Below are 54,954 nucleotides of genomic sequence, written 5' to 3' on the forward strand. Positions count from 1 at the left end.
TGACGGGGTGAAGTAATGGCCGCGCGTCGCAAGACCACCCCGCCGATCGACAACGAAGCGCGCGATTACGTGTCGTGCACCCCGGCCGCGCTGCAGCAGCTGAAGCAACAGGGCTTCTTCTTCCAGCACCGCTTCGAGGGACCGCACGGCTGGCACAATAGCGATTTGGCCGGCAATCTGGCCGGCCGGCTTGCGGACCTTGGGCACGAAGTCAAAAGGTTCGAAACGAAATCGGGCGGCGTTGCCCTGTGGTCGCGCTGGTCGAAGGAAGTCGCCGATCGAGCAAACTGCATGGCGCCCTCGCCCTGGCCGTTCTTCGTTGGCGATGTTGTCCAGCTCAAGAGCGGCGGCGGGAAGATGGTGGTGTCCGAGCTGCTTTGCCTCGGGAAGGTCAGGGTCATTTACTGGAATGATGCCGTGACGGACCGCGACCTTGGCGGCTTTCTTCATGATGCGGATCTCGATCCGAAGCTCTTGCACCGCGTTGAACCGGTCCGATCGGACGCGGACACGATCCCCTTCTGATCGCCCATCCGGCGCGGCCGCGTGCCGCGCCAGCCTTCCCGCATGCCGAGGCCTGAATGTCCGCAGCCACCGGAACCGACGCGATCGCCGCGAGCTATGGCGATGCTCAGAACAAGCTCCGTCGCCGGCGACGGGCGCAGGATCCGCTGCTCGGCGAGGCGATGGCGTTCCGGAGCGAAAGCGTGCCGCCGGGAAAGTGGCAGCATCTTGCCGGGCCGGACGGCATGCCACCGGAGTGCCCCGTCCAGGTGCTCGGCATGGATGGCGACGTGCTCTACGTCATCGACGCGCTGGGCCAGCTCGCCAGCATCACCGACCATGCCTTCGGCCAGAGCAAGGTGCAGCGCCTGTTCCTGAACCGGATGGGCTATCTGTACTGGGCCTTTCCTCGCATCGGCAAGAAAGGCAACGTCGACGGCTTCGACACCGTGGCGGTGCGCGACGCGCTCTACCGCGCCGCCGGCGAGAAGGGCATGTGGTCGGCCGGCAACCGCGTGCGCGGCCTCGGCGGCTGGACCGATCGGGCCGGCAACTTCGTGTATCACTCCGGCGAAGTGCTGTTCGTGAAGGGCCGCGAGCAGCCGACCGGCGACTATGACGGCCAGTTCTATCCACGCCGGCCGGGCATACCGGAGCCGTGGACGAAGGAAGTGACCGACGACATGCTGAAGTCGACCGGCCTGCTGCAGGCGCTGGCCAACTTCACCTTCGAACGCCAGAAAATCGACCCCATCATCGTGCTGGGCTGGCTGTCGGCCGCGTTCCTCGGCGCCGCCCTGCCCTGGCGCCCCATGGTCTTCGTGGTCGGCGATCGCGGCGTCGGCAAGTCGACGCTGCAGACCCTCGTCAAGGGCACGCTCGGCGACGCGCTGCACGCGACGGCCGACACGACGCCGGCGGGCATCTATCAACGCGTCGGCCAGGACAGCCTGCCGGTGGCCGTCGACGAGCTCGAGGCCGGCGCCAACAATGAGCGGGTGAAGGGCGTGGTGGCCCTCGCCCGCCTCGCAGCCTCCGGCGCCGTGCAGTTCCGCGGCGGATCGAACCATGTCGGCACGTCCTTCACCGCCAAGAACTGCTTCTTCATGTCGGCGATCAACATGCCGCCGGTGCCGTCGCAGGATCTCTCGCGCATGGCGATCGTCCACCTTCGGCCGCGCGGCGCCGGGTATGCCGGCAAGCCGGCGATCGTCGACCAGGACACGGTTGGCCGCATGGTGCTGCGGCGGCTGATCGACCGCTGGCACGCTTTCGACGAGACGTACCAGGCGTATCGCGAGGCGCTGGGGCGCGGCGGCCACGACGCGCGCGGGCAGGACACATTCGGCACACTGCTCGCCTGTGCGGATATTCTGCTCGGCGATGCTCTCCTGGAGGAGCTGGGCCTCCCGACGATCGAGCGCGGCCTCGACGACTGGGGACGCATGCTCGCCCCGTCTTCCCTGCCCGAGCACGAGGACGCCGGCGACAACTGGCGGCGCTGCCTCAACCACTTGCTCACCGCCCGCATCGATGCGTGGCGCGGCGGGATGCGGCAGACGGTGGGCCAGCTGCTCGATGACCTCAACGATGGGGCCGTCAATATGAAGGAAGCCAATGATTTGCTGGCGCAGATCGACCTGAAGGTGCGGGAGGCGCAGGACGTGCTGCCGAACCAGATCGGCGGCAAGGTGCTGTTCGTGCCGAACACCTCGCAGATGATCGCCCAGGTCTTCAAGGGAGAGGTGTGGGCCGGTGACGGCTCGACCGGCGTGTGGGCGCACGCTCTCCGCCAGGGCGAGCACACGGGCGTGATCTTCAAGGACAAGCGCTTCAACCGCGAGCGCATCAGCGGCATCGAGCGGCGCTGCACGCTGGTGAACCTGCGCGAGCTCAATGTCCTGATGACGCGGGAGCGTGGGGATGCCGATCAAGCCGGAGAATGAGGCGCTTTATCCCGGGGGGTCGATCCGCTCGGCCGAGTGGCGCGAGATCCGCGCCCGGATCCAGCAGCGCGCGGGCAATTGCTGCGAGGGGTGCGGCGTTGGCAACGGCGCGATCGGCGGGCGTGCCCGCGACGGCACCTTCCTGCCCCGGCTGCCGCTCGGCGACAATGGCCTCCGGCTGGTGTGGCCCCAGCCGGGCGAAACAGCCTGGTGCAGCGACGGCCGGCGATGGGAGAAGCTGCGCATCATCCGCATCGTCTGCACGACGGCTCACCTGGATCACGATCCGGCCCATAACGACGACGACAATCTGAGCTTCCTGTGCCAGCGATGCCATAACCGGCACGACCAGACGCACCGGCGGGCGAACGCGGTGGCGACCAGGCGCGCAAGATCGGCGATCGGGGATCTGTTCGAACCTTAGCCGTCCACCAGCACTTCAGCCTCGCGGGCAGCCGCCACGAAGGCCGTGCGGAAATCCTCGGCCGGCAGATGGCCGCCCAGCGCCTCGAGCGCGGCGACTTGCGCTGCGCGGTGTAGATCCGTGTCCATACAGGCCTTCGGCCATTTGGTGAGCAGCATGCTGGCCGCGCGCTCGACGTCGGTCAGCGTGCGCCTGGCCGAGCTCGTCTCCCATACCGTCACCGGCGCCATTTGCAGGTACGACATGGCGATTAAACGCACCATGCGCCGGGCGGTTTCCTCCAGCGTCTCGCGCCGGCTCCAGTTCACGACCCGCGCCCATTGCCGCAGCATCATCGCCTTCTTCGGTCGGCTGATCCGCGCGCCGAGATAGGCGCCCTGCGCGGCGTGGAAATCACTGGCGCTTGCCAGCAGCACCACCGGGCGGTCGCCGACCTCGTCCCATTCCTCGACGGTGAAGTTGCGCTTCTCCTCATGCGGCCGAGCGACCTCGACGAGCTCGATGGGCCGCGATAGCTTCGCGGTTCCCTTACGTCTGCATCCATCACAGCGCAGTAGCGCCTGCAGCTCCCGGAGCGGCCGGAAGCCGCACTCGGTGTCGCGGCGCCAGGAGCGCCGGCCGCAGCTGCATTCGATGCAGATCACGCCGAGCTGCACATCGGGCGCGCTGTCTTCTTCCATGCTCGCTCCTCTCGCCGCACTGATCGCATGAGAACGAAGAGAGAACAAGCCGGGAGAGCGCAGCGGCTCATGCTGCCCGCACCCTCGCCCTGAGCACCCGGAATGGCCCGCCCGTACCCGGGCCCAAGGCTTCTAATCGGAGCCGCGCTAGTCGCGCGGCCGGTCCATTCCATGGCGCGCCTGACGGCGCGCATGCGGCCGTCCGCCCCGCCGTCTCTAACGGAAAGGTCGATCCAGCGGCGCTGCGGCAGGGCGGACAGTTGACGCGGGTGGCGCGGCCCTACGGTCGATCATCGCCGGCATGCTGACCGGGCGACGGGCTGGGGGTGCGACACCACGACACCAGCCTGCGACACCGCCGAGCGGAAATTCCCCTGAGAAATCAAGGCTACGACACGTGCGACACGTGCGACACCAGACGCGCGCGTTACATATACGCGCGCGCGTGCGTCATGAGAGAGATAGGTGTCTCAAGTGTCGTAGGTGTCTCAATACTTAAAAACATCAATGATCTTGATCAGTTGACGCGCGACACCTGCTGCGACACTCGCGACACCACATTAAAAATGGGGTGGATAGGTGAGCGAGCCGAAGCACGGCGTTGGTGCCGTGGTCTCAGGGGTGTTGAGTGGCACGCCGTCGCCGGAAATTCCGGCGAGCGGCGCGGCGGCCCAGCTCGACCTGCTGGGCAACCCGGACGCTGAGACGCCGGTCGGAAACGTGATCGCGAAACGGCAGGGTGCGGGAAGGCCGGCCGGGGCCCAGAACAAGGTCACGCGCGACATCCGTCGGCTAATCCTCGCCAAGCACAAGCATCCGCTGCTCGCCCTGGCGGAAATCTACTCGATGTCGGTTCACGACCTCGCGCGCGAGCTCGGCTGCAAGCCGGAGGCGGCGCTCGATCGCCAGATCCGCGCGGCCGAGGCGGTGGCGCCGTACGTGGCGGCGAAGCAGGCGGCGGTGGACGAGCACGGCGAGACCGCGATGCCGACGCTGGTCATGAACTTCGGGGGGCAGGCTGGCACGCCGTCCGCCGGTGACGGGGCGCGCGTCCTGTCGATCGGCACCATTGCCAGCCAAGCCCTGCAATATCAAGGGGTTAGCGAAAGCGAGCGCGACGGGTCGCACGGCGAAGGGTCGCACGAAAGCAACCAAGGCATTGATGATGCTGACGAAACGGACGTGTGAACCCATGATGGAAAATCATGGTGTCAACCCCTCGCGCGCGCGTGGCGAGCCCGTCCGGCACGATCAGGCGGAGGCCTCGCGCACCCATGGCGCCGCACCCCCTCCCCCCCCATGCGCGCGGCGCCGCGGCGCCCGAGGCCTCCCCCCGAAGGCCCCCGGGCCCCTGCCCGCCCGCCTCTGCGCTCGCACACCGATCAGCGTTTGGGGCCGAAATGACCACGCGGACCTCGTCGGGCGGGGGATGAGGGGTGCGGGGCCCTTCAGCCAGGCCGGGAAAGGGTCGGGGGAATGACCGATCTCGGCATTCTGAATGCCTGGGAGCCGCCCGGCCCGATCGCGGAAGCCTTCGCTCTCGACTTCCACTCGCTGTTCAAGGGCATCGGTGGCCCGGTGGGTGGCGGCAAGACCACGACGTGCATCTTCTCGTCACAGGCCTTCAGCGCTTCCATGCCGACCTGCCTTGACGGCGTCGTGCGGTCGAAGGGCGTCGTGGTGCGCGACAGCTTCCGCACGCTGGAAAAGACCACGCTCGCGAGCTGGTTCACCTGGTTCCCGAAGGATCATCCTTCTTGGACCTACACCGGCGGCAATGACCGACCGGCCGTGCATACCCTGCGCTTCCGTCTGCCGGGCGACCGGATGCTGGAAAGCGTGACGGAGTTCGTGGGCATCGGCGACAAGCGGGTAGAGGACATCCTGCGCGGCTGGGAAGGAAGCTGGGCGTGGATGAACGAGGCGGATCTGATGGTGCGCGACGTGCTGGACTACCTGACCCAGCGTATCCGCCGCTACCCGTCCAAGCGCCTGCTGCCGCCGGGCATAGATCCGCCCGGCCAGGTCATGGCCGATTTCAACATGCCCGACATCGACAACTGGCTGCACGGCTCGGAACAGCACGGCCGGGCCGGCCTCGTGGAGCTGAAGCCGCCGGGCTGGGCCTTCTACCGGCAGCCGGGCGGCCTCGATCGCGGCGCCGAAAACCTGAAGAACCTTCCCCGCGATTATTACCAGCGGATGATGGAGGGTAAGCCCGACTGGTGGAAGCGGCGCTTCATCGACAATCTGTGGGGCTATTCCCGTTTCGGCACGCCCGTCTATCCCGAGTTCAACGATGCGCTCCATGTCGCGCCGAGGAAGCTCGATCCCTTGCCCGGGATCCCCATCGGCATCGGCACCGACGCGGGGATGACGCCAGCGGCCGTTATCGCCCAGCAGATGCCCAACGGGCAGATCCGCGTGCTGGACGAGCTCGTGCCCGGCCACAATTGCGGACCGGCGCGCTTCTCGGAGATGCTGGTGGCGCTGCTGATGGAACGCTACCGCGGCTTCGACATCCGTCTTGCCGTCGGCGATCCCTCAGCCCAGTTCGGCGCCGATACGGAAGCGGGCGAGCTCGCCTGGCTCGACATCGTGTCGAAGGCTCTCGGACGGCCGGTGCTGCCCTGCTTCACCAATGAGCCGTCGCTGCGCTTCGAGGGCGTGCGCCTGCGCCTCACCACGCTGATCGACGGCCAGACACCCGGGCTGATCGTGTCGCCGCACTGCAAGAAGCTCGTCCAGGGCTTCGCCTACGGCTACCGGTTCGAAAACCAGCGCAAGGATCCGAACGCACCGTTCAAGGAAAAGGCGGAGAAGAACGACTTCTCGCATCCGCACGATGCCCTTCAGTACCTGGTGCTGGAGCTGGTCGGCCGCATGCCGCTCTATGCCCAGGCCGCCCGTGCCGGCCGCCCGGGCAGCTTCGGCCCCGCAGCGGCGCCGGCGGGCTCGCGCCCGGGCGACTTCGACGTGTTCGCCATATGAAGCTCACCCTGCACGGACCCTGCACCCGTGTGGATCTCGCCGAGGTGTGCGGCGAGCTCGATCCCCGCCTGTGGGTGGCGTTCTGCCGTCAGCTCGAGCTCGGCCCGTCCTATGCCGCGTGCGGCGATGACGCACGCGCCCTGTTCTGTGGCGGCTTCATCCCGACCGGCGATGCCTGGGAATGCTGGTTTCATGCGGCCCCCGACGCCGGCCGTCACATGCTCGAGCTGCACCGCGTGGCTCGGTTGACCCTTGCCGACCTGCCGCAATCTGACCCTCGCCCGGTGGAGACCATCGTGCGCACGCCGGCGGGAGCGCGCATCGCGCGCCTGTTCGGCCTGCGCCGCGTCATCGCCATTGACGGGCTGGAGCTTTGGAGAGGTTCCCGATGAGCTCGGTCACGAAGTCCCTTTTCGGCGACACCAACAAGAACGCCCAGCAGAGCGCCCAGGGCGCGGCGCTCGCCTCGATGCTGGCGCGCGAAGGCGAGGCCAATCGCGAGGTCGGCGCTTCCGGCAGCCCCCGCCGCCGGCGCGGCCGCCAGCTCCTCACCTATCTCAACGATGACGCGGGTCAGGCCTCGCTGAACTGAGGGGCACGCGCGTGACGCTCACCGTCAAGCAGCTGAAGGAGCGCCGCACCCAGGCCGGTCAGGAATGGGCGGTGCTGAAGCCGCTCTATGACGAAGGCTACGACTTCGCCATCCCCTTCCGGCGCGGCATCCGCGAGACCGGCAAGGGCGACAAGCGGGTCAACCGCATCTTCGACATGACGGCCACCGTTTCCGCTTTCCGCGGCGCCGGCCGGCTGCAGCAGGACTTCTGTCCGCCCGGTGAGCAGTGGGTGCGGTTCGCACCAGGCCCGCTCGTCCCGAAGCGGGAGCGCGGCCCCCTGACCAAGCATCTCGCGAATATCAGCGAGGTGACGAGCTCGCTGTTCCAGACCGGCGAATGGGACATGGCCTGTCACGAGATGTGCCTCGATCTCCAGCTCGGCACCGGCGCCATGATCATGGATGACGGTTCCGAGCTGGACAAGAAGCGGGGCGTTCTGGCGCGCTTCGCCTCGGTCCCGGCCGAAGAAGTGCTGCTCGAGCTCGGGCTGTTCGGCGACATCATCGGCCGCTTCTGGTGCCGCAAGGTCAAGGCGCGCCTGATCAAGGCGGCGTGGCCCAAGGCGCAACTGTCCGACAAGCTCGCGAGGAAGATCGCGGAGAAGCCGGACGCGGAGCTCGAGATCCACCAGGACACCACGTTCGACTATGAAACCGGCAGGTGGACCCTGCATTGCTCGCATGCGGGTGACGAGCTTCCCTTCTGGACCCGGGATTACCGCACGTCGCCCTGGCTCACTCCGCGCTATTTCCGCGTGCCGGGCGAGACCTGGGGACGCGGGCCGATCCTGCAGGCCATGCCGGCGATCAAGACCCTGAACAAGGCGCAGGAGCTGACGCTGAAGGCCGCCGCCATCGCCATGCTCGGCATCTACACGGCCGTGGAGGATGGCGTTTTCAACCCCGCCACCTCTGTGGTGGCGCCCGGCCAGTTCTGGAAGGTGGCGCGCAACGGCGGCGGCGTGATGGGCCCGACGATCGCGCGCCTGCCGGAGCCGCGGCTCGACCTGTCGAACATCGTGCTCAACGAGCTGCGCATGGGCGTGCAGTCCGCGCTCATGGATCAATCGTTGCCGCCCGATGGCGCCGCCGTCCGCTCGGCGACGGAAATCCTCGAGCGCGTGAAACGCCTCGCCTCGGACCATCAGGGCGCGGCCGGCCGGCTCGTGCACGAGATCGTCGTGCCGGCCGGCCAGCGGGCGCTCGAGATCTGCTACGACGCCAAGGTCATCCCGAACATGATCGAGATCGACCAGCTGCTGATCAAGACGCAGGTCACCTCCCCCTTCGCCACGGCGCGCTTCGCCGCCCGGGCGCAGGCCGGCGTTCAGTGGATCGAGATGGCGATGGCGATCGCCGGCCCCTATTCCGACCTGGTCGTGAACAAGGTCGAGGCGCTCATCGATGTCGGGCGCGGCCTCGGCGTCCCCGAGAACTGGATCCCCAGCGACCAGGAGCGCGAGGCCATCACCTCGCAGGTGCGCGAGCTGGTGGCGAAGGTGCTGGCGGCGGGCGAGACGGCACAACAGCCACCGGCCGCGCCGCCGGCCAACGCAGCTGTAGGAGCGCTGGCATGATGGACCACGTCTTTCGCTGGGACCGCTGCGGGCGAAAAGGGGAGCTCTGTCATGTTTTTGCACGCGGCGCCATGAACTCGGTTGGAGTGCGTTTTGCAGATGGCTGGACCATGGTGACCAGCCGATACGCAGTTCGCAGGCTCGTCTCCGAGGCGCTGGCATGAGCGACTTCCTGCACCCCGAACGCGCCGCCGGCGGCCTGCTCGACATGGGCCGCCTCATCGCCCAGGCGGACAGCATTGGCTGGGAGTGGTTCGAACACCTGGCGCCGGGCGTCTCCAAGGGCGACCCGAAGGCGATCGCGCTCGCGGCCGCGCGGAGCAACCGTCTCGCCGAGGCCTGCATGCGCCTCGCCGGCAATGACGACTTCAAGCTCCTGCTCGAGCATTTCGTGGACACCACCATCCTGCAGCCGCTGCAGTATGTCGCGCTGGGGCTGCCCATCGACCAGACGGCGCTGAACGCCGCCCGCCGCGAGGGCGAGAACGCCCTCGTGTGGAAGATCCTCAAGCTGATCGCCGAGGGCCGCAAGATGCCCGTCGGCCCCGCACCCCAGGAGAAGAACGATGTGGAAGTATCAGGGCCTGTGGCAGATGGTGCTACGCAACGCCGACACCGGCAGCGGCGGCGGAAACCCTCCGCCGGCTGACGGGAGCGGCAGCACGCCGCCGCCGGCGACCACTGATCCGTGGAAGCGCGACTTCCTGCCCGAAAGCATGTACGGAGCCACGCCGGAAGAGACCTTCGGCAAGGTGGCCGATGCCTGGAAGGGCCTGCGCGAGGAAGCCGGTAAGCGGCCGCAGCCGGGCAAGACGCCGGAGGAATACGCCTTCGACGCCTCGAAGAACGAGAAGCTGGCGCCGTACTTCAAGGACGCCGCCGCCGATCCGATGCTGAAGATCGCCCAGAAGGTGGCGCACGCGGTCGGCATGCCGAAGGACCAGTTCAGCGGCTTCGTCACCCAGCTCTACGAGCAGGCGATCGACGCCAAGCTGCTGGGCCCGGTCTATTCGCCGGAGGCCGAGGTCCGCGCGCTCGCCGACCGGCTGGCGCCGGGCAAGAGCTGGGCCGAGGCGAAGCCGATCGTGCAGAAGGCGCACGCCGATGCCACCGGCTTCGTCGACGTGCTCGGCAAACAGCTGCAGCTCTCGGACGGTGCCAAGGGTCTGCTCGGCGCGCTGGTGGACGAGGCGGACGGCGTCGAGCTCGTCACCGCCCTGTCCGGCGCCATGGGCAAGCTGCCCGGCTTCACCCTGCCGGGCGTGAACGGTGGCGACACGGGCGGCTGGACGCAGGAGAAACTGGACGCCGCCACGGCGGACGAGCGTTATTCGCCCTACTCGCCCAAGTACGACAAGGCCTTCCGCGCCCAGGTGGATGCGGCCTTTCAGCAGTTCTACGGCAACTGACGCTCGGTTGACGGGCCCGCGGCCGCGCGAGGATCGGTGCATTCCAGGGAATGCCCCGCGCGCGGCCCGGCCTTGAAACCCCGGTTCCTCAAGCGGCCCTCGTCCCCGGAAGACAGCCATCTTCCAACAAGGGACCCCCGCCATGCTTCTGGCACCCAACTGGTTCGTCGAAGAATACCGCTCCAATGTGCGGCATATCTTCCAGTCCAAGGGCTTCAAGCTGAAGTCCACCGTCACGCCCGAGGGCAGCATCACCGGCAAGACGGTGAAGTGGCCCTATTTCGGGACCTTCGAGATGCAGGAGAAGACGCGCGGCGGCGAGACCCCGCCGGCGAACCCCAATCAGGGCATGCTCTCGACCGACCTGAAGGACTACGACGCGCTCTATGAGATCCATGAGCAGGATCTCACCAAGATGACCGCCAATGAGCGCGCCGCCGCTCACCAGGCGGGCGGCGCGGCCGTGGGCCGCAAGTCCGACAGCATCATCATGAACGTCATGAACGACGCCGTGGTCGCGGCGGGTTCGCGCACCTTCGGCGACGGCACCGGCGACTTCGGCCTGCCGGAGGCCATGGTGGCGTGCGAAGCGCTCGCCGACGACGACCAGGTCGAATGGGACGGCAACGTGACCGCCGTGATCTCCTGGCGCTGGTTCAACCTTCTGATGCTCTGGAAGGAGTTCAACAGCGCGGAGTGGGTCGGCGCCGCCGGACTGGGCTTTCCCGTCGGCACGCAGGGCAAGCGCTGGAATAACGTGAACTGGATCCCCTTCCAGAAGAAGGAGCTCCTGATCCCGGCCGCCAATCAGGCCTATGGCTTCATCTACCATCGCAATTCGGTCGGCTATGCCACGAATTACGAGGGCAAGGTGACCATGGACTGGGACAACCGCAAGGGCTGCTGGACCACGCGCTTCGATCTTCAGGCCGCCTCCATGGCGCTCTATCCCGGCGCCGCCGGCATCTATCGCCTGCACTACGCCACCAACTCGATCATCCAGCGCCCGGTCGAGCGCACCGAAGCCGTCGTCTGACGCGCCGCGCCGGGGAGACTTCCCGGCGCCTTCCCCCTGCACACACGAGGACACCTCCATGGCTCTCGAACTGGCAAGCCTCATCGCCTACCGCGCCGGCGCCGCGCTCAAGGTCGCCGGCGCCCGCACCTGCCGTATGTGGCACTACGCCACCACCGACGACTGGGCGACGGTCAACACCGCCGGCTACTGGAATACGGCCCGGGCACATATCGGCGTCGGCGACATCGTCCACATCTCCGGCGATCTGGACGGCGCGCCCTTCTACCGCTCGATCATGTTCGCGACGGTGCCGGCGGCCGGCAACGTCACCACCACCCAGATCGCCAACGCCTGATCCCTGGGCCAACTGCCCCGGCAACGGATGCCCTCCATCCGGCGCCGGGGCTCCATCCTGACGCGAGGCCGCCATGCTCGAGCCGATCGACATCGTCAACGAGGCCGCCCGGCTCGTCGGAGCCACGCCGCTGCAGAGCGTCGATGCGCAGACCTCGACGGCCGCCGGCGTCAAGCTCTCCTATGACCGCGTTCTCACCTTCATGCTGGGGCTGCACTGGTTCTCCTGGTCGCTGTCGACCCGGCAGCTCTCGCGGCTGGCGAATGCTGTGCCGCTCACCGGCTATCGCTACGTCTTCGCACTGCCGGGCGACCGGATCGGCAATCCCCGCGCCATCATCGCGGACGTCAAGAACCCCGACGCGCTCTACCATTCCTGGCTGCTCGAGGGCGACCAGGTCCACGCCGATGACGATCCGCTCTTCGCGCGGATCCGCGTCAAGGCGCCGCCGCGCCTGTGGAGCGGCCCATTCCGCGAGGCCTTCACCGTCGCCCTCGCCTCCAACCTCGCCGCCAGCCTGAAGCGCAACCGCCAGCTCGCGGCGGAGTTCCGGGTCGACGCCTTCGGCCCGCCCTCCATGAACGGGCGGGGCGGAAAGATGCTGGCCGCCATCCTCGACGACGCACAGTCCACGCCCTCGATCGAGCATCCGGTGCGCGCCTTCGATCCCCTGACCTCCGCCTGGATGTCGTGACATGGCCGGTCAGCCCGGGCGCAAGCAGTCCTCCTTCGCCAGCGGCGAGCTCGGCGACCTGCTCGCCGACCGCGAGAACCTGAAGTACTACCGCACCGGCCTCAGCCGCGCCGAAAACATGGTCGTCACGCCGCAGGGGCCGGCGCGGCAGCGTCCGTACACGCGGCAGATCTCGCGCCGACGCGGCATCATGGTCGGCATCCCCACCAATGGCACGGTCGACGCTCCCAGCGGTGGAAGCGCGGCGGCGGCGATCGACGGCGACACCGGCTCTTCGCTCACCACCTCCGCTCTGTCCGGCGGGCCACATGTGATCTTCGTCACGGTATTTCCGGCGCCGGTATCCGTGTCGGCCGTGGACGCCATGCTCTATCGCTGCTCGGCGGGCGGCGGCAGCCTTCGCGTCGAGTATCAGACCATTGCCGGCTGGGTGACGCTCGGCACCGCCTGCAAGCTGGTCACGGGCTACCGAACGCGCCGCTTCTGTGCCCCGCCGGCGTACCCGGTCCTCGCCCAGGCATGGCGGGTCGTCGTCGACGGTCTCACGACAACGATGGAAGTCGAGATCCGCGAGATCCGCTTCCTGCAGGAAACGGGCAGCTACGGCGCCTCGCGCCTGCGATCCTTCGGCTTCTCGCGCGCTGAAGCCTACGACATCGTGCTCATGGAAGGCCATGGCGACGTCTATGCCGCCGAAGGCGGCTGGATCGCCGGCTTTTCCTTGCCGCACACGGCGGCCGAGCTGCGCGGCCGCTGGCGTCAGAGGCTCAACACCGCGCTGATGTTCACGCCGACGCGCGAGCCGTGGCGGATTTTCCGCGAGAACAGCGCCTATGAATGGGAGTGCGGCCCGGCGCCCTTCGTCAACGTTCCGCTCCATGACTATGGCGACGTCGAGTATGGCAACGGCGTCCGCGCCGTCTGGCGGCTCAACTTCGTGAACGTGAACGAGTTCACGCTGTTTACCACGACGGTGGACGGCGAGGAGAGCGGATCGGTGCTGATGGCCGGCTTCGTCGGCCTCGACGGGCGTCTGAAAACCGCCATCGAGGACCTGGACGGCATCGAGCCGGGCGTCACGGTGACGGTGCTCGGCGCCGGCACGTCGGGCACGGCGACGATCACCTTCAACGGCGAGGGCAATGAAGGCCCGATCACCATCACCAATGCCCGCGTGCTGAACAAGGGCGACGCGGCGGTGAGCTGGAGCCGGATGACGCGCGGGCGCTTCGGCGGTGAGCCGATCTTCTCGAGCGCGCGCGGCTGGCCGGCCGCCGGCATTTTCTACCAGCAGCGGCTGCTGCTTGGCGGTGCTCCGCAGGTGGCGAATGCCATCGTCGCTTCGATGACCGGCGATCCCTACGAGCTCAACACCGACCTGTCGAACGCGGCGGCACCCTTCATCGCCCCCATGGACACAGACGAAGAGGAGGCAATCGAGGATTTCCTGTCGACGCGCGCGCTGCTGGTTTTCACCAGCCGGGCCGAATACTGGGTCTCGAACTCCGTCATCAGCAAGGAGCAGCCGCTCAACCCAGTGAAGGCCTCATCGAACGGATGCGCGCCCGGCGTTCCGATCGTCGAGAACGAAGGCGCCGCCATCTTCGCCGACCGCAGCGGCTCGGTCATCTGCGAGTTCCGCTACAACGAGGTCGATCAGACCTATGTCACGGCGCGCCTGTCTCTGCTGGCGTCGCACCTCGTCAAGGACGTGACCGACCTCGCGCTGAAGCGCTCGGACGGCAACAACGATGCCAACGTGCTCGCCCTGGTGCAGGGAGACGGGGCGATGCGCCTCATCACCCTGCTGCGCGAACAGGACATCACCGCCTTTGCCCGGGTGACGACCGATGGCCTGGTGCGAGCCGTCAACGTTAATGCCGCCAACCGCATGACGATCGTCGTGGAGCGCCTGGTAGCCGGCCAGCTCGTGCCCTTCGTCGAGCGCTTCGAGGAAGGCCTGCTCGTCGACCAGGCGGTGACGCGAAACTTCGGCGTGGCCACCAACGTCGTCTCCGGCCTCACCGATCATGAAGGCGCTTCCGTCTGGGCGATCACCGACGCCGGCAAGGTGATGGGGCCTTTCACTGTCGCCGGCGGAACCGTCATCCTGCCCGAAGCCGTCACGGGCGTGACCATCGGACGGTGGGCGCCGTTCTATGCAGAGACCCTGCCGCCGACCCGCGAGATCGGCCCGGAGATCGTCACGCAATCCGACATCGGCTTTCACACGGTGCGGGCCTCCATCTCCGACACCACCTCGCTCGCGCTCGGAGCGAACGGCCAGCCCGCCGAAGACATGTCGCTGCGCCGCTACGGCAGCTCCATGGACGTGCCGGAGCTCGCCGCCGGCTTCACCGGCCTCTGCGAGAGGGACGGCATCGACGGCGACCAGGAGCGCCCGTCCATGGTCGTGACGCAGACGCGCCCGGGCCGCATCACGCTTCGCGCCATCACTGGCGAACTGGGAGACACCTGATGGAGCTAGCTTTCTCGGCCCTCGCCGCCCTGTCGGGTGCCGGCGCCGCCGGCGCCGCCGCGGTTCCGATCGTCGGTGGCGCCGGCGCGCTGGCGGTCCCGACCTTCCTTGCCGGCTCCGGGTCGGCGGGCCTTGCCGCGGCCGCCGGCGTGCCGGCCGGTCTCGCGTCGGTGCTGGGCGGCGTCGGCACCGCCGCGTCGATCCTGTCCGGGACAACGTCGGTGCTGTCCGCCATGCGCACCATGGCGGCCGGCGACGAGCGGGCCTCCGAGATCGAGACGGCGGCACTCGACGATCGCGCGGCAGGGGCCCAGCGCCGCACGCGGTTCGCCCGGGAGGCGCTGGACGTGCTCGGCGCCAACGACGTGGCGGCGGCCGCCGCCGGGCTGGATCTTTCCTACGGCCAGGCGGCCGACGCCCGGTCGCAGACGCTCGAGGATCTGACGCGCGAGAGCGAAATCGACCGCCTGCAGGAAGACGCCCGCCAGTTCGGCTACCGCCGCACCGCGCGACGGGCGCGACGCGCCGGCCAGCTCGGGGGCTTCCTGCAGCTCGGAGAAGGCCTGATCGGTCTTGCCGGGAGCTATGCCTGATGGCACGCGGGACGCTTCGCATCGAACGTTTCACCGGGCAGGCCCAGCTCGGAACCGCCGTTCCCGGCGCATCTTCCGCCATCGCCGGCGAGGCGCAGCAGCTCGACGGCCTCGCCCGGCGCCTCGGCGCCCAGGCCGATCGCGCGGCGGCCCGCGAGGGCGAACTCGCCGGCACCCGCGACGCGCTCGCCGGAAAGCCAAACCTGCGGCGATCCGGTTCGACCTATGGCGACGCCTACGATCAGGCGGCACTGCGCACCTATGCGGACCAGCTCGACGCGAGCATGTACCGTCAGGCCGACGAACTCGCGCTGCAGCACCAGAACGACCCGGCCGCGCTCAAGGCCGGTCTCGGCGATCTGCGCCAGCAGATGCTGTCTGGCGACGTCCTTCCGGATCCTGTCGCCCGAGCGGCCTTCGAACGATCCTTCTCCCGCGTCGAGCTCGGGCTCGTGCGGGCGGCGGAGCGCGACGCGCAGACACGGCAGCGACAGGTCAGCGCGGCCGCGGCAACCGACGCCCTGACCGCAGGGCGCGCGAACCTCGAGCGTCAGGGCTACGCCCTCGGTCTCGACAAGGACGGCCTCGAGGCGACCGAGCAGGAAGTGAAGAAGGTCGGCGAGATCGCCGAGCGCGCGGAGGCCTCCGGCGCGATCACGCCCGGCGCCACCCAGCGCGTCAAGGCGGAGCTCGAGCGCGACCGGGCGACCGCTCATCTGAAGGGCGCCTTCGACCGCGCGCCGCCTGCCGAGCGCAAGACGTTCATCGATCAGCTCACCACCGACTACAAGACCGGTACGGGCCTCGCCGGAAAGCTGGACCTCGACGGCTACGAACGTCTGCTCGGCTCCTTCGAGCGCCAGCTCAGCGCCGACAATGTTGCGACGACGCGCGTCGAGAACACGCTGAAGACACAGGCCACGGCCATCCAGAAACTGGCCTCGGAAGGCTACGGCATCGCGCCGGACCAGTGGAAGGCGATCGATACGGCTGCGGCGGCCGTGCCCGGCGGAAACGAGACCGTCGCAGCCCTGCGCAGCGAGGCCGAATGGTTCCACACGCTCGCGGCGCGCCCGGCGGTGGAGGCCGAGACCTCCATCACCGCGATGAAGGCAAAGACGTCCGAGACCGGCGCCACCACGCTTTCCGCCGCGCGCAACCAGCGGGCCGACACCTTCCTGCGCACCATGTCCACCCAGCTCAAGGAGGATCCGCTCGGGTGGGCGGATCGCGCCGGCGTTGCCAGCGTGCCCGCGATCGACTTCGCCGATCCCTCCTCGCTCGCCGCCCGCGCCGACGCGGCCGAGGCGGTCGCCTCCCATTACGGCACGCCGGCGGTTTATCTCCGCCCGCAGGAGAAAGCGTCGCTCGCCCGCAACATCGAGCAGGGCGGCGAAGCCATGCTCGCCGCCGTCAACGGCATCACCAACGGCTTCGGCTCCCGGGCGCCGGCCGTGCTGCGCGAGGTCTCGACATCCGCCCCCGTGCTTGCCCATGTCGGCGGCGTGATGCTCGCCGGCGGATCCCCCGAGCTCGCCAGCGACGTAGCCGAAGCGGTCGCGATGCGCCGCGATACCGCGTTCAAGCCGCCGACATGGAAACCGCAGCCTTTTCGAGACATGGCAAACAACGTGCTCGGCGAAGCCTTCACGGCGTCACCGGAGGCGTTGCGCAGCGCCGAGACCACAGCAAAGACCGCCTTCGAGGCCCGTGCCTTCCGGCGCGGCCTTGCGCCGGATCTCGGCGACGCCGACAGCAAGGCGGTCTTCGAACGCACGCTGCAAGAGGCCGCCGGCGCGACCTTCGACCGCAACGGCATCCAGTACGGCGGCGTCGGCACGCATGGCGGCGGCTGGCTCCGCGACGGCACGAAGGTCGTGGTGCCGACCGACGTCCGCGCGGATCGGTTTTCTGACGTGATCGGCGCCGTGCGGGATGAAGATCTCGGCGGCGTGATCTCGGCGCGGGAACTGCAGGGCGCGCGCCTGCTGGCGGTCGGCCCCGGCCGCTACCGCGTCGCGCTGGGCGATCCCGCCAGCGACGATCCCCAGTATGTGACGACGCCCGATGGCCGCTTCTGGACGCTCGATCTGAACGCGCTCGAACCGGCCCTGCGCGCCCGTGTCCCGGGAGCGTATCGGTGAGCTTCTGGTACGACGATCCCTCCCCCGCGCCACTTGTGCCGCCGGAACAGCGCCGGCGGCCGCCGGCCGACACCGGCCTGCTCGAGGCCGCGTCCGAGGCCTACACCGCGAACCGAGATCTCGCGATCTATGTCGACAACACGGTCGGCCGCGCCAACGCGCTCGAGGAAGCCTATGACCGGCGCATAGATGCCGTGTTCCAGGCGACCGGCGTGCGGCTCGACAACCCGCTGCGTCTTCCCACGCCGCCGGCGCAGTGGATCGCCCAGGCGCGCGAACTGGGCCTCGCCGCCGATGCCGGCCCCGCCGCCGCCCGCGACGCGCTGATCGGCCATGCCGAGCAGGGCTTCGCCGCCCGGCTCCGCGAGATATCGGACGGCCTGCCGGAAAGCGAGGGGAGCAAGCGCGCGGCCATTGCCGCCGACCGGCCGCTGCTCGAGGACGCCTACACGATCGGCAGGGACGCCGCGCGCCGCGCCTCCACGGCAGCGGAGGGCCGGCCGGTGACCGGCTTCGTCGCGGGCCTCGCCGGCGGCATGGCCGGCGCGCTGCGCGATCCGCTGAATGTCGGCATCGCGGCCGCCACCGGGCCGATCGGCTTCGCGCGCACCGGCGGCTGGCTGGTGCTGCGCAACATGCTCGGCGATGCCGTCGTGAACGCCGCCGGCGAGGCCGCGCTGCAACCGGCCATCATGGCGTGGCGCCGCGAGCTCGGCCTCGATGCCGGCCTTGCGGAGGCGGCCGCCAATGTCGGCAGCGCCGCCCTGTTCGCAGGGGCGATCCGCGCCGGCATCGAAGCGCCCGGCGTCGCTCGCTCGGTCTTCGGCCGCGCGAGCGCCCCGGCAAGGCCCCTGCCGAGTCCAACGGCGGCGATGGACGATGTTCCGGCCATCACCCCAGCCGAAACGGCGAACGTCGCTGTGCGGCCGGCTGACGCCGCTCCATCCACGATCCTCTCCGCGCTCGATGGTGACGAGGATGCGCTGATCCGCGCCGCGCGCGATGCCGGAGACGCGCTCGATCCGGCCGCGATCGCCGCTGCGGACGCGCTGGAGGCGGACCGCCTGGTACGCGGACTTGCCCCCGAGGGCGTGGCCGATGCCGACCATGCGCGGAACTTCGCCCAGGCGGTCCGGTTCGCCGAGGATCCGGGCAACGAGCTGCCGCCCCTGCCCTTCGAGCCGGTGCGACGGGAGGAGGCTCCGCCGCTGCCGGACGCGGCGCCGGGCCAGCGCTTCGACTATCTCAAGAAGCCGGTCACATTCGAGCCGGTGGACGCGGCCCGGTTGAGCACGGATGCAGGCACCTTCCAGTACAAGGGCGGCGGCGACGCCTCGGGCGTCACCGAGCGCCTGCGCTCCGTCACGCGCTGGGACAACCTCGCCTCCGGCAAGGTGGTGGTGTTCGAGCGCGCCGGCGGCGATCGCGTCATCGCCGACGGACACCAGCGGCTCGGTCTCGCGCAGCGTCTCCTCGAGGAGGGGCGGGAAGACCGCATCGAGCTGAATGCCTTCGTGTTCCGCGAGGCGGACGGCTGGAACCCGGCCGACGTGCGCGCGATCGCCGCCAAGAAGAACCTGCAGGAAGGTTCCGGCGACGTGGTCGACACGGCGCGCGTGCTTCGCGAGCGGCCGACCATCCTGGACGGCTCGGTGCCGACCGGATCCGAGCACATGCGCCAGGCGCGCGGGCTGGCCCGTCTCTCCGACGACGCCTTCGGCATGGTGGTCAACGGCTCGATCGCGCCCAATCATGCCGCCGTCGTCGGCGAGCTGATGGCCGACAAGGCGCTGCACCCGGCCGCGATCGAGATACTGTCCGCCGCCGATGACCTGACCACGAGCCGGGCCCGCTACATGGTGGCGGACATGGCGCGGGCGCCGGCGCGCCTCGAGGTACAGGAAACCCTGCTCGGCGTCTTCGAGCGCAGCATCCCGCTGGTGGCGGAACGTGCCCGGGTGCTGGACAAGGCGCTCGGTGCGCTGCGCAAGGAAAAGAGCGCCTTCCGCACGGTGCTGGCCTCGCGGCAGGCGCTCGAAGGGGCCGGCAACGTCATCCAGGAGGCCGGCTCGCGCGAGGCGATCGACGCCGCCGGCGAGGCGATCGCGGCGATCGAGAAGCTGGCCTTGCGGCACGGGCCCGTCTCGAGCGCGCTGGACCGGGCCGCGCAGGCGCTCGCGGGCGGGCAGAGGATCTCGGCGGCGACGGACGCGTTCGTGCGCGAGGTGACGGACATGGTGGACGAGCGCGGCCTGGTCGCGCTGGCGACCGACGCGCCGGCGCCGGCGCGCGTCGTCATGGACGATCCTACCGGCAGCGAGGCCACCGTGCAGGCCGACACGCTCTATGGCGACCTGTTCGACCAGGAGCGCAAGCCGATCGCGGCCGAGCAGCGCGAGCTCGACGACGTGACCCACTCCGAGGACATGTTCCTCGGCCTGAAGCAGTGCGCCATGGGAGGCGAGAACAATGGCTGAAATCGAACTGAAACGGTGTCCGTGCTGCTACGGAACCGCGGAGTTTGTCGAGGACTTCGACGATCACGGTCGCTTCGTTGCCGTAGCCTGTACCAGATGTGGCATGGGCAGTGGCAAGCACTATCCCCTCATGGACGATGCCCGGCCCAACGCGGCGAATGAATGGAACCGTCGCCCGGATCTCGACATGACCGTGCTGGTCGATGGCGTAATGGACCTGTTTCCAGGCGCCGACCGCCAAGCTCTCACCTGTTTGGCCCAGCTAGCGGAGAAGGCTGTTCGTCGTGGCTGATTTCGCCGAATGCTTGCGCAACATGATCGATGGCGACGTCATCACGCGGGACGAGGCCAAGGAGCTCGGCGCCGCCTTCGAGCGGATCCGCGCGCAGAAGGCGGCCAGCATGGGCGAGGATGCCGCCGGCGCCGCGGCCCAGGCCGAGCTGCTGAAGCGCCTCGAGGCTGAAGCGAAGCACAAGAAGCGCAAGGCGCTGCTGACGATCGCGGCGCAGCGGCGGCTGAAACAACAGCTCGCGGATTTCCGCGATCCCTCCGGCGCGCCCGATATCGGCCTCGCCTCCATCAACCTGCTCGAGCACTACGGCCGCGCCGGATATTCCTCCGTCGCCGGCCGCTTCAAGTCGATCGTCGGCATGGCGCAGGCGGAGATGGAGGAGCTGCTGCACGAGTTCCGCCGCACGGCCTTTCTCGGCACGCGGCAGAATTGGGCGCGCCTTGAGAATGTGGTGCGCGAGCTGTTCGGCGAGGCGAGCGGCGATCCGATGGCGCAGGGCTTCGCCCGCACCTGGGAGCGCGTGTCGGATGGCCTGCGCCAGCGCTTCAACGCCGCCGGCGGCGCCATCCAGAAGCTGGAGAACTGGGGGCTTCCGCAGAGCCACGACCGGCGCGCGGTGATGAAGCGCGGCCGCGAGGGCTGGATCGCCGACACGCTTCCCCGGCTCGATCCGTCCCGCATGGTCCACCCGCTCACGGGCGATGCGATCCCGCCGGCCGAGCTGGCATCCGTGCTCGGCGAGGTCTGGGACAGCATCGTCACCGATGGCTGGAACCGGCGCGATCCCGCCGGCGTGCCCTTCGGCCGCGGCGCCGTCGCCAACCAGCGCACGGATCACCGCTTCCTGGTGTTCAAAAGCGCCGATGACTGGCTCGCCTACCAGAAGGAATTCGGCTCGCCGGATGCCTTCGCCACGATGATGGAACATGTGAACGCCATGGCGCGCGACATCGCCGGCATGGAAGTGCTGGGCCCGAACCCGTCCGCGACCGTGGAATGGCTGAAGCAGACCGTGCAGAAGGAAACCGCGCTGGCGGAAGCCGGAAAGCCCTCGCGCCTGAAGGCCGGCCGCTATCCCGGCCTCGGCATCCGCGCCACCGGCAACCTCACCGTGACCGAGCTCGAGGGGCTGTGGGGCGAGCTGCGCGGCGGCGTGGCGCCGGTGAACGAAGGGCTTGCCGGGGTAAGCGCCGGGATCCGCAACTGGATGGTCGCGGCGAAACTCGGCTCGTCCACCCTGTCGGCGGTGTCCGGCGATCCGGCCACCATCGCCGTGGCCCGCAAGTTCATCGGCCTGCCCGCCGCCAACACACTGTCGTCGATCGCCGGCCAGTTCCGTGGCGCCGCCCGGCGGGAGGCTGTCGCGGCCGGCCTGATCAACGAGGAGGCCATGCACGTGCTGCGCGAGCAGGCACGCTGGGCCGGCTCTCTCGGCGGGCCGGAATGGACACGCTGGCTGCCCGACCGGGTGCTTGCCTGGAACGGGCTGCAAGCCTGGACGAAGGCCGCCAAGCACAGCTTCGGCCGCGAGATGCAGGCCTTTCTCGGCAATCGCCTCGAGGAGAGCTGGGACGCCCTGCCGGCCGAGTTCCGCCGCGCGGCCGAGGGCTACGGTTTTTCCGCCGGCGACTGGTCGCTGATGCAGAAGGCGGCGCCGCAGGAAATCGACGGCGCCCGCTTCCTGCGCCCCGGCGACATCGCCTCGATCGAGGATCCGCGCGCCCGCGAGGTCGCGGAACGCTGGCTGGAAATGATCCTGGCCGAGACGGAATACGCGGTGCCATCAGGCACCTCGCGCGGCCGCGCCATGATGATCGGCCAGACGCCACCGGGCACGCTGTGGGGTGAGCTGCGCCGCTCCGCCGCCATGTTCCGTGGCTTCTCCGTGTCGATCGCCATGACGCAGGGCGCGCGCCTGGCGGCCGAGGTCGGCGCCGGCCGTGGCGCGCGCGGGGCGGGCTACGCCGGCGGGCTGCTCGTCACGCTGACCCTCGGCGGTGCGCTGGGGATGTGGCTGAAGCAGATCTCGAACGGGCGAGATCCGCAGAAGCCGGACACCAACGATTTCTGGCTGGCCGCGCTCGCCCAGGGCGGCGGCCTCGGCATCTTCGGCGACTTCCTGTTCGCCGATTACAGCCGCTTCGGCAACTCGCTCGCCGCGACCATCGCCGGCCCCGAGGTGGCGGCGGTCGAAGACGTCTGGGAAGCCACCGGCGGCCAGCTGCGCAAGCTGCTCGCCGGCGAGAAGACGAACCTTGCCGAGGAGAGCCTGCGGCTGCTGCGTAACTACACGCCCGGCGGCTCCATCTGGTACGCCCGCGCCGCCTATAACCGCGTCGTGCTCGACCAGTTGCAGCACCTCACCGACTCGAAGGCCGCCCAGCGCTTCAAGCGGCAGGTGCAGAACGCGCGGCGCGAGCGCGACCAGGGGTTCTGGTGGTCGCCCGGCGACGCCACGCCCGACCGGTTGCCGAGCTTCTAAACCCCTCTCCCGGCTCGGTTGACCCCCTCCGGCCGGCCTCACGCTGCAAGGGCCAAACCCAGCAGCGCGAGGCCCCATGTCCAGCATCCTCCCGATCGGCCCTGTCCTCCGCATCGCCGGCCCTTATGTGGCATCGGCGGGACAGACGACCTTCACCTACGCCTTCGCCCTGCTCGATGCCGGCGACCTCGCGGTCGAGACGGCGCCGGCGGACGATCCCGACAACTGGTCGCTGGCGACGCTGGACCTCGACTACGGGCTGACGCCGGCGCCGCCGCACGAGGCGGGCGGATCGGTGGTGTTTCTCGCGCCGCGGCCGGCCGGCTCCCGGGTGCGGATCGTCGGCGCGGCGGTGATCGCCAACGTGATGGATCCGGTGCCGGCGGCGGCGATCGACAGCTTCAAACTCAATCGCATGTTCGACCGCGTGACCATCTGGGCGCAGGAGAACCGCCGCGACCTCGACACAGCTCTCGACGTGCTGCGCAACCTCGGGAATGACGGAAGCGAACTCGCGCCGCACCTGCTGTTTTCGACCGACTTTGACGGCAATCGCGTCTGGGGCCTAGCGCCATGGAAGGCGAACTCATCGACACAGATCGCAACTACAGGCAGTTTCACTGGCGGCGGTAATTTATCCGACGATCGCACCATCTCGCTTGTCGGCGACGCCGCAGACACATCACCCCTCTGCTACTATGGCACCAACACCGAAGGCGATAAGGGGTTCCACCCGCTTCCTGAAGGTGCTGTACCAACAACCTATCCGACACGCTCCCTTCTCAAGGCAAGCCCACCGCCGGCTCCGGGTCAAACCGCGTATCTATCGGAAGCGGGTCGCGAAGGCCGGTTTGTCTGGCGCAACGGCAACTATTCGACCCAAATCGCAGCAGATATCCAGGAAGGTATCTACATCAAGGCGAATAGCGTGGCGGCCTCTTCCGGCGCGTGGGTTCGCGCAACCAACGGCGCATGGAATGTACGCTGGTTTGGCGCAGTCGGGGACGGTACAACCAACGATGCGCCCGCCTTCAACGCATGCGCATCCCTCGTCCCAACCATTGGTGGACATATATATATCCCTAACGGGGAATACTATTTTGCGTCACCATGGATGATATCAAACAAATCCATCACAATATCCGGCTCAGGAATAAAGGTCGCACTTTTATTTTTTGCGCCCGGGCTTAGTGGTATTATATATGCCACAAACGACATGGCACATAATGTAAATATATACGGAATAAGTGTTATTTCTATGTCTACGACAGGATCTCAGACCGGTATATCGATTATTTTCCCGGACAATGGGGGATCCTCGTGGAAGAATGCTACAATTCGAGATGTTGTCGTTGATGGGACTGATACTGTATCCAACTATAGATCTGGAAACGTGTCTCAGGATAAGGCGAGATTTTCTAATGCCTTGTATGTAAAGAATGTAGCGACTCTTTCTGTCGATAATTTTACTGGTAGAGGAAAGTATTCTGAAAATGCAGGGCGCGGAATATTGATTGAAGGTTGGACTGTAGACTTTCGAATTATGAATAGTTGGCTTTCGTTTTATGATGTAGCCATAGTAAAGCATGGAGCACTTGAGGGGTTTAACATAATTGGAGTTACAGGCTTACATTGTAACGAATTTGTTCGTGTGTGGGCTAATAGTTCAGGCACGGTCGGCACCGGCGGTGTTGCCGGTTACATAGTAAATTGTCATTCTGGCAATGTCCGGCGCGGGATCGATATCCGAGACTTTCATCAATTCGTGATATTAAATAATATCTTATATCAAGACGGCGATGACATCGCATTTTATCATGCGTATATTGAGAGGTCTACAGCGATCCGCTTTATCGGAAATCATATGAATGGAAACGATAACGCAAACGGAACTAATATACATATGCAATCGGGTTCTTTTTTACAAGTATCTGATAATTTCATTTGGGGTCGATTTACCTCTGTCTACGCCGCGCCGGGAACTGGAGCATCAATTGTGACAGGCAACTTCTGTGATGGTTCAATATCCTTGGATACGGGATCCGTAAATGCAAATAACGTCCCTGTCTGATGAATTTATCGGGACTTCTAAACTATCACTAGGGCTGGTAGCATAATCCTCAAGCGAAGGAGGAGTTATATGCAACCAATAGAAACATTCGAGCCCGCGACGCACGACACCTTTGATCCCGTAGCGTACCTGATTGCAAATTCGGATGTAATGGAAGCCGGCGTCGATCCGGCGATCCATTTCAAAGAATTCGGGGCGAATGAAGGACGCCGCCAAGTAAACAGACTTCTCATGCCTGGAAGCGAATATCGATCTGATAAGCTTTTGCGATTCTCGCCTATTCTGTATAATGGATACAGGTCAGATGGCTCAATGCCAATATATTATGGTGGCATTCCAGCCTCATTGAGCGAGTACGCCTCAGAATCGGCCAATAATGATTTTGGCCCATTCGTTGATGAGATTTATGCCAACCCGAACAATCTATATCTTGACCTAGGATGCGGGCTGCGGCCACGGGTTTTTCCTAATTGCTTATATATAGAAGTCTATCCTTCCATAACCGCTGATATTATCATGGAGCCGGCCTGCACATATCCTATCGCTGATGCCTCTCTCGACGGGATCGGGTGTTTTGCGGTGCTTGAACATGTGCCTGAACCGTGGATTGTGGTGCAAGAAATGCGCCGTATGCTCAAGCCGGGCGGCAAGGTATGGATCGACTGGCCGTTCTTACAGCCTGTCCATGGGTATCCAAGTCATTATTTCAACACGACCCGCGAGGGCTTGGTGTCGATCTTCAAGAATGCCGGATTTACAGTAGATATCGCAAGAACGTTAAGAAATCAGACTCCGGATCACACTATAAGTTGGCTTCTTGGTAAATTTGTCAATGATTGTCCAGATGAAAACATGCGAGATCGCATCATGTCTATGAGCGTGAGAGATCTTTTGTCGGAGAAACCGGGTAGCGAGTTTTGGTCAAGCGTGCTTGACATGTATGAAGACACCAGCATTTCCGAGTTCGCCTGTGGAAACACGTTGGTAGCGCATCTATAAACTTTCTGTCAGTTGATTATCTTGGACGGGCTCACAAAAGAAGCCATCTCGGCAGCCCTTTGAGTATCCTCGTGAAAGGTGCAATTCATCACTAGGTTCGGGTGGTCAGATATGATCTTGACATCACGCCCGAACCTGCACTTTGACACCATGTAGGGGCCAGAAACCAAATCTATCGGCCCGTCGATATACGCCCCGGACAGGTGGTCGTTCAGGGTGATCTTAGCTCGCTTGGTGTCAGTCATAAGCCCCGGCTCCGCTTTGGCGGACAATAACTAACACGAAATGCAGCCGCCCCACCGGGCAGCTTTTTCATTTCCGGCCCCAAGCGGTAGCCCTCACCGTTCGGTTGACCCTCGCCCGCTGACCGCATGCTGAAGCCTCCATCAAGGAGGCCCGCATGGCTCGCACCGTCACGCCCGAGATCGTCGAACACGTGAAGCGTTGGGAAGGCTGCAAGCTGACGGCGTACCCCGATCCCGGATCGGTCAACGGCGAGCCCTGGACGATCGGCTACGGCCACACATCCGACAGCTTCCTGAAGGTCTACAAGGGCCTGCGCATCACCCAGTCGCAGGCGGACGCAGCGCTCCGCCACGATCTCGGCGAAACCGCCGCGGCGGTCGACCGCCTCGTGAAGGTTCATCTGACGGACAGCCAGTTCGGCGCTCTCGTCAGCTTCACCTACAACGTCGGCGAAAATGCCTTCGCCCGCTCCACGTTGCTGCGGAAGCTGAATGCCGGCGACTACGACGCCGTGCCCGGCGAGCTCGCCCGCTGGAACAAGAACGATGGCAAGGTCATGAAGGGGCTCTCCAACCGCCGCGCCGCCGAGGCTGGCCTGTGGGCCAAGGGATCCTTCGTGTCGTCGAAGACTGTTCCCGCTTCCCCGGGCAGCGCCGTGAAAGACTTCGTGACCACCGAGAATATCACGGCCACCGGCGGCCTCCTTGGTGGCGCGGCGGCGCTGGCTTCCGGCTCCGGGCCGGTGCAGATCGCGCTTGCCGTTCTGCTCGTCATCGCGGCCGCCGTCATCGGCTTCCTCGCGATCCGCAGGGCCACCCGATGAGCTGGCTCCTGGCTCTCTTCGACAAGACCAAGCTCTACGTGCTGGCAGCGCTCGCTGTCATGGGCACGCTGCTCGCCGCCTGGTGGCGGGTGCGCGAAGACGGAAAGAACGCCGTGCGGGCCGAGCAGTCCCAAGCTCGCGAGAAGCTACGAGAGGCATACGATGAAATCGACCGCACGCCTGCTGACGTCGATGCTGCTTATGAGCGTCTTGGCCGGATGCGCGACGACGAAGGTCGCCGGTAGCTGCCCTGGCCTCTCGGCTCCGCCGCCGGCAGCCGTGGCAGCGCTGCGCGCCGCCGGCAGCAGCCAGGTCGATGCGTGGGTGGTCGATCTCGACCGCCACTATCGCAAGCTGGACGTTTGCGCGGGCCGATGAGCCGGCGGCTACATGCGAGGGGATCGATGCCGGAGACGCCCACCATGCGCGACCAGGCCAACGTCGCATATCCGAAAGTCTGGACCATCGACAAGAGCATCCCGCTGGCGCTCATCGTCACCATCGTGCTGCAGGGTGGCATAGGCGTCTGGTGGGCATCGAACCTCTCGACCCGCACCGAGACGATGGAAAAGCTCGTCGCGGCGCTGCAGGAGGCGCAGCGGCTGCGGGACGAGCGCGCCGCGGCCGAGCTGCGCTCGATCTCGGAACGCACCGTCCGGCTCGAGGTCGGCATGGAAGCCCAGCGCAGCATGCTCGAGCAGGTCGCCCGGCGCCTCGATGTCAGCGCCACCAAGGCCAACTGATGCGCCCGCACCCACGCATCGCCCCCTATGTCAGCCGGCCGACGCGCGACAGCGCCATGCTCGTGGTGCAGTTGGCGCCGGAGAACGGCGACCCGGTGCCGCCGCTGCGCATCGCGCTTGACCGCCAATCCGGCCCGAGACTATTGCGTGAGTTGATCCGGGCAGCGTGCGACCTCTGGCTTATCGATCCGTGCGACATCCCCAGTAATTCCGGGGCATATCGCACGGAGGGTGCCAGTAACCCATTGAAGAACAACGCTCACACCTGAAATCATAATCCTGGGGTCGGGGGTTCAAGTCCCTCTCCCGCTACCACACTAAAACGAAGAAAAATCAATAACTTAGCGACATCGAAGCAGGCCCAAATGGGCCCATCGTGTCGCATCCATGTTGCAAGCCAGTTTCGTTGATTTCCAACGATTTCCCGTGAAGCGCAGCAACTCCACGCGACATGAAACGCGACATGAATCAGCGTCCCTCAGGCGGCGCCCTGACCGCTCATCCACCGGCCTTGTCCATCTCGGCGAAATAGCGCTCGCATATCTTCTCGACCTCGAGCCGGAGCGCGAACGTGGCATGGCGGATCGCTTCCGCCTGGGCTTCCGTGAAGACGTAGACCTCATAGCCCAGCGGCACGCCGGCCATCTGCCGGACCGTCTCCGCGAACTCTGTGCGGCGGAGGATCGTCTGGTCTTCGACGATCTCAAGCACGGCGGCGGCGGCGCGCAGGGTGCTGAGATTATGCTCGAGATCTTGGAAGCTCTCCGCGAGGAGACGGTCACGTTCGGTAGGCATAGTTCCGGCGTTTGCCGGCGCGGTGGTGCGCGACATGGGGTAATCTCCGCTTGATAATTTCTCAAGTAAGCTTGGATTAACTCTCACTTCCGTTGTCGTCAAGCGGACTTGAGAAAAAATCAACGGCAGGCTATAAAAAGTCATGATCACACCACAACAGATACGCGGCGCTCGCGCCATGCTTGGCCTAACGCAAGCCAGCCTTGCTGATGCAGCTGGCATATCCACCACCGCGCTAAACAATATCGAACGCGGGTCTGCCGATCCGAAGGCCTCGACCTTAGCCGCCATTCAACGCGCCCTCGAAGGTGCCGGCGTCATTTTCCTCGGAGATGGCGATATGAAGGAAGGCGGTCCCGGCGTGAGGCTGTGGTCCGCTGAGTGAGGCGGCCGGCATCGTCCTCCTCGCCGCGGGCTAGGTGAAGGACGGCGGGCCGGGGGGGGTGAGGATGCGGAAGGGCAGCTGATGGCCGACTATCGGGAAATCTCCCAGCAGTATGCCCAAGGCGGCATGAAAGCCGGTGTACTGCTAAACGGTGGCGCGGCTATCGCGCTTCTTAGCCAGGTTGCGGATCTCTACGCAGCGAAGCTCATCGGAGGCGTTCGCCCGGCCCTTATCTGCTCGGCCCTCGGCACCTTCTGCGCAGCTGCGGCCTGGATGTTCGCATTTCTATCCACTCGCTACGTCGACAAGAGCGAGCGAGAGCCCGATTTGGAGGTCCAGCACCTCCACCGCTCGAACAAGTGGATGTATGCCGGGCTTGCAGCAATAGCCCTTTCGCTTCTGCTATTTGTCGGCGGCGCACTGATCTTGGCGTGCAAATTCGGCAATTGAGCCATTGGCGAGCGCCGCGTGGAGAAGGGCTGAGATATGGGCCGACGGTGGCGAGCGATCTCACGATGGCGCGATGACCGCGTGAGGCGATCTCAACTGGTGGATAAGCTGGACGAGCTCGATCAACTATACGAGGTGGAGTTCAAGGCCACGGGCGGCCCAGGCACCAGGGCTTACGAAGCGCTGGAAGGTGGGCTTCAGCACGAACAGGAGCCCCTCATCGACGAGCTTCTGACCATTGAGACACGCCAGCGCATCCGTACTGCCCACCGCTGGGGCGTGCCGATTCCGCCACGTCCCTACGGACGCGATCGAGACCAGTATTGGGACCGATCGCGCTACAGCGAATGGGTGCTCACCGACGAGGGGCACAAGCATCTCCGCCGAGAGACTGCCGTTGAAGTCGAGCTATTCGCCAAACCGTGGCTCTCGTGGATTGCGATAGCGGTTAGCGTGGTCAGCTTAGCCGTAGCCGCTTTCACCTGACGCCGCTTGACGCCCTTGCCGGCACCTTGGCACCGTGCCAGCCTGCCGGCTGGAGAGGCTATCATGGCTCTGAATGAGAAGAAGGCACGCGAGGCGCGGGCGCGTCGAGCGGTTGCGAAGGCCGGCGACGGCTTCGTCCTGACGAAAGGCCGCGGCCGCGGCTACATGATCGTCCATCACGAGTTCAAGGCCGTGGTGCTCGACAGCAATCGACACGACGGATGGGGACTGACCATCGAAGAAGTCGAGGAATTCGCGGGGATCGCGCCTCCATCGGAGGGCAATCACCGAGGCACCAAGGCTGTCTAGGCCGCGATGCGGAAGCAGCCGCAGCCCGGCAACATGTCCCAGGCTGAATGCAGCACTAGCAAGTGGTTAGAGCCGCTGCGCCGCTCCTGATGTCCCGCATTGTCCCGGTGCGTGGCATGGTGAGGGTCATCGACCAGAAGCCCCCGGCCGCGCCGGAGGAGAAACGCCGTCGCCCCCGCCGCTCCAAGGCCGAAATTGCCGCCGGGCGAGAGGAAAAGGAGCGGCGGAAGGCGGAGCGCATCGCGCGCGCCAGCCAGCGCGCCGAAGAGGTCGCAGTACGGGCCGCGCAGCGCAATTTGGTAGAGGAGGCGAAGGCCGCGCGGCTGCAAGCCATCAAGGATGCGGCGCTGCGCGATGCCGACCGGGCGCTCGCCCGTATCTCCGCCCGAGCTCCGTCCACCTCCGCGCGCTGGGACCGGGAGCGTGAGCAGGAGAAGAAGCGAATGCGGGCGCTGCGGCGGGCGCTCCGCAAGCGTCAGTCCGTGGCGCTGGAAGCGCCTCCCATCGTGCAAGCGGAAGGGGACTGGCTTGCCGCGAATGACCGCCCCGTCGTCATGCCGGAGGACGAGCCGGAGCCGGCCATTCCCGGCATGGTGTGCGCGGTGTCCGAGGTTCGACGGCACGTCGAGAGCACTCTCGATCTTGTGCCGGCGGAATGGTCGAGCGGCTGGGTGATGAAGCGCATCATCGACGCCTATGTCGCGCTTTCGCGCCTTCCCGGGGCCGTTCGGCCCGCCGCCTATCGCCGTGCCTGGCCGTCGTACCTCACCGAGGTTGCCGACGAGCTCGACCGGAAGACGACGATCATCAAGGTCGCCAGCTTCGAGGACATCGAGCGCATGGAAGCGGTCTTCGGATGGCCGGCCGCTCACCTTGCCGACGCGCCGGACGCGAGCCGCGCCCTGTTCAAATGGGCGAGCGGCAAGGTCGTGAAGGTCGATCAGCGTCGGCTCGCGGCGTCGTTCGGCATGGCGCCGTCGACCTTCCGGCGGTTTCGGATGCGCGCAGCGACGTTGCTCGCCCACCGGCTCAACCGCGTTGGTGTTTCCCCTTTCTAGGCCCGCTTTCATTGCATGGTTGGAGATCAGAGTGATGGATACGCTTTTCCCTGTCGATGCCTCTCGTCAGCCTGTCGTCACCGTCAAGAACGGCGAGGTCTTCACGAACAGCCGCGACGTGGCGGCGTTCTTCGAGAAGAGGCACGATCATGTGCTGCGGGACATTGATACCCTCATTGCCCATGCCCCAGATTTGGGGGATAGGCAGTTCGTGCGGATTGAGACGCCGCACCCCACGATCCCTGGGCGCATGGATCGCTCGTTCGACCTGACCCGCGACGGCTTCACGCTGCTCGCCATGGTGGACACGATCCACCAGCGGCCGGACGGGACGGCGAAGCGGACCTTCTCCGAGAACCGCGAACGCTTCGTTGAGAGCGAGGACTTCATCGAACTGACATCGGACGAAATTCGTACCATGTCGATCTTTCCCGCGCGCACCGCTCGGGCCACCCTCATCACCCGTCGCGGCTACCTCAAGCTGGTGAAGCCCTGACCAATCGAGAATGGGAACCAAGGCGAGATGATCGAATGAGGGGTTAGGCCTGCCCCAACTCGCGCAACATACGCTCGAGTTCGTCAGTCGTGCTCGCGATTATCGCCGGGTCCTGGGAAGCGGCGGCGCTCATGATCTGGTCGATGATCGTGTCGACCTCGACCGTGTTCGGGAGCGTGCCGGCATTGAGATATTCAATGGCCGAAAGGAAGGTGTCGAGCGTCCGCGGCGGATCAACTCGCAGCACAATCGGCCTCGCCAGCGGCATGGCGAGTTTTGCTTGCATGTTTCACGGCTCCCGTCGTGGACCTGCCGGAGCCTAGCCGAGCAGGTAGCGGGGTCGCAAGCATGACGGTTCTCAGGCCGGGACGAGCGCCTTGAAGGGGGGCAGCACGTCGAAATCCGCTTCGGTCGACGTACGACGACTAAGCCGAACCGGATAGCTGGTGCCGTCTTCGAGCGTGAGCATGCCACGACCCGAGGGATAGTCGGCAAAGACCCAGCTTTCGGATGCCACACGGCCCGATATCAGGACTTCACCTGTTTTCGGGCCGCTCTTTCGGCGGCGCACGATGAGATCATACTCGGCGGTCGACGCCGTGAGGCCACCGGTGCGCAGCCAGCCTCGTCCGACGAGGTGGCGCAGTGTCTCCATATTTTCCCCACTCAGACAGCAGATAAACTCACGGAGAACGCCCGCTGGGGCGCAAGGTTCCTGCAAATTCGGATTAATCTTGCGGTGCGGTGGAGGCTGGACCACAAAAGATCGCCCGCCACGGCATTGCGCCGAAGCGGGCGTTCCTCGGGCGGGCGCCTTAGCGCTGTCCGCCCTTGTGGCCGGACTCGCGTGCGCGCTCCCGGTCTTGGCGAAGTTGCCGGGATTACCGTGCTGCCCGCCCTGCTGGCACTGTTCATCGCCGGCCTGACTGTGCTGCGGGCCGCTGCGGGAACTCTCCCCGCCCTTGCGGCCGGCTTCGCTGGCGCGTTCTTCGGCAAGTTGCCGGAGCCGCCACGATGCTCCGTGTTCGCCATTTCGGCGGGCGGAGCATGTTGGTGGCACCATGGCACTGGAGGGAGGAACAGCGCCCCCCATCACGCGTTGCCCCAAAAGGGAGGATCGCCATGGCACACGCGCGTCCCTTCAAGACCGCGGCGGCGCTGGGCTGGACGACGCTCTGGCTGCTGGCGACGGGCGGCACGGGATTCACCCAGACGACGGGCAACCCGGCGGCCGGCAGCGGCTCTGACGCGGCCGTTCCGACGCCGCCGGCCGGCCATTCCACCATGGATCCGTCGTCGCAGCAGCAAGGCCCGACGGAGCCCGATCCCCGGACCGGCGTGCTCCAGCCGCCGCCGGGACCGCCGCCCGAGGGGGAGGAGCGCGAGATAAGGATGCCGGACTGCGCGCCGCCCAGATGCGGCACGCCCAAAATCATGGGACCGTAGCGCCCGCCCGCCGGCAACCCGCCGGCAAAGCGATATTCTGGCCGGGCGATCATCAGCCACATACGGGACGCCGCCTGCGGCATCGCCGGTTGTCGCCTGTACGGCCCGTGGCCTCGGAACGCTCGCCAGAGGTGGAATGCCCCTGCCCCGCTACCGATCGCACGCGAATGCTGGAACCTTTCGGACCCGCTCGTCGTCAACGCTCTGCCGAAATGAGGAGGCGTTGCCGATGAACATCGCTCAGATCGCACCGCTCACCGAATGCTGTCCGCCCCTGTACTATGGCGGGACGGAGCGCATCGTCTCCTACCTGACGGAGGAACTGGTTCGTCAGGGACACGAGGTGACGCTGTTCGCCAGCGGCGGGTCGCAGACCCGGGGAGAACTCGTGCCGTGTTGCGAAACGGCGCTCAGGACCGATCCGAAAATCCACGATCCCCTTCCCTATCTCGTGCTGATGTTGGAGGAGGTCCGCCGCAGAGCCGACGAGTTTGACGCCCTGCACTTCCACATCGAGTTCCTTCATTATCCGCTCGCCGCAGCCTTCGCCGGCCGCATGGTCACAACCCTGCACGGGCGCCTCGATCTCCGCGAGCTGAGGCCCTTCTATTCGGCCTTTCCCCATCACCCGCTCGTTTCCATTTCCGACAACCAGCGCGGGCCGATGCCCCCGGTGAACTGGGCCGGCACGGTTCATAACGGCCTGCCGAAGGATCTCCTCCCCTTCACCGCCCGGCCGGCCGGCGACTATCTCGCCTTTCTCGGCCGGATATCGCCGGAGAAACGCCCGGACCTCGCCATCGAGATCGCGGTTCGCGCCGGCGTGCCGCTGAAGATCGCCGCCAAGATCGACCGGGTCGACATAGCGTATTGGGACGAGGTGATCGCACCAATGGTGGCGCGACACCCCGACGTCGAGTTTCTGGGCGAGATCGGCGACAGCCAGAAAGCCGGGTTCCTGGGCAATGCGCGGGCGCTTCTGTTCCCGATCGATTGGCCGGAGCCGTTCGGCCTCGTCATGATCGAATCCATGGCCTGCGGCACGCCGATCATCGCCTTTCGGCAGGGCTCCGTGCCGGAGGTGGTGGAGCACGGCGTCACCGGCCATGTCGCGACGACCGTCGAAGAAGCCGTGCTCGCGGTCTCCCTCATCGAGAAACTGGACCGCGCAAGGGTGCGCGCCGTCTTCGAGGAGCGCCACACCGCCGAGCGCATGGCTCTCGACTATCTCCGCATCTATCGCGATCTGCCGGGGCGGCGTCCCGCCCTGCGCAGCCCGCTGGAAGCGCCCGACCCCATGAACGGCAGCGGCTTGCAGGCGGTCGCCTGAAGGGGATGCCCATGACCAGAACCATCAGCGCGGAATTCGTGGGCCATGCTCCTGCGGTTGCCGGTCCCGGTGCCCCGCTCCAGTTCTGCATCCCCGCGGCGGCCTCGCTGCAGGAGCGGAGACCGCGCACCCTCAAGCACGACGACACCTTCGGGGTGTTCGATCACAATGGGGATGCCCTCTCCGGACCGGGCAGCCCGGAAGGCGTCTATTATCGCGATACCCGGCACTTGTCGCATCTCTATCTGACCATGAGCGGACAGCGGCCCATGCTGCTGTCCTCGACGCTGCGCGACGACAACGCGACGCTGACCTGCGACCTCACCAATCCGGACCTGTTCGACGATGAGGGGCGACTGGTGCTGGAGCACGATCTCCTGCATCTGCGACGGTCGCGGTTCTTGTGGAACGGCGCGTGCCACGAGCGCCTGTCGATCCGAAATTTCGACGACCAGCGGCGACGGGGGCGCGTCGATCTGGCCTTCGCCGCCGACTTCGCCGATCTCTTCGAGGTGCGCGGCACGGTGCGGACTCGGCGGGGCGCGCTGCTGAAACCGGAGGTGGCGGACAATCGGGTCACGCTCGCCTATGTCGGCCTGGACAGGCGCCGGCGCGAAACCGTGCTTCGTTTTGACCCGGTGCCCGACGAGCTGACCGCCGAGATCGCCTCCATCGACTTCGATCTCGCACCACGCGAGTCGAAGACGATCGTGGTGGAGATCGCGTTCGACGGTGTCGGGAAGGAACCCGCCGGCCGCACCTTCCTACGCGCGCTCCGGGATGCACGCCGGGCGCTCCGCAACTCCACCTCGCGGGCAACGGCGATCGTCACCTCGAACGACATCTTCAACGAGTCGGTGCGCCGTTCGGTCTCCGACCTCTACATGCTCGTCACCGACACGCCGGAGGGGCCATATCCTTACGCCGGCATTCCCTGGTTCAGCGCGGTGTTCGGCCGCGACGCGCTCATTACCGCGCTCGAAATGCTCTGGCTGGACCCGGCCATCGCGCGCGGCGTGCTCCTGCATCTGGCGGCCAACCAGGCGACCGAGTTCGATCCCGAATCCGATGCGGAGCCCGGCAAGATCCTCCATGAGGTTCGCTACGGGGAGATGGCGGAGCTAAGGGAGGTGCCGTTCCGCCGCTACTATGGCAGCGTCGATTCAACGCCCCTCTTCGTCATGCTCGCCGGCGCCTATCTAGAACGCACGGGCGACATCGTCACGTTGCGCCGGCTCTGGCCTCACATCGAGGCCGCGCTCCGATGGATCGGCACCCATGGCGACCGTGACGGCGACGGGTTCGTGGAATATGGCCGCCACACCGAGGAAGGGCTGATCAACCAGGGATGGAAGGACAGCCACGACTCCGTCTTCCATAGAAATGGCGCCCTGGCAAAGGGACCCATCGCCCTGTGCGAGGTGCAGGCCTATGTCTATGGCGCCTGGCGCGCCGCCGCGGCAATCGCCTGTGCGTTGGGCCGCCCCGAACACGCACCGGAGTTGGACCGACGCGCCGAGGCGCTGTGCACGGCGTTCGACGCCGCCTTCTTCGACGATGGGCTCGGAACCTATGTGCCCGCGCTCGACGGGAGGAAGCGGCCGTGCCGCGTGCGCAGCTCGAATGCGGGCCACGCGCTGCTCACCGGCCTTGCCCTTCCCGATCGCGCCAGAAGGGTCGTCGGCACATTGATGAGACCGGAGCTGTTCTGCGGCTGGGGCGTACGTACCGTCGCCAGCAGCGAGACGCGGTTCAATCCCATGAGCTATCACAATGGCTCGGTCTGGCCGCACGACAACGCCCTGATCGCAGCCGGGCTCGCGCGCTACGGCTTCAAGCGCGAGGCGGCCGCGATCTTTGAAGGGCTATTTGCCGCTTCCACCTACATCGACATGCGGCGCCTGCCGGAGCTGTTCTGCGGCTTCGCCCGCCAGCGCACACGCGGGCCGACCTTCTACCCCGTCGCCTGCATGCCGCAGGCCTGGGCCGCCGCCGCGCCGCTCTCGATGCTGCGGGACTGCCTCGGCCTCGGCTTCGATCAGGCGCGCCTGCAAATCAGCTTCGACGAGCCGGTCCTGCCGGATTTCCTCGACGAGGTGATGCTGAAGAACCTCAGCCTCGACGGGGGAAGCGCCGACGTGGCGCTCCGCCGCTCGCGCTCCAAGGTGGTGGTGGACGTGCTGGACCGGCGCGGCCCCCTGCATGTGCTCACCCGGAACTGATCCGGCCTTGGCGAGCTCCCGCAGCCGGTCCTCGACATGCATGCGAGCTTGCCCGCCTGTCCCAAACCGCCGCGGCTCGCGCAAACGCCTCTGCGGCCGGGACGGGTGCGCTGCGCAGCAACGTAATCCGCCTCCGCCACGTCGGCCGCGAACAGCCATTACGCCAGCGAGGCGATCCTCGAAGCACGAGGCTGGGCATTATGCCATCGATGCAGCGCTGACGCCCCTGTTCCACCCGGCGGCTTTGGCTTGGTAAAGCGCCTGATCGGCAGCGGACAGCAGCCTGTCGAGGAGAGCGACGGAAGGTTTGAGCTCGCGCGCGATGCCGATGCTGACCGTCACTATCAAACGGGACATAGTCGTAATCGATGTGCATCTGCTCGATTTCCTCGCGGAGCCGCTCCGCGACATGCCGGGCATCGTCGATCGAGGTCTCAGAAGCACCACTGCGAACTCTTCGCCGCCGACCCGCCCGAAGAGATCGCGCACGCGCAGCATCCGCCGCACCACCATAGAAAGGCGCTAGAACCTTGTCTCCGGCCGCGTGTCCGTAGGTGTCGTTGATCGCCTTGAAGTGGTTGTTATCGAGCATAAGCCCGACGCAGGGAGAGCGGGCGCCGGCGAGCAGCGCTCTCCCGCGCTGGAGAAATGCCGTCCGCGTCAACGCGCCCGTCAGCGTATCGAAGATTGCCAAAATCTCGAGCCGCTTCAGCAGGTCTTGACGTGCGGCATTGATGCTCGCGACGATTAGCGGACCCAGCGCCAGAAGCATGATCGCAAGACGACCCGACATCGTGGGCGCATCCAGACCGGCGACGTCATGGGTGAACAGTCCGAGGGACACGGCGATCAGATGCCAGATGCTCACCAGCATGGTCAGCATCACGGTGGGAAACAGCGGATAGGTCAGCGCGCACCACAGAAGTGCTGGCACGGGAAACGCCAGGACTCCCGGGCCGCCGACGAGAAATCCGATGGCGATCGACACCATCATCATCACGGCAGGTGCGGCCCGCATCAGGAAGGCGAACCAGTCTTTCGGCCGGCGCAGATGAATAGCCTTCGCCGACAGGGCCGGTGCGGTCAGGACGGCAGGCAGGACAATGATGCCGTTGGCCAGTTCGGGTGGTGAACCAGAAGGCGGCGCCGGACAGCAGATCCTTGTCGAAATAAATCGGCGTCGCACCCGCCGCCACCAACGCGGCAGCGGCGGCGGCAACCAGAATTCCGAAGAGGAGAAACACGGACAGAGGGCGCCGCAGCCGCCGGTCATCCTCGCTCATCAGCCGGAAAAGCAGGACACCTGTCGTCACGCCCGGCGAGGTTGGCAGCGGTGAGCCACGTCGTGAGCGCAAGGTGGCCGCCGGTGAGCAGGTCGGCGGCAAAAAAAGCCGCGATCGCACCGACCATCCGGACAGGACAGCAGATTTGGGAAATCGGACGAAGAACCCGAGCAGGGGCATTCGCCGGCCATAGGCCGCGAGAAAACCGACCGGCCGCGTCAAAATTCCAAACAGACTGGAAATAAATACCACCGCGAACGCAATCGCCGCCACGTCAACAAAGCACGGCGCTTCGTAAGATCTCTGGGCCATGTTGGAGATCGCCCTGGTTCAACCAACCAAATATCTGTGCCACACTCGCCCGAGGGTGGCAAAAACAGCAAGCCGCACGGCTAAGCCACTCCGCGCCGAAGTCGTTCCAGAATTCGTATGCGCGATCCCGTGCGTTGGCGGCAGGTTCAATCCCGAACGTGAAAAGCTCCGCCTTCCCATCGTTTCCGCAGCACGCGCGAATGTGCGCGTGCTGGCACCAGGCTACGCCCGCCACTTTCCGAACCGGCCTATAGTCGTCCGGGAATGAGGAGGTGCGGCCATGGCGAACGATGGTTACGAACCCGAAGCCATTGAGGTCCTCGATCAGGCGCTTGAGCACGCCTGCCAGCGTGCCGCCGAACGGCTGCTCGTGAACGACGGCATGAAAACCCTTTTGGCGTCAGCGATCCTTGAAGGTGCGAAACAGGGCATCAAGAACGAAGAGCAGTTGGCCAGTTTTGCCCTGCGGTCTATTCCGGCGTTCCGGAACGAACCGTCGACACGCGAGCGGCTGCCATTTTCCGCAGTCCCCAACACACCAGGATAGGCGTCGCCGCCCATCGATGCCTATGCTCGGCGGATCGTCGGCTGGCGGGTGAGCCGGACGGCCCATGCCAGCTTCGTGCTGGATGCGGTGGAGTAGGCCCTGCATGAGCGCCGACCTGTGCACCGCGGTGGGCCGGTGCATCATTCCGACAGGGGATCTCAGGGCGGATTCAACCGGTCGTCGCAACACCGGCATCATACTGCTGGGCGAGGAACTGATCGAGCACTTCGCTCGGTGTTTTCCACCCGAGCGTTTTGCGGGGCCGGGCGTTCATCGCGTGAGCGACGGCAGCCAACTCCCCGGTCGAGTGCCGGCTGAGATCAGTCCCTTTCGGGAAGTACTGCCGCAGAAGGCCGTTGGTGTTTTCGTTCGAGCCGCGCTGCCACGGGCTTTGCGGATCGCAGAAGTAGACTTCCAGTCCGCTCTCGATGCGAAGCCGTGCGTGCTGAGCCATCTCGGCTCCCTGACCCCAGGTCAGCGATTGACGAAGCGTCCTGGGCAGTTCGCTCATGGATTGGACGATCGCCGTGCGAACGGCTTCAGCACCGTGTCCGGCAAGCGGCGAGCCATTCTTGATCCTTTGTTCACGCTGATACCCCTCTTGGCGCGGCAGGTGCAGCAGCATCGTGATGCGCGAGCTGCGTTCGACGAGAGTGCCGATCGCCGAGCTGTGCAGGCCCAGGATGAGATCGCCTTCCCAATGGCCCGGGATCGCCCGATCTTCGACCGCCGGTGGCCGTTCGCTGATCATGATGGCATCGCCCAAGAAGGCCTTTCTACGGCCGCGGGTCCGCTCGCGCGGAACACGCAGAGCTCGACCCGAGCGCAAGCAAGCCGTCAGCTCCCGACGCAAGGCACCGCGACCCTGGATATACAGGGACTAGTAGATCGCCTCGTGGCTGATGCGCATGGTGGGATCCTCCGGGTAATCGATCCGAAGTCGATGGGCGATCTGCTCCGGGCTCCACGCGGTTGACCAGCGCCGGCTCTGCCGAAGCACGGCGCGACGCTTCTTCCATATCACCTTGGGACCCGCGAAGCCGGTGCCATCGATGCTCGTGACGAGACCCGAGAGATGCCGCTCGACATAAGCGCGTAAAGTAGGGTTGCTGGACAGCTTGCCCGGGCGAGGCAGTCGTGCCGCGCGGTCGGCATGCCATTGCGCTGCGATGGCGCGATAGTCGAGGTTGCCACCGCGCGTAGCGGCGTTGCGGCGCACTTCGCGTGAGATCGTGCTCGGTGAGCGCGCAAGCTTACGTGCAATCGCGCGGATCGCTGTTCCCTTGGCAAGCTCGATCGCGATCTCCTCACGCTCACCCAAGGACAGGTATCTTCCGGTGGGTGCGGGCGCCGAAGGCGCAAGGTGGGTTGGCGGCATCCCTCCCGAACTCCGAAAACCAGCGCGGCCCCAGCGGCGCCGATATGCCGGCGTCGACGGCCGCTTGCTCGCTCGTACGTCCGCGCGCGATAGCCTGCCAGAAGCGGCGATAATGCTCACGCTGCCAGGCAGGTGACCTTCCTGGCGAACGTAACTTCTTCCGCGTGCATCTCTCCGATGCTCGTCGACCAGCCATCGTCACAACCTCTAACTCTGGGTGTTGCGACGACCGGTTGAATCCGCCCAGTACATCAGCATTCGATACACTGAGCGTCTCGCCGAAGCGAGCATAGAGCCCTCGGTCGGCAGCGTCGGCCACTCTTGTGACAACGCTCTCGCAGAAACGATCAACGGAACCTACAAGGCTGAACTGATCCATCGGCGCGGGCCGTGGCGACGCTTCGAAGCCGAGGAGTTCGCGACGTTGACCTGGGTGGACTGGTTCAATCATCGCCGGCTGCTGGAGCCTATCTGCAAGCTACGGGTGAGCCCGAGATCGAGCTCGATCTCGACTTCACCGACAGGCTGGTCGACGTGATAGACAAGGGCTTCGATGCGGTGAGACGCCCACCAACGTCGTGGACATCACCACCGCGCTGAAGAGGAGCCTCGCGGCGGAAGAAGCACGCAAACGCCCCGGCGAGTGACCCGCATGCCCCGCCCGAGCGCCGACGGCGTCAGGGCGTGCGCCGCTTGCCGCCGGCAGCGGAGGGCAGCGGCGCGGCGGCCTTGCGGAAGCCGCTCCACGGATCGGACGACAGGTTGGCGAGGCGCGACGGCGCGGTGTCGAGGGTGAACTGCGCCGCGCCCGTCAGTTGATCGAGCTCCTCCCACGCCACCGGCATGGCGACCGCCGCGCCGGGCCGGGCCCGCACGCCATAGGGGGCGATCGCCGTCGCGCCGCGCGCATTGCGCAGGTAATCCACGAAGATGCGGCCCCTGCGCCGGGCCTTGGTGGCCACGGCGATGTAGCGGTCCGGATCGTCCGCCGCCATCGCATCGGCGATGCCTTTGGCGAAGTCCTTCACCGCGTCCCATCCGGCCTTCGGCTCCAGCGGCACGACGACGTGCAGGCCCTTGCCGCCGGACGTCTTGACGAAGGTCGGCAGGCCCGCCGCCTCCAGCCGGGCGCGCACCTCGCGGGCACCGGCAACGATGTCGGGCCACGCGACATCCTCGCCGGGGTCGAGATCGAAGATCATCGTGTCCGGCCGTTCGAGATCGGCCAGCGGCGCGCCCCACGGATGGATTTCCAGCGCGCCGGCCTGCGCCAGCGCCGTCAGGCCGTCGAAATCGTCGATGACGAGCAATTCCTCGCCGTCCGTGTCCTTCTTCACCTTGATCGCGCGGTTGATGCCGCGCCAGGAGTGCTTCTGGAAGAAGCAGGCCTGGGCGATGCCGTCCGGGCAGCGCAGCAGGGCGAGCGGGCGCGCGACGACGAAGGGGGCGATATAGGTCCAGACCTGCGCGTAGTAATCGGCGAGGCCCTGCTTGGTGACGCCGTCTTCCGGCCAGTAGATGCGATCCGGATGGGTCAGCTTCACCCCGCTGCACGGCATCTTCCCCTCCGTGGCAGGCGCACCCCGCGCCGCAGGCCCGTCCTCGCGCACGATCTCACGCGCCGGCTTGTCCTCGCGCAAGCCCCGAAAGGCCGCGTGGCGCAGATGCTGATCGCCGGTCCAGCCGCGGAACTCGATCTCCGCGACCAGCTCGGGCGTGACATAGGTGACGCCGCGCCGCTCCTCCGCCGAGAGCGACCCGGCAAAGGGGCTGCGGCCGCGCTCCAGGGGAGACAGGCGCTCGCGCAGCTCGCGCGCCACGCGCTGGGAGAAGCCGGTGCCCACGCGACCCACATGGCGCAGCCGGCCATCCTCGTACACGCCCAGCACCAGCGAGCCGACGGCGCCCTTCTGCGCGGTCGAGGGCACGAAGCCGCCGATGACGAATTCCTGCCGGAAGGCGCATTTGGACTTCTGCCAGTCCTTGCCCCGGCCGGAACGGTAGGGGGCGGCCATGCGCTTGGACACCAGCCCCTCCAGGCTGAGGCGGCAGGCATGGCGCAGCATGGTGGGACCGTCGACCTCGAAGGGCTCGCTCAGCCTCAGCGGCGGCGGCGCGCCCTCCATCACCTTCGCCAGAGCCTCCTTGCGGGCCCGCAGCGGGCGGTCGCGCAGGTCGCGGCCGTCGAGAAAGAGGAGGTCGAAGACGTAGAAGACGAAGCGGTCGCGCCGGCCTTCGGAAAGGTCCTGCTGCAGAAGGGAGAAGTTCGAGGCGCCGGAACTGGCCCTTGGGGATCGTGCCCTCGAAGCTTCCATAGTCGAGCGGGTGATCCTCGACATGGACGGCGAGGCGCTTCTCGCCGGGGACGAGGCTGGGGCCACGCGTGACCGCCCAGCTCTTGAGCACGCCATCCATCTCCAGCCGCAGATCGTAATGCAGGCGGCGGGCGGCGTGCTTCTGGATCAGATAGGCGTGTCCCGCGCGGGAAGCGGGCGCGCCGCGAGGCTCGGAGGTGAGGGAAAAGTCGCGCTTGCGGCGGTAGACGTCGAGCGGCATGGCCTATCCTGCCCTGCGGGCCGGAGCCTTGCGCGCGACCGTCTTGCGCGTGGACGATTTGCCGGCGGAAGACTTGCCGGCGGAAGACTTGCCGACGCGCGTCGCCGCCTCTCCCTTCGCGCCCTCCTTGCCGGAAAGCCCGGCGCTGCGCCGGAGCGCGTCCATCAGGTCCACCACCTTGCCGCGCGCCGGCTCCTTCGGCGCGGCGATCTTCCGCCCCTCGATCTTGGCTCGGACGAGGTCGGCGAGCGCGTCGTCGTAACGGTCGACGAAGGTTTCCGGCTGGAAGATCCCCATCCTGGTGTCGATGATATGCCGGGCGAGATCGAGCATCTCGCCCTCGATCGTCACTTCGGGAATATCCTCGAACGCCTCGGCCACCGAGCGGACCTCGTAGTCGTAGTTCAGCGTGGTGGCGACGATGCCCTGAGCATAGGCCCGAATCAGCAGCGAACGCGGGCGCCGGAACAGCACTCCCCTCGCCAATGCTGCGACCTGCTTGCGGCGCAGCCCCTCGCGGATGACGGCGAAGCCCGTGCGCGAGACCTCATCCGCCGGGCGCAGATAATACGGGCGGTCGAAATAGAGATCGTCGACCTCGCCGCAGGGAATGAACCCCTCCACGGACAGGGTCTTGTCGCCTGCCGGCACCACGGCGGCGATCTCCTCGGGATCGAGCGTCACATACTCGTCCGAGGCGATCTCGTAGCCCTTCACCTGATCCGCCCGCTCGACCTCCTTCCGCGTCTCGGGGTCGATGAAGCGACGGTTCAGCGAGTGGCCCGTGCGGCGGTTCACCATGTGCAGGCGCACGCGCTCGCTGGTCGAGACGGCGGTGTAGAGCGCCACCGCGCAGACCACTTCGCCGAGCTTGAGATAGCCTTTCCAGGTCGCGCGCAGGGACACGCACTCCTCCCTTCGATCTCCGGGGCGGAGCCGGCCGGGATGGGCCGACACCAGAGCCTTCGCCGACCGATAAGGCGCGAAGCCGTCGCGATGTTCCCGCCGCTTCGCGCGAACCACGGCAAACGGCAGAGGGATGGAACCAGGCGCCTCCCGGTGCGGTTAGCGCAAGGTCGATCAACCTCGATGGGGGAACGCGACATGGGCTCTCTGGCAGCGACGTTCACAACCATGGAACGCACCGAGGTCCGCCCCAGCGTTCCGCCGGTCGTGGTGGTGCCCGAGGAGGCGAAGCATGCCGGCCACCGCGACGCGACCGTGCGGACGCTCGCAAGCCGCATCGCGGTGCTGCGGGGATCGTCCGTCATCGATTATCCGCCGGCCTCCCTGCCTTCCTGCGGCTGTTACGCCGTGCCGGTCGGCACGCTCGTCGGAAGCCGCATCGCCAGCTATCTCGGCATTCTGTCCGAAACGGACCTGTTCGGCGGGCTGGTGCCTTATGCCGTGCAGGCCGGCAAAGCGATCACCCACAGCCTCGTCGAGGACGACGCGGCCCGTCCGGAGGGCTGGTCTGCCGATTTCGCACGAGCCGTGCGTCACGTGACGCTGGCGGGCTATTCCGCCTTCGACCGGAACAGCGCCCACAAGGCGGCGACGCGCCTGCTGACCGACGGCCCGGTACGGCTGAAGGCCGCCTGGGCCGATGGCGGACAGGCTCAGCGCGTCATCCGCGAGAGAGGGGCACTCGAACCGGCGCTCGATGCGCTGGACACGCCGGAGCTCGCGCGCTGCGGGCTGGTGATCGAGCCGGACCTGCACGAGACCCGCACCTACAGCATCGGCCGGGTGCGGATCGGGGACGCGGTGCTCGCCTATATCGGCTGGCAGCACACGACGCCGGACAATGCGGGAGCGAGCGCCTATGGCGGCTCGGTGCTGGCGGCGGTGGCCGGCGAGTTCGACAGGCTGAGGCACCTGCCTCTCGACGAGCCCGCCCGGCAGGCGCTGCAATGCGCGCTCACCTATGACGAGGCGGCCTCGACCCATTTCCCCGGACTGATCGCCTCGCGGCGCAACTACGACGTGGTCAGCGGCCGCGACGCGACGGGCGCCCTTCGCATCGCCGTACTGGAACAGTCATGGAGGATCGGCGGCGCCTCCGGGGCCGAGATCGCCGCCTTCGAAGCCTTCAGCGCGGCCCCCGGCCTCGCCGCCGTCCGGGCAAGCTGCCACGAGCGTTACGGGCGCGTGCACGAGGTGCCCCCCGACAGCTTCGTCTATTTCGACGCGGACGATCCGGAGGTCGGTCCGTTGATCAAATATGCAAGGATCGAGGCCCGGCACCGTGCATTGTGAATCCATCTGCATCCATGTCGACGAGGATCATGTCGAAGGCACCTTCGCCGTCCCGCGCACCGGCGTACCGGGCGTGCTCTTCCTGCACGGCTGGACCGGCAGCCAGCAGAGCGACCTCAAGCGGGCCCGCAAGATCGCCACGCTCGGCTGCGTGTGCCTGACCTTCGACCTGCGCGGCCACGCCGCGACGGAGACGATGCGCCGCAAGGTCACGCCGCGCCAGAACCTCCACGACGCCATCGCCGCCTATGACGCCCTCTCCTCCCACCCGATGGTCGACCGTTCCGCGATCGCCATCGTCGGTTCGAGCTACGGGGCCTATCTCGCCACCATCCTCACGACCTTCCGCCCCGTGCGCTGGCTGTCGTTGCGCGTGCCCGCGCTCTATCGCGACGAGCACTGGGCGGTGGCCAAGGGCCAGCTCGACAGGCTGGACCTGACGCATTACCGCAACATGGAGGTCACGCCGGAGGAGAACCGCGCCCTCGCCGCCTGTTCCCGCTTCCAGGGCGACGTGCTGACGGTGGAATCCGAGTTCGACCACCTCGTGCCGCACATGACGATCGCCAACTACCTCGCCGCCTTCCGGCAGGCGCGTTCGCTGACCTACCGGGTCGTCGCCGGCGCGGACCACGCGCTCTCCGAGAAGGAGTGGCGCGACGCCTATTCCGCGCTGCTGATCGGGTGGATCCGGGAAATGGTGCTCGGCGCGCGTTAGCGCATGCGGGACTTAGTAAAAGTCTACAACTATTTGAATAACAAAGAGTAACCGCATCGCTCGGAGATGCGCTAGCCGGCCATGGAGCGCACCGCCCGCAGGTCGGCGACGAAGGCCTCATAGGCCGCGCGCTTGGCCGCCTCGTCCGGCACCCGCAGCAGATAGGACGGGTGGACGGTCAGGTAGCCGCGCCGGTTGCCGAAGACAAGCGGGCCGCGCTCGCGCGTCACCGCGACCTTCCGGCCCGCCAGCGCATAACCCGCCGTCGCGCCGAGCGCCACGACGACCTGCGGATGGACGAGAGCCAGCTCGCGGTCCAGCCACCACCGCTCATGCGAGATCTCGCCGGCCGTCGGCTTCTGGTGGATGCGGCGCTTGCCGCGCTGGACGAATTTGAAGCGCTTGACCGCGTTCGTCACGTAACTGCGCGTCCGCTCGATGCCGGCCTCGGCCAGAGCCCGGTCGAACAGGCGGCCGGCCGGGCCGACGAAGGGGCGGCCCTGCCGGTCCTCCTCGTCTCCCGGCTGTTCGCCGACAAAGGCGATGGACGCGCCGACGGGCCCCTTGCCCGGCACGGGCCGCACGCCACCCGGAACGGCGGTCTCGCTAGCCCGCAAGGCCGCGTTGAGGGCGTGGAGCGTCGGAAAGCTCGCCTCTCCGGCATCGGCGGCATCCGTCCGGGGCGCGCTCATGCCGCCTTCCTTTCCTCGGCCTGCCACTCCAGATCGAGCCGCCGCATCAGGCGCCGGGCATCGTCGGGAGCGTGCCGCTTGTCGGTGTTGTCGAAGAAGACGAAGACATCGCGCGGCTTCGGATGCCGCTCCGGCGAGCCGATGAAATCGCCGTCCTTCATGGTCCGCCCGGCCGCCCAGGCGGAGACGCGCGCCGCCCAGCGCGCCAGCGCGGCATCGTCGTAGCGCGAGCGATAGAGCTCGTCCGAGCCATGCAGCCGGCAATAGGCGACGTCCGCGGTGAGATCCATGAGCCGCGGCCAGTCCACCGTATCGGCGCAGACCAGCGCGACACCCGCCTCGCGCAGCAGATCGACGAAGGCCGGATCGCGGAAGCTCTCGTGGCGAAGCTCGAGCGCATGGCGCAGCGGCCGCGACGCATCCGTGCGCGTATGCGCCCGCCCCTCGACACGGCCGTCGTGACGGCGTGCAACGGCGGCCGCCGCACGCGTATCCTTCGGCAGCAGGGCGAGGAAATCGCGGATCAGCCCGGCATCGAAGCGCAGGCTGGGCGGCAGCTGCCAGAGCAGAGAGCCGAGCTTCGGGCCGAGCCGCAGCAGGCCGGAAGCGAGGAAATTGGCGAGCGGCGTCTCGACCTCGCGCAGCCGCTTGGTGTGGGTGATGAAACGCGAGCCCTTCACGGCGAAGACGAAGCCCTCCGGCGTCTCCTGCGCCCAGCGGGCGAAGGTCTCCGGCCGCTGCAGACTATAGAAGGTCCCGTTGATCTCCAGCGCCGGGAACCGGCTTGCAGCGAAGGCCAGCTCACGCTTCTGGACGAGGCCCTTCGGGTAGAAGTTTCCCCGCCAGGGCGCATAGGTCCAGCCCGACACGCCGATGCGGATGTCGCCGCGCGCTGAGCCCATGCCGGCCTCCTTCGCTGATGACCTCTCCCGCCAATCCGGATAGCGCGGGCTTGGTTCCCGCCTGACGCTTCGGAACCAAGCCCGCGGCCAGCCGTTGGGACTGAAAACCCCTGCCGCCAGGAGGCCCGCCGATGCTCGACCACCCGCACCCGCCCTTCGAGCCGCAGCAGCAGCCCATGCCCGGACGCACCGAGGAGATGTCGCCGCGTCCCGATCATGGCGAGACCAGCTACAAGGGCGCCGACCGGCTGCTCGGCCGCAAGGCGGTGATCACCGGCGGCGACAGCGGCATCGGCCGGGCGGTGGCCATCGCCTTCGCCCGCGAAGGCGCCGACCTCCTGATCTCCTATCTGAACGAGGGCGACGACGCGGCCGAGACGCAGCGCCTCGTCGAGGAGGCCGGTCGGAAGGCGGTGCTGGTGCCCGGCGACATTCAACATGCGCAGAACTGCCGCGCCGTCGTCGAGGCGGCGGCCGGCGAGCTCGGCGGGGTGGACATCCTCGTCAACAACGCCGCCCATCAGGCCACGTTCAAGGACATCGGCGACATCAGCGACGAGGAATGGGAGCTGACCTTCCGCGTCAACATCCACGCCATGTTCTACCTGACCAAGGCGGCGGTCCCGCACATGAAGCCGGGCGGCTCGATCATCAACACCGCCTCGATCAATTCCGACAAGCCCAACCCCTCGCTGCTCGCCTACGCGACGACCAAGGGGGCGATCCAGAACTTCACCGCCGGTCTCGCCCAGATGCTGGCGCCCAGGGGTATCCGAGCCAACGCAGTGGCGCCGGGGCCGATCTGGACGCCGCTCATCCCTTCCACCCTGCCGCCGGAATCGGTGGAGCATTTCGGCGAGCAGGTGCCGATGAAGCGGCCCGGCCAGCCGGCCGAGTTGGCGACCGCCTATGTGATGCTGGCCGACCCGCTCTCCAGCTACGTTTCCGGCGCCACCATCGCCGTCACCGGCGGCGGGCCGATGCTCTAGCGCCGGGATCCTGAGGGAGGATATGATGCACACCGAAGCTTCCAGCCGATCCGTCACCTACCACGTGCGCGGTGATGAAGGCGAATGGCGGGTCGAGACCGACGAGCGTGCCGGCATGGCCTATGCCAGCAAGGAGGCGGCGTTCGAGAGCGCGGTCGCGGCAGCTTCCAACGCCATTCGAGACGGCTATGACGTGGTGATCGTGGTGCCGGGCGCCTCCACCACCCTGCTTGGCGACGAGGATACAGGGCGCGGGCTCGACACTTCCGAAGGCGTGCCGCTCAGCCAGTTGCCTTAAGGTCCGCCACCCCGATGCGGGGGCGCGGCAAGCGACGACATCATCATCGCGTCGGTCTGGTTGCCGGCGCGTCGTTTGTGCTGGGCGCGTGCAGCGGCCCGCAATCCGCGCTCGATCCCGCCGGACGGGAGGCTGCCGAGGTCGCCACCCTGTTCTGGGTGATGTTGGCCGGCGCTGCGGTGATCTGGCTGCAGGTGATCGGGGCCGCCCTGTTCGGCAGCCGCTGGCAGAAACAACCGATCAGCGAGCGTGGCGGACTGCGCATCATCCTGTGGGCAGGCGCCATCTTTCCCACTCTCGTGCTCGCCGTGCTGCTGGCCTATGGGCTGCGGCTGATGCCGGTGCTGCGGACCGGCGAACCCGCGCTCACCGTGCACGTGTCCGGCGAACAATACTGGTGGCGCATCACCTATCGGAGGCCGGACGGGGCGATGATCGAGAGCGCCAATGAGCTGCGCCTGCCGGTCGGTCTGCCCGTGGAGGTGACGCTGGAGAGCGTCGACGTGATCCATTCCTTCTGGATTCCCGCGCTGGCCGGCAAGCTCGACATGATTCCCGGACGAACCAACCGGCTGGTGCTCAATCCCGAACGTCTCGGCACCTATCGCGGGGTCTGCGCCGAATTCTGCGGCCGCTCGCATGCGCTGATGGCGTTCCCCGTCGTGGTCATGGAACCGGCGGACTTCTCGGCATGGCTATCCCAGCAGGCCGCGCGCGCCGCCCGCACCGCCGACGACGGCGCCTTCCTCGCCAATGGATGCGGCGGCTGCCACGCGGTGCGCGGAACAGAAGCGACCGGCACCATCGGACCGGACCTCACCCATCTGGCGGACCGCCTCTCCCTCGGGGCCGGCATGTTCGAGAACACGCCGGAGAACCGGCGCCGCTTCGTCGCCGAAACGGAACGGCTGAAACCCGGCGTGCGCATGCCGTCCTTCGGCAGCCTGCCGGAAGGCGACCTCGACGCCATCGTTGCCTATCTGGGGAGCCTGCGATGACCGAGACCGGGGTGGACCGAACCGGCAAGGACGCCGCAGGCGGAGATCGCACGGGCATGGATCGCCGTCTTCGCCAGGAGGAGGAACTGCGCGCGGCGTGGGAGATTCCCGGCGGCTGGCGCTATTTCTCCAACGTCAACAACCAGGTCGTCGGGCTCTGGTACACCGGCGCGTCCTTCTTCTTCTTCCTCTTTGCGGGCGTGCTGGCGCTGATCATGCGCACGCAGCTCGCCCTGCCCAACAACGACCTCGTCTCGGCCGGCACCTACAACCAGCTCTACACGCTGCACGGCACGATGATGATGTTCCTCTTCGCCGTGCCTATCTTCGAGGCGGTGGCCATCCTCATCCTGCCGCAGATGCTGGCGGCACGGGACCTGCCCTTCCCGCGCCTCTCCGCCTTTGGCTTCTGGTGCTTCCTCATCGGCGGCGTGTTCGTCGCGGGCTCGATCTTCTTCGACGCAGCGCCGGATTCCGGCTGGTTCATGTATCCACCGCTCGCCACCGATACGAAGCAGACCGGCATCGGCGCCGACATCTGGCTGCTCGGCCTCTCCTTCATCGAGGTCGCCTCCATCGCCGCGGCGGTGGAACTGATCGTCGGCGTGCTGAAGTGCCGCCCGCCGGGCATGCGCATCAACCTGATGCCGCTCTATTGCTGGTACGTGCTGATCGTCGGCGGGATGATCCTGTTCGCCTTTCCGCCACTGATCGCCGGCGACATCCTGTTCGAGATGCAGCGGCTGTTCGACTGGCCGTTCTTCGATCCCGCGCGCGGTGGCGATCCCGTGCTGTGGCAGCACCTGTTCTGGATCTTCGGCCATCCGGAGGTCTACATCATCTTCCTGCCCTCCATCGCGCTCTTGGCGATGATCGTGCCGACCTTCGCGCAGCGGCCGATCCTCGGCTATGGCTGGATCGTGCTGGCGGCGGTGGGCACCGGCTTCCTCAGCTTCGGACTGTGGGCACACCACATGTTCACTATCGGCCTGCCGGCGCTGTCGCTCGGCTTCTTCTCGGCGGCGTCCGAGGTGGTGGCGATCCCGACCGGCGTGCAGATCTTCGTCTTCGTGGCGACGCTGCTGGCGGGGCGGGTGATCTTCTCTATCCCCATGCTGTTTGCCACCGGCGCGCTCGCCATCTTCGTGTTCGGCGGGCTCACGGGCGTGATGGTGGCCCTCGCCCCCTTCGACTGGCAGGCCCATGACAGCTACTTCATCGTCGCCCATCTGCACTACACGCTGATCGGCGGCATGTTCTTCCCGCTCATCGCCGGCGTGTACTATTTCCACCCCTTCGTGGTCGGCACGATGCTGTCGGAGAGGCTGGGACGCTGGTCGTTCTGGCTGACGTTCTCCGGCTTCAACATCGCCTTCCTGCCGATGCACATCACCGGCCTGCGCGGCATGCCGCGCCGCATCTTCACTTATCCGGACGGACTCGGCTGGGACTGGCTCAACCTCGTCTCGACACTGGGCGCCTTCACTATGGTGGCGGGTGTCGCGATACTGATCCTAGACGTGCTGCGCCCCGGCAAGCCGCGCGCACCGCGCAACCCCTGGAACGCCGGCACGCTGGAATGGGTGGCGGGAGACCCGACCGAGCCCTGGGGCATCCGCTCCGTGCCGCCCGTCTCCAGCCGCTATCCGCTGTGGGACCAGCCGAACCTGCTGCGCGATATCGACGAAGGCCGCTTCTATCTGCCCGGCTCCCCCGACCAACGGCGCGAGACGATGGTCACCGACGTACTCGACGCCACGCCTCAGCAGGTGCTGCGCGTGCCGGGCAACAGCTTCCTGCCGATGGCGGCGGCGATCTTCATCGGCGGCAGCTTCATCGCCACCACCTTCCACTGGTGGAGCGCCGCTCTGGCCTCGGGCATCGTCGGCATCGGCATCATCCTGATATGGCTGTGGACCGGGACCGCGGTCGTTCCGGAAAAGGAAACCACGGACGCCGGCATGGGAGAGACCCTGCCGCTCTATGCCTCCGGCTCCGCGTCGGTCGGCTGGTGGGCGATGTTCATCACCATGGTCGGCGACGGCACCGCCTTCCTCAGCCTCGTCTTCGCCTATTTCTATTACTGGACGATCCACCCGGCCTTCCCGCCGGCCGCCCTGATGCCGCCGGACACTCTCCTTACCCTCGCGGGGAGCGGCGCGGCGCTGCTCGGCTGGGCCGCCATGCTGGCGGCGCGGCGCCTGAACGCGGCGGACCGCCCGCCCATGGTGCGCGCACTGCTCTCCCTCGCGATCGCGCTCGCCCTCATTGGCGCCGGGCTGCTGATCGCGGCCCCCTGGCGCAGCGCTCTCTCCCCGACCGCTCACGTCTATGCGGCGATGGTGTGGATTCTCGTCATCTGGACGGCCCTGCATCTGGTCGTCGGGGTGCTGATGCAGAGCTACTGCCTGGCCGGCAGCTATGCCGGGCGGCTCTCGCGGCGCCACGAAATCGACCTGCGCAATGTCGTCCTCTACTGGCATTTCGCCGCCCTCACCGTGGCGACGACGCTGGCCGTGGTCGTCCTCGCCCCGCTTGCGATGTGAGGGCGCCATGCTGTTCCGCCGCGAGACTCCGAACCTCTGGACCCTTATCGCTCCGCCGACGGTGTGGGCGCTGCATTTCCTGTTCTGCTATGTCGCCGGCGCCATCATTTGCGCCAAGGCACCCGCGGCGCTCGGCGAATTGCGGCTCACCATTGCCGCCGCCACCGTGCTGGCGCTCGGCCTCGTACTCGCCGCCGGGGTGCAGGCACACCGGCACTGGGGCTTCGGCTCGGACATGCCGCCCCACGATCAGCCGACCGACGAGGACCAGCAGCATTTCCTCGGCTTCGCCACGCTGCTGCTGTGCGCACTCAGCGCCATCGCCGTGCTGTTCGGTGCCATGCCGGCGGTGTTCATCGCGGAGTGCGTGCGATGAAGAAGGCCGCGCTCATTACCGGACTTGTGGTGCTCGCCTTAGCGTGGGGCGGGCCGCTGCCGGGGATCGCAGCGACCTCCTTCACCGCGCATATGATCGTGCATATGAGCGTGGTCGCGTTTGCGGCACCGCTGATCGCGATCGGGATCAGCGGCACCCGGCTTGATCCCTCCCCACGCCTGCCCTGGCTGTTCTCGCCGCTGCTCGCCGCGATGCTGGAATTCGCCATCGTTTGGGGCTGGCACATGCCGCTCCTGCACATCGCGGCCCGGCAAAGCGGCCCCGCGAATATCGCCGAGCAGGCGAGCTTCCTCGCCGGCGGGCTGCTGCTCTGGCTGTCCTGCCTCAACCGCGCGGCAGGCGGCGCAGTCGGCGGCGCACTGGTGGGTACGCTCGGGCTTTTGCTCACCTCAATGCACATGACGCTGCTCGGCGCGCTGATCGCCTTCGCCAACCGCCCGCTCTATATCCGGGACGGCGTGCCGATCTGTGGCTCCGATCCCGCCACGGCCGTCGCCGATCAGCAGCTCGGCGGGGTGATCATGCTGTTCGCCGGCGGACTGGTCTATCTGGTCGGCGGTCTCTTCCTGATGGCGCGGGTGGTGCTGGCGGAACCACGCCGGGAGGCCTCGTCATGAGGCTGACCCTGCACCGCCTGCTCATCCTCGTCGCCGGCGTGGCGCTGTTTAGCGTCCTCATCGCCTGGTCGGGGATCATCAATATCGGCGCCAGCTCCGGCCATTGGCGCATCACCGGCTGGGTCTTGCACTGGGCGATGCAGAACTCGATCCGCACCTATGCGCCGTTCGAACCGGATCCGCCGGCCGATCTCGACAGCCCCGCGAACATCCGCCGTGCGGCTGGGCATTATGAGGCCGCCTGCGCCTTCTGCCACGGCTCGCCGCTCGCTGCCTCGCGGGTACTCGCCGCTAATATGACACCGGCCCCTCCGGGTCTTGAGGACTCGGCGGCGAAATGGAACGAGCGCGAACTCGCACGCATCGTGCGTCACGGCGTCAAATATACCGGCATGCCGTCATGGATCGCGCCGCAGCGTGACGACGAGGTGTGGTCGATGGTGGCGTTCCTGCGAGCTCTACCGGATATGCCAGGCGAGGAGTATCGCCGCCTCGCTTTCGGTCCTGCCTTAGCGGAAGATCCAGCATTGGAACGCTGCATCCGCTGCCATGGCATCGACGGTGGCTCGTCCAGCGGCGCCTTTTCAATCCTCGCCGGCCAGAGCGAGGCTTATCTTGCCGAAACCCTCCGTGCGTATTCAAAGGGCACCCGGCCAAGCGGCTTCATGCAGTTCGCGATAGACGGGATAGCGGAGCCGGAGCTTCAGCGTCTCGCACGCTATTATGCCGACCTTCCGGGCCTGAGTGATCGGAGTGCCCCCGACGACACCCAAGGAGGGCGCATCGCCTTCCACGGTCTGCCCGAGAAAGACATCCCAGCTTGCGAGAGCTGCCACGGGAGCTCCGCAAAACGCAACCCGGCCTATCCCCGTCTCGCCGGGCAGGACGCCGCCTATATCGCGACGCAGCTCACCCGCATGAAGAAGGACGAGCCGCTCAACGCCCAGGCCCGCGTAATGCATCGCATCGCACAGCGCCTGCCGGAGGAGGCGATTGCCGCCGTCGCGGCGTTCTATGCGCAGCAGGGCACCGGCACCCTCACGCCGCCAGCCGCTCCATGAGCTCGGGTGTGGTGATGAGGCTGAGCCGGTCGGCGAAGCGCTTACGGTAGATCGTCATAGCCGCCTCGTGCCCCTCATCCGACGAGGAGCACACCGCGTCCTCGACGATGCAGATGCGATAGCCGCGATCGAGCCCCTCCATCACGCTCGCCAGCACGCACATGTCGGTCTCCGCGCCGGTAATCACCAGTGTGTCGACGCGATGTCCGTTCAGGATCGGTGCGAGGTTCGGGGCGGCAAAGGCCGAGAAACGCCGTTTGTCGACCTGATGCGCCGGCGAGATGAAGCCGCGCAGCTCGTCCACGATCTCAAGCGCGGCCGGGTCGATCTCGCGAAGCGTCAGATGCGACCAGCGCTGATAGTAGCGCCGCCATTCCCCGATCTCGGCGGCGGGATCGGCCGCCGGAATGAAGCGGGTAAACACAGTGCGCCGGGCGAAAAGCTGCGCGACGGCGGCGACGTTAGGCAGCACCTTCGCCATCCACGGCGTCGGCCACGAACCATCGGGCGCGAACAGCCGCTGCATGTCGAGGCACAGATGGAACGCTCCGCGCCGCAGCGTCTCCCGTCGCTCTGATACGCCCATAGTAGTGTCAGCGGCCCGGACGTATGCCCGCCACTCCGCTCATCGCGCCCTCCTGATCCGCAACAGGCGCCATCTTGCCGCGACGCTCAGCCGGCATTTCCAGCGTGCGGTGGATGGTCTCGATCTCGCTGATCGGCTCGTTCTCGATCTCACCGCCCTCGGCATCGGAAAGCCGCCGGCGCGGGATCTCCATCTCACCCTGGCCGGTGAGCGTCGGGAATTCGCCGGCATTGGTCAGCGCTTCGATCGGTTCGACCGGAGGCGCCTCGGCGGCATCG

General features: G+C 66.7%; 55 protein-coding genes and 6 pseudogenes (2 of these 61 running past the window's edge). 49 read left to right on the forward strand and 12 right to left on the reverse strand.

The genetic code is table 11. The annotated features are described in order from the left end of the window. The 4 genes in view from STARVERO_RS09900 to STARVERO_RS09915 are tightly spaced (at most 56 nt apart) and all read left to right on the forward strand, a layout consistent with a single transcriptional unit that may run on beyond the window. Window positions 1-16: the end of a hypothetical protein gene (locus tag STARVERO_RS09900; protein ID WP_159598719.1), read on the forward strand. Its footprint begins 953 nt before the window's first position; the window shows 16 of its 969 coding nt (coding positions 954-969); its start codon lies beyond the left edge, outside the window; its stop codon occupies window positions 14-16. Continuing rightward, complete coding sequence (locus STARVERO_RS09905) at window positions 16-525, forward strand: DUF2158 domain-containing protein (protein ID WP_159598720.1); 510 nt, start codon at window positions 16-18, stop codon at window positions 523-525. The genes STARVERO_RS09900 and STARVERO_RS09905 overlap by 1 nt, the downstream gene beginning before the upstream one ends. Before the next feature lie 56 nt (window positions 526-581). After that, complete coding sequence (locus STARVERO_RS09910; RefSeq protein ID WP_159598721.1) at window positions 582-2,450, forward strand: hypothetical protein; 1,869 nt, start codon at window positions 582-584, stop codon at window positions 2,448-2,450. Then, complete coding sequence (locus STARVERO_RS09915; RefSeq protein ID WP_159598722.1) at window positions 2,428-2,874, forward strand: hypothetical protein; 447 nt, start codon at window positions 2,428-2,430, stop codon at window positions 2,872-2,874. Before STARVERO_RS09910 ends, STARVERO_RS09915 begins: the two co-directional genes overlap by 23 nt. Here the strand turns inward: STARVERO_RS09915 and STARVERO_RS09920 are convergent. Then, window positions 2,871-3,554 (reverse strand): DUF982 domain-containing protein, encoded by a 684-nt coding sequence (locus tag STARVERO_RS09920; protein WP_159598723.1) that lies wholly within the window; start codon window positions 3,552-3,554, stop codon window positions 2,871-2,873. The two genes, STARVERO_RS09915 and STARVERO_RS09920, sit on opposite strands and share 4 nt — an antisense overlap. Before the next feature lie 579 nt (window positions 3,555-4,133). Between STARVERO_RS09920 and STARVERO_RS09925 the strand changes: the two genes are divergently transcribed. The 23 genes from STARVERO_RS09925 (at window position 4,134) to STARVERO_RS10035 (ending at window position 27,829) form a co-directional block, all read left to right on the forward strand. Beyond that, a complete protein-coding gene (locus tag STARVERO_RS09925; RefSeq protein ID WP_159598724.1) occupies window positions 4,134-4,742 on the forward strand; it encodes a hypothetical protein in 609 nt (202 codons plus the stop codon). Window positions 4,743-5,030: 288 nt separating this feature from the next. Further along, window positions 5,031-6,545, forward strand: a complete 1,515-nt coding sequence (locus STARVERO_RS09930; protein ID WP_159598725.1) for a hypothetical protein — start codon at window positions 5,031-5,033, stop codon at window positions 6,543-6,545. Further along, on the forward strand, window positions 6,542-6,937 hold the full coding sequence (locus STARVERO_RS09935) for a hypothetical protein (RefSeq protein ID WP_159598726.1): 396 nt from the start codon (window positions 6,542-6,544) through the stop codon (window positions 6,935-6,937). Before STARVERO_RS09930 ends, STARVERO_RS09935 begins: the two co-directional genes overlap by 4 nt. Further along, entirely contained in the window at window positions 6,934-7,137 is a 204-nt protein-coding gene (locus STARVERO_RS09940) for a hypothetical protein (RefSeq protein WP_159598727.1), read from the forward strand. The genes STARVERO_RS09935 and STARVERO_RS09940 overlap by 4 nt, the downstream gene beginning before the upstream one ends. A gap of 11 nt (window positions 7,138-7,148) precedes the next feature. Next, a complete protein-coding gene (locus tag STARVERO_RS09945) occupies window positions 7,149-8,735 on the forward strand; it encodes a portal protein (RefSeq protein ID WP_159598728.1) in 1,587 nt (528 codons plus the stop codon). Beyond that, entirely contained in the window at window positions 8,732-8,899 is a 168-nt protein-coding gene (locus STARVERO_RS09950; RefSeq protein WP_159598729.1) for a hypothetical protein, read from the forward strand. The genes STARVERO_RS09945 and STARVERO_RS09950 overlap by 4 nt, the downstream gene beginning before the upstream one ends. Next, window positions 8,896-9,384: a hypothetical protein gene (locus STARVERO_RS09955; protein ID WP_159598730.1), complete on the forward strand. Its 489-nt coding sequence runs from the start codon at window positions 8,896-8,898 to the stop codon at window positions 9,382-9,384. Before STARVERO_RS09950 ends, STARVERO_RS09955 begins: the two co-directional genes overlap by 4 nt. Then, window positions 9,302-10,144, forward strand: coding sequence for a hypothetical protein (locus STARVERO_RS09960; RefSeq protein WP_159598731.1), 843 nt, complete (start codon window positions 9,302-9,304; stop codon window positions 10,142-10,144). The genes STARVERO_RS09955 and STARVERO_RS09960 overlap by 83 nt, the downstream gene beginning before the upstream one ends. Window positions 10,145-10,286: 142 nt before the next feature. After that, complete coding sequence (locus STARVERO_RS09965; protein ID WP_159598732.1) at window positions 10,287-11,180, forward strand: phage capsid protein; 894 nt, start codon at window positions 10,287-10,289, stop codon at window positions 11,178-11,180. A gap of 58 nt (window positions 11,181-11,238) precedes the next feature. Next, on the forward strand, window positions 11,239-11,517 hold the full coding sequence (locus tag STARVERO_RS09970; protein ID WP_159598733.1) for a hypothetical protein: 279 nt from the start codon (window positions 11,239-11,241) through the stop codon (window positions 11,515-11,517). Between the two features lie 73 nt (window positions 11,518-11,590). Continuing rightward, complete coding sequence (locus STARVERO_RS09975) at window positions 11,591-12,211, forward strand: phage connector family protein (protein ID WP_159598734.1); 621 nt, start codon at window positions 11,591-11,593, stop codon at window positions 12,209-12,211. 1 nt (window position 12,212) lies between these two features. Further along, the gene (locus STARVERO_RS09980; protein WP_159598735.1) at window positions 12,213-14,690 is read left to right on the forward strand and encodes a phage tail protein; all 2,478 of its coding nucleotides are present in this window, start codon (window positions 12,213-12,215) and stop codon (window positions 14,688-14,690) included. Continuing rightward, window positions 14,690-15,283: a hypothetical protein gene (locus tag STARVERO_RS09985; RefSeq protein WP_159598736.1), complete on the forward strand. Its 594-nt coding sequence runs from the start codon at window positions 14,690-14,692 to the stop codon at window positions 15,281-15,283. Before STARVERO_RS09980 ends, STARVERO_RS09985 begins: the two co-directional genes overlap by 1 nt. Continuing rightward, window positions 15,283-17,427, forward strand: a complete 2,145-nt coding sequence (locus STARVERO_RS09990) for a hypothetical protein (protein ID WP_159598737.1) — start codon at window positions 15,283-15,285, stop codon at window positions 17,425-17,427. The genes STARVERO_RS09985 and STARVERO_RS09990 overlap by 1 nt, the downstream gene beginning before the upstream one ends. Then, window positions 17,424-19,904 (forward strand): hypothetical protein, encoded by a 2,481-nt coding sequence (locus tag STARVERO_RS09995; protein WP_159598738.1) that lies wholly within the window; start codon window positions 17,424-17,426, stop codon window positions 19,902-19,904. Before STARVERO_RS09990 ends, STARVERO_RS09995 begins: the two co-directional genes overlap by 4 nt. Further along, complete coding sequence (locus tag STARVERO_RS10000) at window positions 19,897-20,196, forward strand: Lar family restriction alleviation protein (RefSeq protein WP_159598739.1); 300 nt, start codon at window positions 19,897-19,899, stop codon at window positions 20,194-20,196. Before STARVERO_RS09995 ends, STARVERO_RS10000 begins: the two co-directional genes overlap by 8 nt. Next, window positions 20,189-22,678 (forward strand): hypothetical protein, encoded by a 2,490-nt coding sequence (locus tag STARVERO_RS10005; protein ID WP_159598740.1) that lies wholly within the window; start codon window positions 20,189-20,191, stop codon window positions 22,676-22,678. The genes STARVERO_RS10000 and STARVERO_RS10005 overlap by 8 nt, the downstream gene beginning before the upstream one ends. A 76-nt stretch (window positions 22,679-22,754) precedes the next feature. After that, window positions 22,755-24,749 (forward strand): glycosyl hydrolase family 28-related protein, encoded by a 1,995-nt coding sequence (locus STARVERO_RS10010; protein WP_159598741.1) that lies wholly within the window; start codon window positions 22,755-22,757, stop codon window positions 24,747-24,749. Between the two features lie 69 nt (window positions 24,750-24,818). Beyond that, on the forward strand, window positions 24,819-25,748 hold the full coding sequence (locus STARVERO_RS10015) for a class I SAM-dependent methyltransferase (protein ID WP_159598742.1): 930 nt from the start codon (window positions 24,819-24,821) through the stop codon (window positions 25,746-25,748). A 400-nt stretch (window positions 25,749-26,148) separates the two neighbouring features. Beyond that, window positions 26,149-26,817 (forward strand): lysozyme, encoded by a 669-nt coding sequence (locus STARVERO_RS10020; RefSeq protein ID WP_159598743.1) that lies wholly within the window; start codon window positions 26,149-26,151, stop codon window positions 26,815-26,817. After that, a complete protein-coding gene (locus STARVERO_RS10025) occupies window positions 26,814-27,062 on the forward strand; it encodes a hypothetical protein (protein ID WP_159598744.1) in 249 nt (82 codons plus the stop codon). Before STARVERO_RS10020 ends, STARVERO_RS10025 begins: the two co-directional genes overlap by 4 nt. 159 nt (window positions 27,063-27,221) lie before the next feature. After that, entirely contained in the window at window positions 27,222-27,560 is a 339-nt protein-coding gene (locus STARVERO_RS10030; RefSeq protein ID WP_159598745.1) for a hypothetical protein, read from the forward strand. Window positions 27,561-27,616: 56 nt separating this feature from the next. Further along, on the forward strand, window positions 27,617-27,829 hold the full coding sequence (locus tag STARVERO_RS10035) for a hypothetical protein (RefSeq protein WP_159598746.1): 213 nt from the start codon (window positions 27,617-27,619) through the stop codon (window positions 27,827-27,829). A 229-nt stretch (window positions 27,830-28,058) separates the two neighbouring features. Here the strand turns inward: STARVERO_RS10035 and STARVERO_RS10040 are convergent, their stop codons facing one another. Beyond that, a complete protein-coding gene (locus STARVERO_RS10040; protein WP_159598747.1) occupies window positions 28,059-28,391 on the reverse strand; it encodes a hypothetical protein in 333 nt (110 codons plus the stop codon). A 106-nt stretch (window positions 28,392-28,497) separates the two neighbouring features. Between STARVERO_RS10040 and STARVERO_RS10045 the strand changes: the two genes are divergently transcribed. From STARVERO_RS10045 to STARVERO_RS10070, 6 genes are all read left to right on the forward strand, one after another. Next, window positions 28,498-28,740 carry a helix-turn-helix transcriptional regulator gene (locus STARVERO_RS10045; RefSeq protein ID WP_159598748.1) on the forward strand — a complete coding sequence of 81 codons (243 nt, stop codon included), beginning with the start codon at window positions 28,498-28,500 and terminating at the stop codon, window positions 28,738-28,740. An 81-nt stretch (window positions 28,741-28,821) separates the two neighbouring features. After that, window positions 28,822-29,190 carry a hypothetical protein gene (locus STARVERO_RS10050; RefSeq protein WP_159598749.1) on the forward strand — a complete coding sequence of 123 codons (369 nt, stop codon included), beginning with the start codon at window positions 28,822-28,824 and terminating at the stop codon, window positions 29,188-29,190. 99 nt (window positions 29,191-29,289) lie between these two features. After that, window positions 29,290-29,676 carry a hypothetical protein gene (locus tag STARVERO_RS10055; RefSeq protein ID WP_159598750.1) on the forward strand — a complete coding sequence of 129 codons (387 nt, stop codon included), beginning with the start codon at window positions 29,290-29,292 and terminating at the stop codon, window positions 29,674-29,676. A 63-nt stretch (window positions 29,677-29,739) separates the two neighbouring features. Continuing rightward, on the forward strand, window positions 29,740-29,985 hold the full coding sequence (locus STARVERO_RS10060; RefSeq protein WP_159598751.1) for a hypothetical protein: 246 nt from the start codon (window positions 29,740-29,742) through the stop codon (window positions 29,983-29,985). Between the two features lie 89 nt (window positions 29,986-30,074). Further along, the gene (locus STARVERO_RS10065; RefSeq protein WP_159598752.1) at window positions 30,075-31,043 is read left to right on the forward strand and encodes a hypothetical protein; all 969 of its coding nucleotides are present in this window, start codon (window positions 30,075-30,077) and stop codon (window positions 31,041-31,043) included. 34 nt (window positions 31,044-31,077) lie between these two features. After that, a complete protein-coding gene (locus STARVERO_RS10070) occupies window positions 31,078-31,539 on the forward strand; it encodes a Rha family transcriptional regulator (protein ID WP_159598753.1) in 462 nt (153 codons plus the stop codon). 43 nt (window positions 31,540-31,582) lie between these two features. Here STARVERO_RS10070 and STARVERO_RS10075 read toward each other — a convergent pair whose 3' ends face one another. Both STARVERO_RS10075 and STARVERO_RS10080 read right to left on the reverse strand, forming a co-directional pair. Further along, window positions 31,583-31,825 (reverse strand): hypothetical protein, encoded by a 243-nt coding sequence (locus STARVERO_RS10075; RefSeq protein ID WP_159598754.1) that lies wholly within the window; start codon window positions 31,823-31,825, stop codon window positions 31,583-31,585. Window positions 31,826-31,897: 72 nt separating this feature from the next. Beyond that, window positions 31,898-32,194 carry a hypothetical protein gene (locus STARVERO_RS10080; protein WP_159598755.1) on the reverse strand — a complete coding sequence of 99 codons (297 nt, stop codon included), beginning with the start codon at window positions 32,192-32,194 and terminating at the stop codon, window positions 31,898-31,900. A gap of 467 nt (window positions 32,195-32,661) precedes the next feature. Between STARVERO_RS10080 and STARVERO_RS10085 the strand changes: the two genes are divergently transcribed. The 3 genes from STARVERO_RS10085 (at window position 32,662) to STARVERO_RS10095 (ending at window position 36,537) form a co-directional block, all read left to right on the forward strand. After that, on the forward strand, window positions 32,662-32,985 hold the full coding sequence (locus tag STARVERO_RS10085) for a hypothetical protein (protein WP_159598756.1): 324 nt from the start codon (window positions 32,662-32,664) through the stop codon (window positions 32,983-32,985). 229 nt (window positions 32,986-33,214) lie between these two features. Beyond that, on the forward strand, window positions 33,215-34,315 hold the full coding sequence (locus STARVERO_RS10090) for a glycosyltransferase family 4 protein (RefSeq protein WP_159598757.1): 1,101 nt from the start codon (window positions 33,215-33,217) through the stop codon (window positions 34,313-34,315). Window positions 34,316-34,326: 11 nt separating this feature from the next. Then, the gene (locus STARVERO_RS10095; protein WP_159598758.1) at window positions 34,327-36,537 is read left to right on the forward strand and encodes an amylo-alpha-1,6-glucosidase; all 2,211 of its coding nucleotides are present in this window, start codon (window positions 34,327-34,329) and stop codon (window positions 36,535-36,537) included. On the opposite strand, the gene STARVERO_RS23680 is transcribed toward STARVERO_RS10095, so the two are convergent. Further along, window positions 36,524-37,810, reverse strand: a complete 1,287-nt coding sequence (locus STARVERO_RS23680; protein WP_159598759.1) for a diguanylate cyclase — start codon at window positions 37,808-37,810, stop codon at window positions 36,524-36,526. The genes STARVERO_RS10095 and STARVERO_RS23680 overlap by 14 nt on opposite strands. 602 nt (window positions 37,811-38,412) lie before the next feature. Here STARVERO_RS23680 and STARVERO_RS10105 point away from each other — a divergent pair. Next, window positions 38,413-38,679, forward strand: a complete 267-nt coding sequence (locus STARVERO_RS10105; RefSeq protein WP_159598760.1) for a hypothetical protein — start codon at window positions 38,413-38,415, stop codon at window positions 38,677-38,679. A 12-nt stretch (window positions 38,680-38,691) separates the two neighbouring features. Further along, window positions 38,692-38,841 (forward strand): annotated as a pseudogene (locus tag STARVERO_RS10110) (DDE-type integrase/transposase/recombinase); the annotation flags it as partial. A gap of 7 nt (window positions 38,842-38,848) precedes the next feature. On the opposite strand, the pseudogene STARVERO_RS10115 reads toward STARVERO_RS10110, so the two are convergent. Next, window positions 38,849-40,253, reverse strand: a pseudogene (locus tag STARVERO_RS10115) (IS30 family transposase). A 45-nt stretch (window positions 40,254-40,298) separates the two neighbouring features. Here STARVERO_RS10115 and STARVERO_RS10120 point away from each other — a divergent pair. Further along, window positions 40,299-40,529, forward strand: a pseudogene (locus STARVERO_RS10120) (integrase core domain-containing protein); the annotation flags it as partial. Window positions 40,530-40,543: 14 nt separating this feature from the next. Further along, window positions 40,544-40,624, forward strand: a pseudogene (locus tag STARVERO_RS23515) (LysR substrate-binding domain-containing protein); the annotation flags it as partial. A 110-nt stretch (window positions 40,625-40,734) separates the two neighbouring features. Here the strand turns inward: STARVERO_RS23515 and ligD are convergent. Both ligD and ku read right to left on the reverse strand, forming a co-directional pair. Then, window positions 40,735-42,613: pseudogene (gene ligD / locus STARVERO_RS10130) on the reverse strand (DNA ligase D). A 3-nt stretch (window positions 42,614-42,616) separates the two neighbouring features. Further along, window positions 42,617-43,519: a non-homologous end joining protein Ku gene (ku, locus tag STARVERO_RS10135; RefSeq protein WP_159598762.1), complete on the reverse strand. Its 903-nt coding sequence runs from the start codon at window positions 43,517-43,519 to the stop codon at window positions 42,617-42,619. A gap of 228 nt (window positions 43,520-43,747) precedes the next feature. Between ku and STARVERO_RS10140 the strand changes: the two genes are divergently transcribed. Both STARVERO_RS10140 and STARVERO_RS10145 read left to right on the forward strand, forming a co-directional pair. Beyond that, entirely contained in the window at window positions 43,748-44,872 is a 1,125-nt protein-coding gene (locus STARVERO_RS10140; protein WP_159598763.1) for a DUF3182 family protein, read from the forward strand. Beyond that, window positions 44,862-45,590 carry an alpha/beta hydrolase family protein gene (locus STARVERO_RS10145; protein WP_200837759.1) on the forward strand — a complete coding sequence of 243 codons (729 nt, stop codon included), beginning with the start codon at window positions 44,862-44,864 and terminating at the stop codon, window positions 45,588-45,590. Before STARVERO_RS10140 ends, STARVERO_RS10145 begins: the two co-directional genes overlap by 11 nt. Window positions 45,591-45,661: 71 nt before the next feature. On the opposite strand, the pseudogene STARVERO_RS10150 reads toward STARVERO_RS10145, so the two are convergent. Further along, window positions 45,662-46,231, reverse strand: a pseudogene (locus STARVERO_RS10150) (UdgX family uracil-DNA binding protein); the annotation flags it as partial. A 47-nt stretch (window positions 46,232-46,278) separates the two neighbouring features. Beyond that, complete coding sequence (locus STARVERO_RS10155; protein ID WP_159598766.1) at window positions 46,279-47,184, reverse strand: DUF72 domain-containing protein; 906 nt, start codon at window positions 47,182-47,184, stop codon at window positions 46,279-46,281. 131 nt (window positions 47,185-47,315) lie between these two features. On the opposite strand from STARVERO_RS10155, the gene STARVERO_RS10160 reads away from it, so the two are divergent. From STARVERO_RS10160 to STARVERO_RS10190, 7 genes are all read left to right on the forward strand, one after another. Beyond that, window positions 47,316-48,173: an SDR family oxidoreductase gene (locus tag STARVERO_RS10160; protein WP_159598767.1), complete on the forward strand. Its 858-nt coding sequence runs from the start codon at window positions 47,316-47,318 to the stop codon at window positions 48,171-48,173. Between the two features lie 22 nt (window positions 48,174-48,195). After that, window positions 48,196-48,471, forward strand: a complete 276-nt coding sequence (locus tag STARVERO_RS10165) for a hypothetical protein (protein WP_422802136.1) — start codon at window positions 48,196-48,198, stop codon at window positions 48,469-48,471. Window positions 48,472-48,548: 77 nt separating this feature from the next. After that, window positions 48,549-49,469 carry a cytochrome c oxidase subunit II gene (coxB, locus tag STARVERO_RS10170; protein WP_244616710.1) on the forward strand — a complete coding sequence of 307 codons (921 nt, stop codon included), beginning with the start codon at window positions 48,549-48,551 and terminating at the stop codon, window positions 49,467-49,469. A gap of 56 nt (window positions 49,470-49,525) precedes the next feature. Beyond that, window positions 49,526-52,015 (forward strand): cbb3-type cytochrome c oxidase subunit I, encoded by a 2,490-nt coding sequence (locus STARVERO_RS10175; protein ID WP_200837761.1) that lies wholly within the window; start codon window positions 49,526-49,528, stop codon window positions 52,013-52,015. Window positions 52,016-52,022: 7 nt separating this feature from the next. Further along, window positions 52,023-52,391, forward strand: coding sequence for a hypothetical protein (locus STARVERO_RS10180; RefSeq protein WP_159598770.1), 369 nt, complete (start codon window positions 52,023-52,025; stop codon window positions 52,389-52,391). Beyond that, window positions 52,388-53,029, forward strand: a complete 642-nt coding sequence (locus STARVERO_RS10185; RefSeq protein WP_200837763.1) for a cytochrome c oxidase assembly protein — start codon at window positions 52,388-52,390, stop codon at window positions 53,027-53,029. The genes STARVERO_RS10180 and STARVERO_RS10185 overlap by 4 nt, the downstream gene beginning before the upstream one ends. Further along, window positions 53,026-54,090 (forward strand): c-type cytochrome, encoded by a 1,065-nt coding sequence (locus STARVERO_RS10190; protein WP_159598772.1) that lies wholly within the window; start codon window positions 53,026-53,028, stop codon window positions 54,088-54,090. Before STARVERO_RS10185 ends, STARVERO_RS10190 begins: the two co-directional genes overlap by 4 nt. On the opposite strand, the gene STARVERO_RS10195 is transcribed toward STARVERO_RS10190, so the two are convergent. Together STARVERO_RS10195 and STARVERO_RS23520 are read right to left on the reverse strand one after the other, a co-directional pair. Further along, the gene (locus tag STARVERO_RS10195) at window positions 54,068-54,676 is read right to left on the reverse strand and encodes a cysteine hydrolase family protein (protein WP_159598773.1); all 609 of its coding nucleotides are present in this window, start codon (window positions 54,674-54,676) and stop codon (window positions 54,068-54,070) included. The genes STARVERO_RS10190 and STARVERO_RS10195 overlap by 23 nt on opposite strands. Window positions 54,677-54,683: 7 nt before the next feature. Beyond that, a protein-coding gene (locus tag STARVERO_RS23520; protein WP_244616712.1) for a DUF2934 domain-containing protein crosses the window boundary here: on the reverse strand, window positions 54,684-54,954 show its 3' portion. 149 nt of this gene lie beyond the right edge of the window; 271 of the gene's 420 nt are visible here — the last part of the coding sequence; the start codon falls outside the window, past its right edge; it ends in the stop codon at window positions 54,684-54,686.

The organism is Starkeya nomas (genome assembly GCF_902703545.1).
Lineage (GTDB): Bacteria > Pseudomonadota > Alphaproteobacteria > Rhizobiales > Xanthobacteraceae > Ancylobacter > Ancylobacter moscoviensis.

Excerpts from the sequence above, each read along its gene's own strand:
- STARVERO_RS09905 (WP_159598720.1), top strand. The coding sequence starts at position 16 with ATGGCCGCGCGTCGCAAGACCACCCCGCCGATCGACAACGAAGCGCGC.
- STARVERO_RS09910 (WP_159598721.1), top strand. The coding sequence starts at position 582 with ATGTCCGCAGCCACCGGAACCGACGCGATCGCCGCGAGCTATGGCGAT.
- STARVERO_RS09915 (WP_159598722.1), top strand. The coding sequence starts at position 2,428 with ATGCCGATCAAGCCGGAGAATGAGGCGCTTTATCCCGGGGGGTCGATC.
- STARVERO_RS09920 (WP_159598723.1), bottom strand. The coding sequence starts at position 3,554 with ATGGAAGAAGACAGCGCGCCCGATGTGCAGCTCGGCGTGATCTGCATC.
- STARVERO_RS09930 (WP_159598725.1), top strand. The coding sequence starts at position 5,031 with ATGACCGATCTCGGCATTCTGAATGCCTGGGAGCCGCCCGGCCCGATC.
- STARVERO_RS09935 (WP_159598726.1), top strand. The coding sequence starts at position 6,542 with ATGAAGCTCACCCTGCACGGACCCTGCACCCGTGTGGATCTCGCCGAG.
- STARVERO_RS09940 (WP_159598727.1), top strand. The coding sequence starts at position 6,934 with ATGAGCTCGGTCACGAAGTCCCTTTTCGGCGACACCAACAAGAACGCC.
- STARVERO_RS09950 (WP_159598729.1), top strand. The coding sequence starts at position 8,732 with ATGATGGACCACGTCTTTCGCTGGGACCGCTGCGGGCGAAAAGGGGAG.
- STARVERO_RS09955 (WP_159598730.1), top strand. The coding sequence starts at position 8,896 with ATGAGCGACTTCCTGCACCCCGAACGCGCCGCCGGCGGCCTGCTCGAC.
- STARVERO_RS09960 (WP_159598731.1), top strand. The coding sequence starts at position 9,302 with ATGTGGAAGTATCAGGGCCTGTGGCAGATGGTGCTACGCAACGCCGAC.
- STARVERO_RS09965 (WP_159598732.1), top strand. The coding sequence starts at position 10,287 with ATGCTTCTGGCACCCAACTGGTTCGTCGAAGAATACCGCTCCAATGTG.
- STARVERO_RS09970 (WP_159598733.1), top strand. The coding sequence starts at position 11,239 with ATGGCTCTCGAACTGGCAAGCCTCATCGCCTACCGCGCCGGCGCCGCG.
- STARVERO_RS09975 (WP_159598734.1), top strand. The coding sequence starts at position 11,591 with ATGCTCGAGCCGATCGACATCGTCAACGAGGCCGCCCGGCTCGTCGGA.
- STARVERO_RS09980 (WP_159598735.1), top strand. The coding sequence starts at position 12,213 with ATGGCCGGTCAGCCCGGGCGCAAGCAGTCCTCCTTCGCCAGCGGCGAG.
- STARVERO_RS09985 (WP_159598736.1), top strand. The coding sequence starts at position 14,690 with ATGGAGCTAGCTTTCTCGGCCCTCGCCGCCCTGTCGGGTGCCGGCGCC.
- STARVERO_RS09990 (WP_159598737.1), top strand. The coding sequence starts at position 15,283 with ATGGCACGCGGGACGCTTCGCATCGAACGTTTCACCGGGCAGGCCCAG.
- STARVERO_RS10000 (WP_159598739.1), top strand. The coding sequence starts at position 19,897 with ATGGCTGAAATCGAACTGAAACGGTGTCCGTGCTGCTACGGAACCGCG.
- STARVERO_RS10010 (WP_159598741.1), top strand. The coding sequence starts at position 22,755 with ATGTCCAGCATCCTCCCGATCGGCCCTGTCCTCCGCATCGCCGGCCCT.
- STARVERO_RS10015 (WP_159598742.1), top strand. The coding sequence starts at position 24,819 with ATGCAACCAATAGAAACATTCGAGCCCGCGACGCACGACACCTTTGAT.
- STARVERO_RS10020 (WP_159598743.1), top strand. The coding sequence starts at position 26,149 with ATGGCTCGCACCGTCACGCCCGAGATCGTCGAACACGTGAAGCGTTGG.
- STARVERO_RS10025 (WP_159598744.1), top strand. The coding sequence starts at position 26,814 with ATGAGCTGGCTCCTGGCTCTCTTCGACAAGACCAAGCTCTACGTGCTG.
- STARVERO_RS10030 (WP_159598745.1), top strand. The coding sequence starts at position 27,222 with ATGCCGGAGACGCCCACCATGCGCGACCAGGCCAACGTCGCATATCCG.
- STARVERO_RS10035 (WP_159598746.1), top strand. The coding sequence starts at position 27,617 with ATGCTCGTGGTGCAGTTGGCGCCGGAGAACGGCGACCCGGTGCCGCCG.
- STARVERO_RS10040 (WP_159598747.1), bottom strand. The coding sequence starts at position 28,391 with ATGTCGCGCACCACCGCGCCGGCAAACGCCGGAACTATGCCTACCGAA.
- STARVERO_RS10045 (WP_159598748.1), top strand. The coding sequence starts at position 28,498 with ATGATCACACCACAACAGATACGCGGCGCTCGCGCCATGCTTGGCCTA.
- STARVERO_RS10050 (WP_159598749.1), top strand. The coding sequence starts at position 28,822 with ATGGCCGACTATCGGGAAATCTCCCAGCAGTATGCCCAAGGCGGCATG.
- STARVERO_RS10060 (WP_159598751.1), top strand. The coding sequence starts at position 29,740 with ATGGCTCTGAATGAGAAGAAGGCACGCGAGGCGCGGGCGCGTCGAGCG.
- STARVERO_RS10065 (WP_159598752.1), top strand. The coding sequence starts at position 30,075 with ATGTCCCGCATTGTCCCGGTGCGTGGCATGGTGAGGGTCATCGACCAG.
- STARVERO_RS10070 (WP_159598753.1), top strand. The coding sequence starts at position 31,078 with ATGGATACGCTTTTCCCTGTCGATGCCTCTCGTCAGCCTGTCGTCACC.
- STARVERO_RS10075 (WP_159598754.1), bottom strand. The coding sequence starts at position 31,825 with ATGCAAGCAAAACTCGCCATGCCGCTGGCGAGGCCGATTGTGCTGCGA.
- STARVERO_RS10080 (WP_159598755.1), bottom strand. The coding sequence starts at position 32,194 with ATGGAGACACTGCGCCACCTCGTCGGACGAGGCTGGCTGCGCACCGGT.
- STARVERO_RS10085 (WP_159598756.1), top strand. The coding sequence starts at position 32,662 with ATGGCACACGCGCGTCCCTTCAAGACCGCGGCGGCGCTGGGCTGGACG.
- STARVERO_RS10090 (WP_159598757.1), top strand. The coding sequence starts at position 33,215 with ATGAACATCGCTCAGATCGCACCGCTCACCGAATGCTGTCCGCCCCTG.
- STARVERO_RS10095 (WP_159598758.1), top strand. The coding sequence starts at position 34,327 with ATGACCAGAACCATCAGCGCGGAATTCGTGGGCCATGCTCCTGCGGTT.
- STARVERO_RS23680 (WP_159598759.1), bottom strand. The coding sequence starts at position 37,810 with ATGACCGGCGGCTGCGGCGCCCTCTGTCCGTGTTTCTCCTCTTCGGAA.
- STARVERO_RS10105 (WP_159598760.1), top strand. The coding sequence starts at position 38,413 with ATGGCGAACGATGGTTACGAACCCGAAGCCATTGAGGTCCTCGATCAG.
- STARVERO_RS10140 (WP_159598763.1), top strand. The coding sequence starts at position 43,748 with ATGGAACGCACCGAGGTCCGCCCCAGCGTTCCGCCGGTCGTGGTGGTG.
- STARVERO_RS10155 (WP_159598766.1), bottom strand. The coding sequence starts at position 47,184 with ATGGGCTCAGCGCGCGGCGACATCCGCATCGGCGTGTCGGGCTGGACC.
- STARVERO_RS10160 (WP_159598767.1), top strand. The coding sequence starts at position 47,316 with ATGCTCGACCACCCGCACCCGCCCTTCGAGCCGCAGCAGCAGCCCATG.
- STARVERO_RS10165 (WP_422802136.1), top strand. The coding sequence starts at position 48,196 with ATGATGCACACCGAAGCTTCCAGCCGATCCGTCACCTACCACGTGCGC.
- STARVERO_RS10175 (WP_200837761.1), top strand. The coding sequence starts at position 49,526 with ATGGATCGCCGTCTTCGCCAGGAGGAGGAACTGCGCGCGGCGTGGGAG.
- STARVERO_RS10180 (WP_159598770.1), top strand. The coding sequence starts at position 52,023 with ATGCTGTTCCGCCGCGAGACTCCGAACCTCTGGACCCTTATCGCTCCG.
- STARVERO_RS10185 (WP_200837763.1), top strand. The coding sequence starts at position 52,388 with ATGAAGAAGGCCGCGCTCATTACCGGACTTGTGGTGCTCGCCTTAGCG.
- STARVERO_RS10190 (WP_159598772.1), top strand. The coding sequence starts at position 53,026 with ATGAGGCTGACCCTGCACCGCCTGCTCATCCTCGTCGCCGGCGTGGCG.
- STARVERO_RS10195 (WP_159598773.1), bottom strand. The coding sequence starts at position 54,676 with ATGGGCGTATCAGAGCGACGGGAGACGCTGCGGCGCGGAGCGTTCCAT.